General features: G+C 65.7%; 53 protein-coding genes (2 of these 53 only partly in view). 26 read left to right on the forward strand and 27 right to left on the reverse strand.

Translation table 11 applies throughout. The features are described 5' to 3' along the window. The 13 genes from IEV83_RS00695 to IEV83_RS00755 form a co-directional block, all read left to right on the forward strand. Positions 1–230, forward strand: partial view of a formate dehydrogenase subunit alpha gene (locus IEV83_RS00695; protein WP_181758343.1) — the 3' portion only. It extends 2,644 nt beyond the left edge of the window; only the last 230 of its 2,874 coding nucleotides appear in the window; its start codon lies off the left edge, out of view; the stop codon is at positions 228–230. 12 nt (positions 231–242) lie between these two features. Beyond that, positions 243–842 (forward strand): formate dehydrogenase FDH3 subunit beta, encoded by a 600-nt coding sequence (fdh3B, locus tag IEV83_RS00700; RefSeq protein WP_181758344.1) that lies wholly within the window; start codon positions 243–245, stop codon positions 840–842. Positions 843–997: 155 nt separating this feature from the next. Further along, a complete protein-coding gene (locus IEV83_RS00705) occupies positions 998–1,195 on the forward strand; it encodes a hypothetical protein (protein ID WP_181758345.1) in 198 nt (65 codons plus the stop codon). A gap of 127 nt (positions 1,196–1,322) precedes the next feature. Further along, positions 1,323–2,471: a formate dehydrogenase subunit gamma gene (locus IEV83_RS00710; RefSeq protein ID WP_181758556.1), complete on the forward strand. Its 1,149-nt coding sequence runs from the start codon at positions 1,323–1,325 to the stop codon at positions 2,469–2,471. 5 nt (positions 2,472–2,476) lie between these two features. Further along, positions 2,477–3,880, forward strand: coding sequence for a c-type cytochrome (locus IEV83_RS00715; RefSeq protein WP_181758346.1), 1,404 nt, complete (start codon positions 2,477–2,479; stop codon positions 3,878–3,880). Continuing rightward, positions 3,877–4,041: a hypothetical protein gene (locus tag IEV83_RS00720; protein ID WP_181758347.1), complete on the forward strand. Its 165-nt coding sequence runs from the start codon at positions 3,877–3,879 to the stop codon at positions 4,039–4,041. The genes IEV83_RS00715 and IEV83_RS00720 overlap by 4 nt, the downstream gene beginning before the upstream one ends. A 192-nt stretch (positions 4,042–4,233) precedes the next feature. Then, on the forward strand, positions 4,234–4,425 hold the full coding sequence (locus IEV83_RS00725; RefSeq protein ID WP_181758348.1) for a DUF6494 family protein: 192 nt from the start codon (positions 4,234–4,236) through the stop codon (positions 4,423–4,425). Between the two features lie 206 nt (positions 4,426–4,631). Beyond that, on the forward strand, positions 4,632–5,417 hold the full coding sequence (locus IEV83_RS00730) for a biotin/lipoate--protein ligase family protein (protein WP_181758349.1): 786 nt from the start codon (positions 4,632–4,634) through the stop codon (positions 5,415–5,417). A gap of 2 nt (positions 5,418–5,419) precedes the next feature. After that, on the forward strand, positions 5,420–5,905 hold the full coding sequence (locus IEV83_RS00735) for a DUF6505 family protein (protein ID WP_181758350.1): 486 nt from the start codon (positions 5,420–5,422) through the stop codon (positions 5,903–5,905). Further along, positions 5,905–6,921, forward strand: coding sequence for a DUF6352 family protein (locus tag IEV83_RS00740; RefSeq protein WP_181758351.1), 1,017 nt, complete (start codon positions 5,905–5,907; stop codon positions 6,919–6,921). The genes IEV83_RS00735 and IEV83_RS00740 overlap by 1 nt, the downstream gene beginning before the upstream one ends. A gap of 42 nt (positions 6,922–6,963) precedes the next feature. Beyond that, on the forward strand, positions 6,964–7,866 hold the full coding sequence (locus tag IEV83_RS00745; protein ID WP_181758352.1) for a DMT family transporter: 903 nt from the start codon (positions 6,964–6,966) through the stop codon (positions 7,864–7,866). 92 nt (positions 7,867–7,958) lie between these two features. Beyond that, on the forward strand, positions 7,959–9,182 hold the full coding sequence (locus IEV83_RS00750; protein WP_181758353.1) for a multidrug effflux MFS transporter: 1,224 nt from the start codon (positions 7,959–7,961) through the stop codon (positions 9,180–9,182). Positions 9,183–9,237: 55 nt separating this feature from the next. Then, positions 9,238–9,540, forward strand: a complete 303-nt coding sequence (locus tag IEV83_RS00755) for a DUF3144 domain-containing protein (protein ID WP_181758354.1) — start codon at positions 9,238–9,240, stop codon at positions 9,538–9,540. Positions 9,541–9,563: 23 nt separating this feature from the next. Here the strand turns inward: IEV83_RS00755 and IEV83_RS00760 are convergent, their stop codons facing one another. Then, entirely contained in the window at positions 9,564–11,600 is a 2,037-nt protein-coding gene (locus tag IEV83_RS00760) for a 4Fe-4S dicluster domain-containing protein (protein WP_181758355.1), read from the reverse strand. 218 nt (positions 11,601–11,818) lie between these two features. On the opposite strand from IEV83_RS00760, the gene IEV83_RS00765 reads away from it, so the two are divergent. Together IEV83_RS00765 and IEV83_RS00770 are read left to right on the forward strand one after the other, a co-directional pair. Beyond that, entirely contained in the window at positions 11,819–12,385 is a 567-nt protein-coding gene (locus IEV83_RS00765; RefSeq protein ID WP_181758356.1) for a DUF3305 domain-containing protein, read from the forward strand. After that, a complete protein-coding gene (locus tag IEV83_RS00770) occupies positions 12,382–13,023 on the forward strand; it encodes a DUF3306 domain-containing protein (protein WP_181758357.1) in 642 nt (213 codons plus the stop codon). Before IEV83_RS00765 ends, IEV83_RS00770 begins: the two co-directional genes overlap by 4 nt. Before the next feature lie 24 nt (positions 13,024–13,047). On the opposite strand, the gene IEV83_RS00775 is transcribed toward IEV83_RS00770, so the two are convergent. Together IEV83_RS00775 and moaA are read right to left on the reverse strand one after the other, a co-directional pair. Then, complete coding sequence (locus IEV83_RS00775; protein ID WP_181758358.1) at positions 13,048–13,380, reverse strand: hypothetical protein; 333 nt, start codon at positions 13,378–13,380, stop codon at positions 13,048–13,050. 2 nt (positions 13,381–13,382) lie between these two features. Continuing rightward, positions 13,383–14,384, reverse strand: a complete 1,002-nt coding sequence (gene moaA, locus IEV83_RS00780; protein WP_244628014.1) for a GTP 3',8-cyclase MoaA — start codon at positions 14,382–14,384, stop codon at positions 13,383–13,385. 254 nt (positions 14,385–14,638) lie between these two features. Here moaA and IEV83_RS00785 point away from each other — a divergent pair, with 254 nt between their 5' ends. After that, the gene (locus IEV83_RS00785) at positions 14,639–15,010 is read left to right on the forward strand and encodes a gamma-butyrobetaine hydroxylase family protein (RefSeq protein WP_181758359.1); all 372 of its coding nucleotides are present in this window, start codon (positions 14,639–14,641) and stop codon (positions 15,008–15,010) included. Positions 15,011–15,185: 175 nt separating this feature from the next. Beyond that, a complete protein-coding gene (locus IEV83_RS00790; RefSeq protein WP_244628015.1) occupies positions 15,186–15,821 on the forward strand; it encodes a L,D-transpeptidase in 636 nt (211 codons plus the stop codon). A gap of 45 nt (positions 15,822–15,866) precedes the next feature. Here IEV83_RS00790 and IEV83_RS00795 read toward each other — a convergent pair whose 3' ends face one another. The 6 genes from IEV83_RS00795 to IEV83_RS00820 form a co-directional block, all read right to left on the reverse strand. Further along, positions 15,867–16,328 carry a cytochrome c family protein gene (locus IEV83_RS00795; protein WP_181758361.1) on the reverse strand — a complete coding sequence of 154 codons (462 nt, stop codon included), beginning with the start codon at positions 16,326–16,328 and terminating at the stop codon, positions 15,867–15,869. 281 nt (positions 16,329–16,609) lie between these two features. Next, entirely contained in the window at positions 16,610–17,200 is a 591-nt protein-coding gene (locus IEV83_RS00800) for a L,D-transpeptidase (RefSeq protein WP_181758362.1), read from the reverse strand. A gap of 218 nt (positions 17,201–17,418) precedes the next feature. Further along, positions 17,419–19,053, reverse strand: coding sequence for a fumarate hydratase (locus IEV83_RS00805; protein ID WP_181758363.1), 1,635 nt, complete (start codon positions 19,051–19,053; stop codon positions 17,419–17,421). A 124-nt stretch (positions 19,054–19,177) separates the two neighbouring features. Beyond that, positions 19,178–19,741 (reverse strand): YceI family protein, encoded by a 564-nt coding sequence (locus tag IEV83_RS00810; protein WP_181758558.1) that lies wholly within the window; start codon positions 19,739–19,741, stop codon positions 19,178–19,180. Between the two features lie 38 nt (positions 19,742–19,779). Beyond that, a complete protein-coding gene (locus IEV83_RS00815; RefSeq protein ID WP_181758364.1) occupies positions 19,780–20,379 on the reverse strand; it encodes a cytochrome b in 600 nt (199 codons plus the stop codon). A 98-nt stretch (positions 20,380–20,477) separates the two neighbouring features. Beyond that, the gene (locus IEV83_RS00820) at positions 20,478–21,053 is read right to left on the reverse strand and encodes a YceI family protein (protein WP_181758365.1); all 576 of its coding nucleotides are present in this window, start codon (positions 21,051–21,053) and stop codon (positions 20,478–20,480) included. Positions 21,054–21,312: 259 nt separating this feature from the next. On the opposite strand from IEV83_RS00820, the gene IEV83_RS00825 reads away from it, so the two are divergent. After that, positions 21,313–22,005 (forward strand): glutathione S-transferase family protein, encoded by a 693-nt coding sequence (locus tag IEV83_RS00825; RefSeq protein ID WP_181758366.1) that lies wholly within the window; start codon positions 21,313–21,315, stop codon positions 22,003–22,005. Positions 22,006–22,077: 72 nt separating this feature from the next. Here IEV83_RS00825 and IEV83_RS00830 read toward each other — a convergent pair whose 3' ends face one another. After that, positions 22,078–22,776: a glutathione S-transferase C-terminal domain-containing protein gene (locus IEV83_RS00830; protein ID WP_181758367.1), complete on the reverse strand. Its 699-nt coding sequence runs from the start codon at positions 22,774–22,776 to the stop codon at positions 22,078–22,080. 254 nt (positions 22,777–23,030) lie between these two features. On the opposite strand from IEV83_RS00830, the gene IEV83_RS00835 reads away from it, so the two are divergent. The 3 genes from IEV83_RS00835 to pbpC all read left to right on the forward strand — a co-directional run bounded on the left by IEV83_RS00835 (position 23,031) and on the right by pbpC (position 34,348). Beyond that, positions 23,031–26,429 (forward strand): PAS domain S-box protein, encoded by a 3,399-nt coding sequence (locus tag IEV83_RS00835; protein ID WP_181758368.1) that lies wholly within the window; start codon positions 23,031–23,033, stop codon positions 26,427–26,429. Positions 26,430–26,625: 196 nt separating this feature from the next. Continuing rightward, positions 26,626–32,130: an alpha-2-macroglobulin family protein gene (locus tag IEV83_RS00840; RefSeq protein WP_209002925.1), complete on the forward strand. Its 5,505-nt coding sequence runs from the start codon at positions 26,626–26,628 to the stop codon at positions 32,128–32,130. Between the two features lie 25 nt (positions 32,131–32,155). Beyond that, positions 32,156–34,348 (forward strand): penicillin-binding protein 1C, encoded by a 2,193-nt coding sequence (gene pbpC / locus IEV83_RS00845; protein WP_181758370.1) that lies wholly within the window; start codon positions 32,156–32,158, stop codon positions 34,346–34,348. A gap of 12 nt (positions 34,349–34,360) precedes the next feature. Here pbpC and IEV83_RS00850 read toward each other — a convergent pair whose 3' ends face one another. Beyond that, the gene (locus tag IEV83_RS00850) at positions 34,361–35,263 is read right to left on the reverse strand and encodes an alpha/beta fold hydrolase (RefSeq protein WP_181758371.1); all 903 of its coding nucleotides are present in this window, start codon (positions 35,261–35,263) and stop codon (positions 34,361–34,363) included. 220 nt (positions 35,264–35,483) lie between these two features. On the opposite strand from IEV83_RS00850, the gene dapA reads away from it, so the two are divergent. Both dapA and smpB read left to right on the forward strand, forming a co-directional pair. Further along, a complete protein-coding gene (gene dapA, locus IEV83_RS00855; RefSeq protein ID WP_181758372.1) occupies positions 35,484–36,362 on the forward strand; it encodes a 4-hydroxy-tetrahydrodipicolinate synthase in 879 nt (292 codons plus the stop codon). Positions 36,363–36,411: 49 nt separating this feature from the next. Beyond that, entirely contained in the window at positions 36,412–36,891 is a 480-nt protein-coding gene (gene smpB / locus IEV83_RS00860; protein ID WP_181758373.1) for an SsrA-binding protein SmpB, read from the forward strand. Positions 36,892–37,001: 110 nt separating this feature from the next. Here the strand turns inward: smpB and IEV83_RS00865 are convergent, their stop codons facing one another. From IEV83_RS00865 to rpoZ, 11 genes are all read right to left on the reverse strand, one after another. Further along, a complete protein-coding gene (locus IEV83_RS00865) occupies positions 37,002–37,445 on the reverse strand; it encodes an acyl-CoA thioesterase (protein WP_181758374.1) in 444 nt (147 codons plus the stop codon). 37 nt (positions 37,446–37,482) lie between these two features. Further along, positions 37,483–39,732 carry a DNA topoisomerase IV subunit A gene (gene parC / locus IEV83_RS00870; protein WP_181758375.1) on the reverse strand — a complete coding sequence of 750 codons (2,250 nt, stop codon included), beginning with the start codon at positions 39,730–39,732 and terminating at the stop codon, positions 37,483–37,485. 120 nt (positions 39,733–39,852) lie between these two features. Further along, entirely contained in the window at positions 39,853–40,599 is a 747-nt protein-coding gene (gene recO / locus IEV83_RS00875; protein ID WP_181758376.1) for a DNA repair protein RecO, read from the reverse strand. Positions 40,600–40,682: 83 nt separating this feature from the next. Beyond that, a complete protein-coding gene (gene era / locus IEV83_RS00880) occupies positions 40,683–41,633 on the reverse strand; it encodes a GTPase Era (protein WP_280513982.1) in 951 nt (316 codons plus the stop codon). Further along, positions 41,630–42,349 (reverse strand): ribonuclease III, encoded by a 720-nt coding sequence (rnc, locus tag IEV83_RS00885; RefSeq protein ID WP_181758378.1) that lies wholly within the window; start codon positions 42,347–42,349, stop codon positions 41,630–41,632. The genes era and rnc overlap by 4 nt, the downstream gene beginning before the upstream one ends. Positions 42,350–42,382: 33 nt before the next feature. Then, positions 42,383–43,135: a signal peptidase I gene (gene lepB / locus IEV83_RS00890; RefSeq protein ID WP_181758379.1), complete on the reverse strand. Its 753-nt coding sequence runs from the start codon at positions 43,133–43,135 to the stop codon at positions 42,383–42,385. A 239-nt stretch (positions 43,136–43,374) separates the two neighbouring features. After that, positions 43,375–43,812 carry a holo-ACP synthase gene (gene acpS / locus IEV83_RS00895; protein WP_181758380.1) on the reverse strand — a complete coding sequence of 146 codons (438 nt, stop codon included), beginning with the start codon at positions 43,810–43,812 and terminating at the stop codon, positions 43,375–43,377. A gap of 3 nt (positions 43,813–43,815) precedes the next feature. After that, positions 43,816–44,571, reverse strand: a complete 756-nt coding sequence (locus tag IEV83_RS00900) for a pyridoxine 5'-phosphate synthase (protein ID WP_181758381.1) — start codon at positions 44,569–44,571, stop codon at positions 43,816–43,818. A gap of 88 nt (positions 44,572–44,659) precedes the next feature. Further along, positions 44,660–45,259 (reverse strand): DUF2062 domain-containing protein, encoded by a 600-nt coding sequence (locus IEV83_RS00905; RefSeq protein ID WP_181758382.1) that lies wholly within the window; start codon positions 45,257–45,259, stop codon positions 44,660–44,662. A gap of 93 nt (positions 45,260–45,352) precedes the next feature. Continuing rightward, positions 45,353–47,566: a RelA/SpoT family protein gene (locus IEV83_RS00910; protein WP_181758383.1), complete on the reverse strand. Its 2,214-nt coding sequence runs from the start codon at positions 47,564–47,566 to the stop codon at positions 45,353–45,355. Between the two features lie 108 nt (positions 47,567–47,674). Continuing rightward, positions 47,675–48,076, reverse strand: coding sequence for a DNA-directed RNA polymerase subunit omega (gene rpoZ, locus IEV83_RS00915; protein WP_181758384.1), 402 nt, complete (start codon positions 48,074–48,076; stop codon positions 47,675–47,677). 719 nt (positions 48,077–48,795) lie between these two features. Here rpoZ and IEV83_RS00920 point away from each other — a divergent pair. Both IEV83_RS00920 and IEV83_RS00925 read left to right on the forward strand, forming a co-directional pair. Next, positions 48,796–49,383, forward strand: a complete 588-nt coding sequence (locus IEV83_RS00920; RefSeq protein ID WP_181758385.1) for a LabA-like NYN domain-containing protein — start codon at positions 48,796–48,798, stop codon at positions 49,381–49,383. A 13-nt stretch (positions 49,384–49,396) separates the two neighbouring features. Further along, positions 49,397–50,041, forward strand: a complete 645-nt coding sequence (locus IEV83_RS00925) for a uracil-DNA glycosylase (RefSeq protein WP_244628016.1) — start codon at positions 49,397–49,399, stop codon at positions 50,039–50,041. 47 nt (positions 50,042–50,088) lie between these two features. Here the strand turns inward: IEV83_RS00925 and IEV83_RS00930 are convergent, their stop codons facing one another. The 5 genes from IEV83_RS00930 to IEV83_RS00950 all read right to left on the reverse strand — a co-directional run bounded on the left by IEV83_RS00930 (position 50,089) and on the right by IEV83_RS00950 (position 55,374). Continuing rightward, on the reverse strand, positions 50,089–50,835 hold the full coding sequence (locus IEV83_RS00930; RefSeq protein WP_181758387.1) for an arginyltransferase: 747 nt from the start codon (positions 50,833–50,835) through the stop codon (positions 50,089–50,091). A gap of 25 nt (positions 50,836–50,860) precedes the next feature. Beyond that, positions 50,861–52,705, reverse strand: coding sequence for an SLC13 family permease (locus IEV83_RS00935; RefSeq protein ID WP_181758388.1), 1,845 nt, complete (start codon positions 52,703–52,705; stop codon positions 50,861–50,863). A gap of 187 nt (positions 52,706–52,892) precedes the next feature. Further along, positions 52,893–53,396 (reverse strand): RDD family protein, encoded by a 504-nt coding sequence (locus IEV83_RS00940; RefSeq protein ID WP_181758389.1) that lies wholly within the window; start codon positions 53,394–53,396, stop codon positions 52,893–52,895. 58 nt (positions 53,397–53,454) lie between these two features. After that, on the reverse strand, positions 53,455–54,678 hold the full coding sequence (locus IEV83_RS00945; RefSeq protein ID WP_181758390.1) for a threonine ammonia-lyase: 1,224 nt from the start codon (positions 54,676–54,678) through the stop codon (positions 53,455–53,457). Between the two features lie 42 nt (positions 54,679–54,720). Continuing rightward, complete coding sequence (locus tag IEV83_RS00950; protein WP_181758391.1) at positions 54,721–55,374, reverse strand: LysE family translocator; 654 nt, start codon at positions 55,372–55,374, stop codon at positions 54,721–54,723. A 94-nt stretch (positions 55,375–55,468) separates the two neighbouring features. Between IEV83_RS00950 and IEV83_RS00955 the strand changes: the two genes are divergently transcribed. Further along, positions 55,469–56,762: the 5' portion of an aminotransferase-like domain-containing protein gene (locus IEV83_RS00955; RefSeq protein ID WP_181758392.1), read on the forward strand. The gene runs 92 nt beyond the window's last position; 1,294 of the gene's 1,386 nt are visible here — the first part of the coding sequence; the start codon lies at positions 55,469–55,471; the stop codon falls past the right edge of the window.

A 56,762-nucleotide genomic window follows, 5' to 3' on the forward strand; every position in this document is an offset into this window, starting at 1 on the left:
TCAAGGTCATGGCAATGGTGACCGAGCGGGTCGGCGAGGGCGTTGCCTTCATGCCGTTCCACTTCGGCGGTCATTTCCAGGGCGAGGACCGCAGGTCGAAATATCCGAAGGGGGCGGATCCTTATGTGCTGGGCGAGGCGTCGAACACGGCGCAGACCTACGGCTACGATTCCGTCACCCAGATGCAGGAAACCAAGGCCACGCTGTGCCGCATCGAGCGCGCGGCGTAAGGGGAGCAGATCATGGCACGGATGAAATTCCTCTGCGACGCCGAGCGCTGCATCGAGTGCAACGCCTGCGTCACTGCCTGCAAGAACGAGCATGAGGTGCCCTGGGGCATCAACCGGCGCCGGGTGGTCACCATCCAGGACGGCAAGCCGGGTGAGCGCTCCATCTCGGTGGCCTGCATGCATTGCTCGGACGCGCCCTGCATGGCGGTCTGTCCGGTCGATTGCTTCTACCAGACCGATGAAGGGGTGGTGCTGCACTCCAAGGATCTGTGCATCGGCTGCGGTTACTGCTTCTATGCCTGCCCGTTCGGCGCGCCGCAGTATCCGCAGGCGGGCAATTTCGGCTCGCGCGGCAAGATGGACAAATGCACCTTCTGCGCGGGCGGTCCGGAGGCCGACAACTCCTCGGCCGAATACGCCAAATACGGCCGTAACCGTCTGGCTGAGGGCAAACTGCCGCTCTGCGCCGAGATGTGTTCGACCAAGGCGCTTCTGGCCGGCGATGGCGATGTGGTCTCGGCGATCTACCGCGAGCGCATTGTGGCCCGTGGGTTTGGCTCCGGCGCCTGGGGCTGGGGCACCGCCTACGAACAGAAGGCCGGCAACATCTAGGAGCGGGCGATCCCTGAAAAGGCTTGGGGATGCTTGGTCCGGCAGCCGTGAGGCCAGATGCCGGGGCGGTCTGTCGGGCTGCCCCGGCCTGTCCTCGGGCGGGCACCATCACAGGTGCCCACCGGAAAGCGGATTTGGCAAAAGGAGCGATCTGGGTGAGATCGGGTTTGGGACCGTGGCCGGTGCTTGCGCTGGCCGGCGTGCTTCTGGCAGCCGTGCCGGGCTGCCGCGAAGATGAGCAGAACCGTGTTCTCGGATTGGAGAAGGGTGTCTACGCCGGGGCCAGCGATACCGAACTGACCGAGGCGCAGCGCCGGGAGCTGCGCCAGCGCGGCGAGCGCCAGCGGTTCTAGCCATTTGCCCCATTTGCGCCGGACATACCGGCCCCGGATGCAGCGCGGTTTATACGTCAGCCGATGCAAGGCGTGGCCATTCAGTAGGGGCCACGTCGGGCGCGGCGGAGGGTAAGGAATGCTGAGAATGCGGAACGGATGCATCGGAACCAAGGGCGGACGCCTGGCCCGCCACGCTGTCGCGGCGCTGGTTCTGTTGCTGACGGTGGTGGCGGTGACCCTCGGACAGAGCGGCGCGTCACTGGCTCAGCAGGGCACGAAAGAGGTGCCGGCGGCAGCGTCCCCCACCCATGGCATGGTGCCGGGCAATACTCTCGGGACCACGTCGGATTCCGATTTCTGGCGGGCGGTGCGCCAGGGGGCGGATGGCAAGGTGTCGATCCCGGACAAGAAGGCCGCGACGCTGGTGCAGTCCGAGGGTGAGCTGTGGCGGGCGGTGCGCAATGGTCCGCTGGCGCTTTACGCAAGTTGGGCCTTGCTGGCGATGATCGTGATCCTGGCGTTGTTCTTCGCCATTCGCGGCCGTATCCGCATCGAGCATGGCCGCAGCGAGCGGACCATCACCCGCTTCGTCGCCGTCGAGCGCTTCGGCCACTGGCTGCTGGCCACCTCCTTCATCATTCTGGCACTGACCGGGCTCAACGTGATGTACGGGCGCTATGTCCTGCTGCCGATCATCGGCGCGGATGCCTTTGGCGCCGTCACCGCCTTCGGCAAGTACCTGCACAACTATCTGGCCTTTGCCTTCATGGTCGGTCTGGTTCTCATCTTCCTGATGTGGGTGCGCCATAACCTGCCGGACCGGACCGACATCAAATGGATCCTGCAGGCGGGCGGCCTCTTTTCCAAGCACCTGCATCCGCCGGCGAAGAAGTTCAACGCCGGGCAGAAGCTGATCTTCTGGGCGACCGTTCTGGTCGGGCTCTCCATTTCCCTGTCCGGCTGGTCGCTGCTGTTTCCCTACACCACCCATTTCTTCGGCGGCACCTTCGAAGTGATGAACAGCGTGTTCGGCACCAGCCTGCCGACGCCGCTCACCGTGGTGCAGGAGCAGCAGCTTGCCAGCCTCTGGCATTCGATCATGAGCGTTCTGCTGATCTGCGTGATCATCGGCCACATCTACATCGGCTCCGTTGGCATGGAAGGCGCCTTCGACGCCATGGGCTCCGGCGAGGTCGATCTCAACTGGGCCAGGGAACACCATTCGCTTTGGGTGGAAGAGGTGCTGGCGCGTCGGAAGGGCGCCGGCGCGGGCGCGACACAGGCGGCGGAGTAGCGTTTATGTGGCGTGCCGCGCCCTTGGCTGGACGGCTTGCCCGGGCGGCCTTTGCCTCGGCCACCGCCGCGCTCGTCGTGTCGCAGGCGCCGGCCTCGGTGGTGGCGGCGGAGTGGTCCGGCCGGCTTGAGGGCCATGGCGGCCCGGTCAAGTCCATCGTCTTGTCGCATGACGAGACCCGGGCGCTGTCCGCCTCCTTCGATTATTCGGTCATCCTCTGGCAGCGGCAGGATCAGGGCGCGCGCGTGGTCCATCGCCTGATCGGTCATGACGCACCGGTGAATGACGCCCGGTTTCTCCCTGGAGGCCGGGCGGTGTCCGTTGGCGATGATGGCGCCATCCTGCTCTGGGGGCTGGGGAAGGGGCGGGTGCTCGATCGGGTCGACACCGGCGCGGAAAAGCTGATCCAGGTGCGGGCCGTGCCCGATGGCAGCTTCGTCGTCGCCGCCTCATGGGATCATACCGCGCGGGTCTTTGACCTTGCCGGCGACAGGCTGATCGAAAGCGCCCGGCTTGAGGGACATCGCGGCCCGGTCAATGCGGTGGCGATCGCGCCGGACGGGGCAGGGGTCTACACCGCCTCCTATGATGGCGGCATCCGTCTGTTCGACCGGGCCACTGGCGCCTTGCTGCGCGAGGTTCACGGCCACGGCTGGGGCGTCAACGTGCTGGCGCTGACCCGGGACGGTCGAGGTCTGGTGTTCGGCGCGGCGGATGGCTCGCTGGCGGTGCTCGATCCCCGGAGCGGGGAAATCGTCAAGCAGCTCGCCAGCCACGCCCGGCCGGTGCTGGCGCTGGCGTTTTCCGCCGATGGCCGGCGGCTTGCCAGTGGCGGTGGCGACGGGGCGATCCGGGTCTATGCCACCGACGACTGGCATCTGCTTGAGGCTTATGACAACCCGCATGGGCCGGTCTGGGGGGTGGCGTTGAACAGGGATGGCCGCCGGGCCTTGCATGTCGGGCTCGACGATCATGTCGGCGTCTGGCAGGTGAACCCGCGCGTCGCCTTCGATGACAGCGGGCAAAGCGCTCCCCGGCGGTTTCAAGTGGGCGAGGCCGGGGATCCGGGCGCGCGGCAGTTCGCGCGCAAATGCTCCGTCTGCCACACGCTGACGCCTCAGGATGGCAACCGCGCCGGGCCGACCCTACATGGCCTGTTCGGACGCCGGGCGGGAAGCCTGCCCGGTTATCCCTATTCGAAGGCCTTGCGAGAGGCCGGGTTCATCTGGACGGAAGAGACCGTGTCGGATCTCTTTGCCCGCGGACCGGATCTGGTGACGCCAGGGTCGAAGATGCCGCTTCAGCGCCTGACCAACCAGGCGGAGCGCCGGGCGCTGGTGGCCTATCTCAAACGCGCGACGGCGCCGGGCCAGCCACCGGCCGGTCAAGCAGAGGACGAGAGACGATGAAGGCATTCTTGAGCGCAGTGGTGGTGATGGCCGCCATCGGCATCGGCGCCTGGGCGGTGCTGAACAAGGGCTTCGATTACTCCTCCTCGGCGGTCTACACCACCGAGACCCCCGGCGCGGTCCGCCTGTCGCCGGGCGATGGGACGCGGCCGGCGGACTGATCGGACAGGCAAACGAAACACATGAAGAAACCCGGGAAATGTCAAAACAGTCATAAGCTTGCAGCGATTTTGCGATTCACTGCGCGAAGCACGTGAATCGGTTTGTCAGGCAGGCGGTCGCGCCGAGGAAAACGTGCGCCGCACCCTGAACGCAGGTACCCCGCCAGAACGACAGATGAGGAGCCAGACCCCATGACCAATGACACCTTCAACATGTCCATGCGCAAGTTCTTGAAACAGGTTGGCGTGACCTCGCAGCAGGCGCTTGAAGCCCATGTGCGCGATGCCGGACTGACCAGCGGCAGCCTGTCGGCGAAGGTGGTGCTCACCCTCGACGGGCAGGAGTTCGAGCATGTGGTCACCGGCAAGATCGATCTGGATTGATCGGCGTGGATTGAACGAGGTGGACGGGTCGGGCAGGATGACTCGATCGTTTTGAAAATTGTCGCAAATTGCTGACGGGATTCAACAAAACTTGTTCGTTGAATCCCTTTCTGAAGCGCAATTGATTCAAAATCTCAACGTCTGACGCCGCCGGTGACGATGCCGTCGCCGGCATCTCATCAGGTTGGCCAAGGAGGGCCTCGCGCGTGGATCTTGCCGATCCGACATTCCCGCCGCTGTTCACAGGCCATGCGACCGGCGAAGCGGAAGACCCGATGCGGGTCGCGATCCGGGGGGCGGCGGAGGGGCGGTTTTCCGCCGGAGATCTGGTGTGGTCGCGCGCCCGCGAACGGGTTTCGCTGGCCTTGGTGCTGGAGCCGGAGGTTCCCCGTTCCCGGGCGCCCGAGATGCTGTTCCTGGCGATGGTGGCCGCCGGCGATGCGCTTGGTGCGTTGACCCCGCCGGAATTCGCGCTGACCTTCGAGTGGCCGGCGGGAATCCGGGCAAATGGCGCCAGGGTGGGCCGCGCCCGCCTTGCGGTGAGCGATCTGGACGACGAGAGCCATGCGCCGCTCTGGCTGGTGATCGGCCTGGAGCTGACGCTGGCGCCCTTGTCCGGCCCGCAGGAGCCGGGAGAGACGCCGGACCGGACCAGCCTTGTGGACGAGGGCGCGGTGGATATTGACCGCAGCGGCGCGCTGGAAGCCCTGTCGCGGCATCTCCTGAGCTGGATCCATACCTGGGATGTGGACGGTTTCGCGCCGGTTCTGGAGAACTGGCTCTTCCGGGCCGACGGTTATCGCCGCAGCCATGCGGTGGAGACGGCACAGGGCCGCGTTCGCGGCACCTTCCTTGGGCTTGATGAACAGGGCAACATGCTGTTGAAGCAGGAAGAGAGCGAAGGAGGGGGGACGTTGTCCTTGTCTCTGCTTGCGAATTTGTCACCCGAAGAGAACTTGCCACCCGAAGAGACGGAGGCCGCGGCGCGCTGACCATGGCACGACTTCTGAAAGCCATCCGTCTGGATGAGTCCGATACGCAGATTTTCCCCGAGGTTGCCGAGCCGGGCGACTGGGTCATTCCCGGCACCTTCGCCTTTCGCAACTACACGCCGGAAGGGCTGACGGGGCAGGTCCGGCAGGCGTTCGCGTTCGGCTTCCTGTCGTTGGGAACCTTCGGCTGGACCACGCTCGCCACCCCGGCGGACATCTCCGAGGAGGAGCGGGACCGGTTGGTCGGTCTGCTGGCCGATCATTTCGTCGCCGAACACGGCGCGCCCAGCCGCGAGGCGGCCTTGCCGGTTGCCGAGGCGGAGATCGCCGATGCCATGGAGATCGCCGGCGGGCTGGAGCTGAATGATCTTCTGACCATCCTGCGCGAGATTGACGACGATGGCGCGGTGCATGAGCGGTTCGAGGTGGTGACCCCGCCCGAAGACGCGCCCCATGCCCGCATCTGGGATGTGGACGAGACCGAGTGATGCGGGCGTTCTGGAAATCCTCCGGCGCGCATCTGGTTTCCCGCGATGGCAACGGCTGGCTGACGGTGACGCCGGACCTGCTGCGGGCCTATGTCACCCGGCCGGAAATCCACCCGGTGGAGGAGTCCTGCCCGGCCGAACATGCCCTGTTCGAAAAGCTGATGTCCGATCCCTTCGCCGGGGTGAGCGAAGCCGACCTTGCGGCCATCGCCGATCCGGATGCCGCCGACAATTACCGGGTTCTGCTGCGCTTTCGCGATCATCTGGCCGCGCATGGCACCATCGAGGGCGCCTATGCGGCCCTGTTCGGCAAGGGTGCGGCAATCGTCATCCCGCCGATGTTCATCGACCAGATGGTCCATCTGATCTGCCACAACATGCTGCGCTCGGTGACCGATCCCTTGCGGCTGCGCGCAGGCGAACTGTTCTTCCGGGAACAGGCGGTGACCACCGGCGAGGGACAGTTGATGCTGGCCGATGCGGAGATCGTCGAGACCTACGCAAGAACCGGCGGGCTCGGCGGCCTTGGCGCGCTGCTGGCGGAGGCCGGAACGCCGGCCCCCTCCGTGTCGCTTGACGTGATCGGCGAGGAAAACGCCGACATCTACTGGGACAGGTCCGACCGCTACGATACGGCCATCGACTTCCGCTTTACCGAACCGGCGCTCGATGCCTTTGCCCGGGTGCTGGAAAGCTGGGTGCGGCATTTTCACGGCGTCGACGTGCGCATTCAGCCGCAACAGTCGATCCGGGATGCGAAGTGGTCGTGGCATGTGGGACTGGACGCCGAGGCCACCCGTATTCTCAACGGCCTCTATGAGGGGGCGACTATCGGCGAAGCCGATCTGACCCGCATCGTTGCGCTGTTCCGGCTGGATTTCGAGCGGCGCGGCGATGTCATCGACACAATGCGCGGCAAACCCGTCTGGCTGGCGCTGGCCATGGGCGCCGACGACAAGATCCGTATGAAACCGCAAAACCTTTTGACCAACCTCCCGCTGCGGCGGGGCAATTGATCGCAGGTGGAGCCCGGCTCCACGCTATCCGCAAGGCAGAAAATGACCCTTCAAGGCAACGGTCGCGCCGTCGTCATCATGATGCTCGCCATGGCGTGCTTCATTTTCAACGACAGCTTCGTCAAGCTCGTCTCCAGCCATCTGCCGCTTGGTCAGATCATGTTCCTGCGCTCGCTGATCGCCATGGCGCTGTTGCTGGGGATCTGTATCGCCAATGGCTCGATCTATCATTTCGGCCGCCTGCAGCATCCGCTCGTGGTGCTGCGTGTGGTCACCGAGGCGCTGGCCACCGTGTTCTACCTGACCGCGCTGTTCCATCTGCCGATCGCCAATGTCACCTCCATTCTTCAGGCGTTGCCGCTGATGATCACCGCCGGCGCGGCAATCTTCCTTGGCGCGCCGGTCGGCTGGCGCCGCTGGAGTGCGATTGGCGTCGGCTTCTTCGGCGTTCTGGTGATTGTCCGGCCCGGTCTCGCCGGTTTCGATGCCTGGTCGCTGATGGCGCTGGTCGGGGTCGTCTGCATGGCGGTGCGCGATCTTGGCACCTCGCTGTTGCCCAAGACCATCCCCACCCTCGGGGTGACCTTCGCCGCGCTGGCCGGGGTGGCGGTGACCGGATTGGCCATGGCGGTGGGCGAAACCTGGGTGATGCCCAGCGTTCTGGATATCGTCTTTCTGACCGCCGCCGCCAGTTTCATTCTGGTGGGGTACATCACCTTGATCCATGCCATGCGCACCGGTGACATCGCCGTCGTGGCGCCGTTCCGCTACTCGATCATCCTCTGGGCAATCCTGATCGGCTATCTGGTCTGGGGCGACATTCCCGACCTTTACACCCTTGTCGGCGTCGCAATTCTGGTGGCGACCGGCATCTACACCTTGATGCGTGAGCGCAAGCTGATGAAGGAGGCCGGGCCGGCGGCTTCCAGCCCGCCGCTGCCGTGATTTTCGCTCCGGCGCGCCTTGGCGCCGGCGCTCATCGGGCCGACGCGCGCAAAGAGCTTGCCTTGTCCGGCGAACCGTTTCAGGTAACGGGTATGACAAATAGCATTTCAACCACCTTCGAGGGGCGTCGGCCGACCCTGGCGATCCTCGTTGCCGTGTCCGCCGTCAATCCGCTGGCGCTCAATATCTCCCTGCCGTCCTTGCCGCTTCTCGTCGATATTTTCGGCACGACAGCCGGCATGGTCCAGATGTCGCTGTCGCTCTATCTGGCGGCGGTAGCGGTCGCCCAGATCGGCATCGGCCCGCTGTCGGACCGCTATGGGCGCCGTCCGGTCCTGCTTTGGGGGCTGGCGATCTTCGTCGTCGGGTCGGTAATTTGCGCGGTGGCGCCCTCCATCGAGGTCTTGCTGACGGGGCGGATGCTGCAGGCAACCGGTGGGTGCGCCGGGATCGTGCTCGGCCGCGCCATTGTCCGCGACCTTTATGACCGCAGCCAGGCGGCCAGCATGATCGGCTATGTGACCATGGGTCTGGCGGTTGCACCCATGATCGGGCCGGCCATCGGCGGCGTGGTCGACCAGAGTTTCGGCTGGCGCAGCAGCTCCTACCTGATGGTGGTGCTGGGCCTGCTGGTGCTCGTCGCAGCCTGGTTCGACCTGCATGAAACCAATCACAACCGGGTCTCGGGCGGCGGCGTTGCCGGCCTCGTGCGCAGCTATGGGGCGCTGTCGCGATCCGGGTTGTTCTGGGCCTATGCGCTGACCTCCGCCTTCACCTCCGCCGTGTTCTTCGGCTTTCTCGGTGGCGCGCCCTTCGTGGCTGCGGACCTGCTCGGCATGTCGCCGGCGGTCTACGGTCTCTATTTCATTCTGGTGGCCGGTGGCTATGTTTTCGGAAACTGGATTTCCGGTCGCTATTCCGGGTCCATCGGCATGGTGCGGATGATCGGCGCCGGCAATGTGGTTCTGGTGCTGGCGGTGTCAATCATCGCGTTCTTGTTCGCTCTGGGGCTGGTCCACCCTTTGTCGCTGTTCGGGCCGATGTTCGTGGTGGGGGTTGGCAATGGAATGTGCCTGCCCAATGCCATCGCCGGCGCGGTGAGTGTGCGTCCGGATCTCGCCGGTGCGGCGTCGGGGCTGACGGGCAGTTTGCAAATTGGCGCCGGCGCCATCGCTTCGGCATTGGCCGGCTGGTTCCTGTCGGGCATCTTGTGGCCGGGTACGATCTGGCCGCTGGTGCTGGTCATGGCGACCGCCTGCGTCCTGTCCGTGATCGCCAGCATCGCCTCACGGCTTCTGGAGGCCGAGCAATACTGAGCAAGGGCGATCTGGCACAAGGAACCTTTCGGCAAGAAAAAGCAGGGGGAAGCAGATGACCAACAGGCGCGAACGACGCGCGGCGCGGGCGGAAGGGACGCTCGACACCGCAAGCTTTCTGCAGACGGCGGCACGGTTCATCGACCTTGCCAATCGGGAAAACCGCAAGATCCAGGCGACCGATCTGCATCTGGCCTTCCTCTGGGCGGCGGCACGCTACAACGCCCATGTGGCCAAGGCGGTGCTGGAGGTGGACGAGCACGAGGCCTTCGTCACCGATATGGTCGAACGCTATACGGAAATGCTGCGCCAGAACCTTGCCGACCCGGAACTGGACCCGCCCGCCGGCAATGGTTGAGCGCGGTCCTGTATCTTCGCCCGTCAGTCGTCCTTGAGGAAATCGTCGGCAGAGAGCTCTTCCCGGGCGGCGAGGTAATCGTCGGTGGTGACCGGGCGCGGCCGGGCGCCGGCGCGCAGCGGTGTATCCGGCATGGTCCATTGGGCGCTGATCCGGCAATCGTCGCACATGTCGATGAGCGCGATCTGATCCGGGCGCTGGAACATCCAGTGCTTGCCGGACAGTTTCTCCCGGATCCGGGCAATCGAGGATTTGGTGCCGAACGGCTTGCCGCAGGAGGCACAGAGCGCCGGCTCCTCCTCATGCAGCACCACCGGCCGCATGGCACTTGACGCGCTGTTGTAGCGCGGCTCCAGCGTGATCACGTGTTCCGGACAGGTGGCGGCGCACAGGCCGCATTGCACGCAGGCCGCCTCCGTCAGGCTGACCTGTGGCTTTTCCGGATTGTCGGCCAGCGCGTTTGCCGGACAGGAGGAGACACAGGCAAGACAGAGCGTGCAGCCCTCGGCATCGATTTGGATTCGGCCATAGGGCGCGCTGTCCGGCAGGGCGATGATCTCCGCCGGGGCGGGCGCTTGGTCGAACAGCCGGGCAATGACGCTGCGGGCGACGTCGCGCTTGCCACCGACCGGGGCGAACAGGCTGCCGGGAAGCGCCGGCGCCGGGCCGGGGAGGCTGAGATGGGCCGGCAGCGCGTCCGGGTCTGTTTCAAGCGCGATGTCAAAAAGATGATCCGCCGGATAGCCCATGCCGGAAAGAAGGGCGGTGGCAAGGTCGATCTCGGCGCGCAAGGGATCAAGTTCCCCGGAGAGCTTTGGCGAAGCTAGGACCACCAGCCGCCGGGCGCCGGCCAGCACCGCCGCTAGCAAGGCGTCGTGACCGAAGCCGCTGACCGCATGAACCCCGAGCGGCAGGACATTGCCGGGAAGGCCGGCGCCCTGGCGGCTGAGCGCGGAAATCAGGTCGAGTCCATGGGGCTGGTCATGCAAAAGCAGCACCGGATCCTGTCCGCCGGCATCGCGATAGGTCAGGAGCAGGGTCTGGATGCGGCCGATCAGGTCGGACCGCTTAGGGTACTGGTAGGCGATGGCGCCGGTGGGGCAGTGGGCGGCGCAGGAGCCGCAGCCGCCGCAGATGCCCGGATCGATGGTGATGGTGTTGCCGGCACTCTCGATTGCCCCGGCCGGGCAGGCGTCGAGACATTTGTGGCAGCCGGTCTTGCCGCTGCGGCCATGGGCGCAGATCTCCGGCGTGTAGCCGACATAGCGGGGCTTTTCGAAGCTGCCGACCATATCGGAAATGTCGAACATCGCCCGAGCGACCGCCGCCGGGTCCTTCGGGTCGGCCCGCAGATAGCCGTCACGCTTGTCCGGCGCCGTCACCAGCGGGGTGTCGCCGGAGAGGTCAAGGATCAGCGCGCAGGTCGAGCGGGCGCCATCGCGGGCCAAGTCGAACTCCGGCGCCTGCCGCGAGGAGGGCAGCATCTGCGCATAGTCGTCGACGGTCACCGAAAACCCACCGAGCGAACCGGTCACCGTGCGGATCCGCCCCCGATGGATCGGCACGTCGAGCACAGGCGGCAACAGAAGATCGTCCGCGTCGGTGAGAAGCAGCGAGACCGCCAGCCGGCCTTCCAGGGCGCGGGCGGTGTCCAGCGCCTGCTGGCCGGCGCCATAGACGAGGCAGACCCCATCCGAGTCCACCGAATGCAGTGGTGCCGGTTCGCTGGCAAGCTGCGCCTCGGCCAGAAGCGCGGCGATCTTCGGATGCGGGTCGGTGCCGCTGTCGCACCAGCCGGCGCGCTCGCGAATGTTGACGAAGCCGACGTCGTCCTGCCTGCCGGCGTCCTCGGCGATTTCGGAAAAGAGCGGCGCTTCCTGGGTGCAGGCGACCAGCAGCGGCGTGTCGCCGCCAAGCGCGGTCTCGAAGGCGGCAAGCTGGCTGCGGCACAGGTGGCTGTGGATCGGCGTGTCGTCGTCGATTCCGGCGATGCGTTTTGCATCAAGGCGCATCGTCCGCTGGCAGTTGCACAGAAGGATCCGAGGCCGGGGCGTGGTCATGCGCGAGGTCTCCGTCGGCGACGCCATGGCCCGGCTGCTGAGACGGGCGCTGCGCCGCGAAAAGCTGATTTGCCAGAACAATAGCGCAGAACCGCCCCTCTGTCCGGCGAACTGCGCACGCCATTGTCAAATGCTCTTGAGCGCCCCACAATCAGAAGAACCACGGGCCGCACCAGCTTGCGCCCGTAGGGCCATGCCACAATATCTGGAGCCGGATCGTGCAACGGGAAGTGTCGCTCTCATTCGGGATCGTGCTGGAGCGTAAGCCCGCCACCTCGCGCTGGACGGACTGGGTCTGGTCCGTCCCGGAGGTGATCGTCGAGGCGCCGGAAACGGACGGCTGGCGCGAGATCGAGGCACGCGGCGAGATGCGCCGCTACCTGTCCGCGCCCCATCGCCTGACCCTGCATCACAAGATGGTCGAGGCCTATGACAGCAATATCGAGACGGGCGAGCCCTGTCTCTGGGTGCTGCTGAACGAGGTGGACGGGCCGGAGGATCCCGGCTGGCGGGTGGCGGCCATCACCGCCGATCCGCATCAGGCCATCGGCTTCCTCGACAGCGGCGAGGGGCTGGTGGAGCGGGTGCCGATGCCGCGGGCGGTGATCGCCTGGATGGCTGAGTATCTGAAGTCCCTGCCGGAGGCGCCAGCGTTTCGCAAACGGCAGCGCGACCGGATGCCGGACGAGGTGGAGGTGTTCGGCAAGACGCCAATCTTCGAGGCGCCGGCCGGTAAGGTTCCGGCGAGGGGCGGGGCTGGGAAAGAAGGGGAGGAGCCGACATGAGCGGCGAGGACACCTCCGGCTTCCTGAACCGCTGGTCCCGGCGCAAGCAGGCGGCGCGGGCGGAGGACACCGAACGGCCGGAAGAAGCGCCTGCGCTGGAACCGGATGATGCCGGCGAGACTGTGCCGGCTGACGCGGAAGCGGCGCGGCTTGAAGCGGAAAACCGCGCGGCGGCGGAGGCTGTCGACCTGGACACGCTGACCTTTGACTCTGACTATTCGGTCTTCCTCAAGAAGGGGGTGCCGGCCTCCCTGAAAAACGCAGCACTGCGCCGGCTGTGGCGGTCCAATCCGGTGCTTGCCTGCGTCGACGGGCTGAACGACTACGACGAGAACTTTCGCGATGTGAAGTCTTTGGGCGAGGGCCTGAAGACCGCCTGGGAGGTGGGCAAGGGTTATCGGCGCAAGGCCGAGGAGCTGGACGCTGCCCGCAAGGCCGCAAGCGATGCCAGCGATGGCGCCTCTCATCCGGCGGAGGCGGACGCCGCGCCGGAGGGGGAACCGGAAGAGAAACTGGCCCAGTTCGCCACACAAGATGTGGTGGAGCCGGAAGTGTCCGCCACCGAACCGGAGGCGCCCTCCGCCCAGCCGGCCGAACGCCCGGCGAAGCGGCCGCGCCGGCGCATGACCTTCACCTGAGCAAGTCTTTGGATGACGGCATGGCTACTGCGGCGGGAACTGCGTCTGGCAGTAGCTGATCGCTCGGGCGCGGAAGGTTTCGTGTTGCCCGTCGCTGACGAGGCCGTCGCGGCGCATCTGCTCCACCGCGCCGAGGCGTTCGGCGAGGCAGGCGGCCAGTTCCGGGGAGGCTGACGGGGCCGTATTCGCCGCGCCGGGGGCCTTGGCGAAGGGCGTCAGCGGCATGCCGGAAAAACCGCTCTTTCCCACCCAGACAATGGCGGCGCCAGCGGCAAGGGCGACCGCGAGCGCGGCAACCCGCGCGCCCGTGCTATCGAGCCGGGAACGGCGCGTGACACGCCCCGTGCCGCCGGGCATTGTCAGCCCCCGGTCATGCTCATGTGGCGGGAAACGGCGGGCTGGCGGGTCTTGCGGTCGATGACGAAATCATGCCCCTTGGGCTTGCGGCCGATGGCCTCGTCGATCGCCTGGGCCAGCAAATCGTCGCTCTCCGATGCCCGCAAGGCGGCGCGCAGGTCGGCGCTGTCATCCTGGCCGAGGCACATGTAGAGCATGCCGGTGCAGGTCACCCGCACCCGGTTGCAGCTTTCGCAGAAATTGTGGGTCATCGGCGTGATGAAGCCGAGGCGACCGCCGGTCTCGCGGATCGACACATAGCGGGCCGGGCCGCCGGTCTTGTAGGGGATGTCCTCAAGCGTCAGCGTTTCGGCAAGATGCGCCCGCACCTGCGACAAGGGCAGATACTGATCGGTGCGGTCCTCGTTGATCTCGCCCAGCGGCATGGTTTCGATCAGCGTCAGATCGTAGCCATGCTCATGACACCAGGTCAGCATGGGCATGATCTCATGCTCGTTGACGCCCTTCAGCGCAACCATGTTGATCTTGATCTTCAGGCCCGCATCGGTGGCCGCCTGAATGCCGTCCATCACCTTGCCAAGATCGCCCCAGCGGGTGATGGCATGGAACTTCTGCTTGTCCAGCGTGTCGAGCGAGACGTTGATGCGGCGCAGGCCGCAGTCGTAAAGCTCGGGCGCGAAGCGGGCGAGCTGCGAGCCGTTGGTGGTCAGCGTCAGTTCTTCCAGCCGGCCACTGTCCAGATGCCGCGACAGCGAGCGGATCAGCCCCATGATGTTCTTGCGCACCAGCGGCTCGCCGCCGGTCAACCGTAGCTTGCGCACGCCCTTGTCGATGAAGGCGGTGCACAGCCGGTCCAGCTCTTCAAGCGTGAGAACATCGCGCTTGGGCAGGAACGTCATGTCCTCGGCCATGCAATAGACACAGCGGAAATCGCACCTGTCCGTCACCGAGACACGCAAATAGCTGACGGTACGGCCGAAAGGGTCGATCATCGGCTGGGACATTCTGTTTCCTCGTCTCGCCCGGCATGGCTGCGCACGCCAGCGTGTGTTCTCATTAATAGGCAAGTTAGCGTAATCCGCATGCGCGTCAATCGCCGCGCTCATGCGAACGGGCAAGGCGCGGCGACCGGTCGCCGGTGAAATCGCGACAAAGGCCTTGCCCGCACTCTGGCGATGCCTATCGTGCGAGCACATCACGATTTTCCGGACGGAGCCTGCCACTGGGCACGGCCGTCCTCATCTGAAGGAATTTTGCCATGCCCGAGAGCAAGCCCTGGCCGACCGAGCTGCGCCTCAGCAAGGACCGCCGGACATTGACGGTGGTCTTCGACAATGGCGAGAGCCACGCCTATGCGGCGGAGTATCTGCGGGTTTGTTCGCCCTCCGCCGAGGTGCAGGGGCATTCCGCCGCTCAGCGCAAGACCGTGCCGGGCAAGCGCAATGTGACGATCATCCAGATCGAACCGGTCGGCAACTACGCGGTACGGCTGCATTTCGATGACCTGCACAATACCGGCATCTTCTCCTGGGACTACTTCCAGAAGCTGGCCCATGAGCGCGAAAGCCTGTGGGGCGGCTATCTCGCCGAGCTGGAAGAAAAGGGAATGAGCCGCGATCCTTCGGGCTGACCGCAAGCGCCTGCCGCAGGCCATGCGACGGATGCCGGGATTTTGGCTGTGACCGATGCGGGAATCACGGGCATAGTATCTTCATAGGTCCGAAAGGGAATCGACGGAGATCATCGCCGTGCATCTTGGAACCAGTCGCCCCGCCACGAAGACACGAGAGTTGAGCCGCCGGTCCTTGTTGCTTGGACTTCCGCTTCTGCTTGCGGCATGTCAGGGCGCGTCAAGCCGGGTGCGGGTTGCGGGGCTTGGCTCCTACGCCAGCGCGACGCCCAATTACGCTTCCGCCTACGCGCCGGTGCGCGATGGCGGCTTCAACCTGCCGGCCATTCCCTATCAGGAGTTCGATCCGCAGTACCTGCGCCAGACCGTGCGCTACTACACGGCGGAGGAGCCGGGCACGATCATCGTCGATCCGAGATCGAAGTTTCTCTATCTGGTTCAGCCGGGCGGACAGGCGATCCGCTATGGCATCGGCGTTGGCCGTGCGGGCTTTGCCTGGTCGGGCGATGCGACCATCCGCTTCAAGCGCGAATGGCCCAAGTGGTTCCCGCCCGATGAGATGATCGCCCGCGATCCGAAGCTGGAGAAATACCGCAATGGCCAGGACGGCGGCCCGCGCAACCCCATCGGCGCGCGCGGCCTTTACCTCTGGCAAGGCAATGTCGATACGCTCTACCGCATTCACGGCACCAATCAGCCGCGTAGCATCGGCACCAATGCCTCCAGCGGCTGCATCCGCATGTGGCAGCAGGACATCATCGACCTCTACGACCGGGTCAACGTCGGCGCGAAGGTGGTGGTGTTGAGCTGATCCGGCCCTTGCGGCGCAGAAGGCCGGCGGCCGGGGACTGTTCGGTCACTTGATTTCCCGCGCCAGCTGTTCCGCATAGGCGACGATTGCAGCGATATCGTCATGAACGAGAATGACTTCGGTGATGGTGGCCGGGTGGTCCGGTGCGCGGGCGGCATCGCCGACAAAGCGCACATGCGCGGGATGAGGGCGGCGCACGTGAAAGGTCTGGAACCGGTCCTGCCAGTCGTCCAACGCCTTGATCAGGATCATGAAGGACGGGGTCGAGGCAATGCCGCCCATCCGGTTGTCCGGGCTGATCACATGGCAGCGGGCGCAGTGTTGCCGTGACAGTTCCTTGCCGCGCTGCGCAAGCGCGCTTTCTTCGGCGGTTGCCGTGGGGCCGGTCAGGGCGAGGGTGGCGAGAAGGGCAAGGCCACTGGCAAGACGGCCCGAACCGCTCGCAAGCGCGCGGCGCCGGAAGGTGAGGTAGAGCTGCGAGGTTCGTGGTCGTTTGCCCTGTCGCATCGTTGGTCTTCCCGTCCTTCGTTCAGGGACGTCACCTGACCAAGGGTACGCTCGTGCGAAAGGCGAGAAAAGGGCAAGGCTCCCTCTCTGCGTCGCCCCGGCCCCCGCGCCGAGATCGGAGAGCCCGAAGAGGTACGTTTTGTTGGGGCTGGAGCCGGAAGGCCCGCGGCTCGCAGGTCCCGGCTCGCGCTGAAGGGCTTGATCCTCACGAAAAAGGCCGGGCTTGCACCCGGCCTTTCGTGCATTGGGCTTCTCAGGAAAGCCTAGTTTTTTCAGGCTGCTTAGCGGCGAACCACAACCTTCGCGCCAACGTTGACGTTGTCGTAGAGGTGAACGACGTCGTCATTGGCCATGCGGATGCAGCCGGAAGAGACGGCGGTGCCGATGGTCCAGGGCTCGTTCGAGCCGTGAATGCGATAGAGCGTGGAGCCGATGTACATGGCGCGGGCGCCGAGCGGGTTGTTCGGCCCGCCTTTCATGTGTGCCGGCAGCTTCTGTCCCTTGGCGCGGGCGCGGGCACGCATCTGCGGCGGCGGCGTCCAGCCCGGCCATTCGGCCTTGCGGCTGACGCGGTGCGTGCCGGACCACTGGAAGCCTTCTCGGCCGACGCCGATGCCGTACTTCATCGCCTTGCCGCCAGGCAGGACGTGATAGAGCCGGCGCTCGCCGGTGTCGACGATGATGGTGCCGGGCGCGTAAGGCCCCTTGTAGCTCACCCGCTTGCGCGGAATGGGCGATTTGCCGCTTGTAATGCCGTAGGCGTTGTACTCGACCCACTGGCGCGTGGCGGGGTCGAAGACCCGTGCCGACAAGGCGGGCGTTGCCACGAGTGCGGCGGTTATGGCGATGGCTGTGAAACGGAAGATACGCATTTTTATCCCCATCCGGTCGATTTGACACTGCCCCCAGCGGCAGGGAAATTGTGGGTTTATATGGTCCGTATTTTCCCTTGCGATCCTGTTAATGGCGCCCGGGAAAGACCATGCGCAACCCTAGTGTACCCCCGCCCGTGGGCAGTGACGGGAATCACATCCGCGTGAGGTCTTGTCAGAGGGCGGGGTGAGGCGGCGCTGAACGCCGCCTCCAGAGATCAACCGAGGTTCAATTCCTTAAAGAAGTCATTGCCCTTGTCGTCAATGACGATGAAGGCCGGGAAGTCCTCGACCTCGATGCGCCAGATGGCTTCCATGCCGAGTTCCTCGAACTCGACCACTTCGACCTTCTTGATGCAGTCCTGGGCAAGGCGCGCGGCGGGCCCGCCGATCGAGCCGAGGTAGAAGCCGCCATGGGCCTGACAGGCGCGCCGCACCTGGGCCGAACGGTTGCCCTTGGCCAGCATCACCATGGAGCCGCCCGCCGCCTGGAACTGGTCGACGAAGGCATCCATGCGCCCGGCCGTGGTCGGGCCGAAGGAACCGGAGGCATAGCCTTCCGGTGTCTTTGCCGGGCCGGCGTAATAGATCGGATGGTTCTTGAAATAGTCGGGCAGCGGCTCGCCGGCCTCAAGCATGGCCCGGAGCTTGGCATGGGCAAGGTCGCGGGCGACGATCACCGGACCGGTGAGCGACAGCCGGGTCTTGATCGGATGCTTCGACAGCTCCGCGAGGATTTCCGGCATCGGCCGGGTCAGATCGATGCGCACCACATGGTCGGACAGGGCCTCTTCGCCAACTTCCGGCATGTACTTGTGCGGCTCGCGCTCCAGCTCCTCCAGGAAGACGCCCTCGCGGGTGATCTTGCCGACGGCCTGACGGTCGGCGGAACAGGAGACGCCGATGCCGATCGGCAGGGATGCGCCGTGGCGCGGCAGGCGGATCACCCGCACGTCATGGCAGAAATACTTGCCGCCGAACTGGGCGCCGACGCCGGTCGCCTGGGTCAGCTTGTGGATCTGCTCTTCCATCTCCGTGTCGCGGAAGGCATTGCCAAGCTCGGAGCCTTCGGTCGGCAAGCCGTCGAGGTAGCGGGCGGAGGCGAGCTTCACCGTCTTCAGGTTGGTCTCCGCGCTGGTGCCGCCGATGACGATGGCCAGGTGATAGGGCGGGCAGGCGGCAGTGCCGAGGGTGAGGATCTTTTCCTTCAGGAATTCCACCAGCCGCTCCGGCGTCAGCAGCGCCGGGGTGCCCTGGAACAGGAAGGTCTTGTTGGCCGATCCGCCGCCCTTGGCCATGAACAGGAACTTGTACTCGTCCTCGCCCTCCGCATAGAGGTCGACCTGGGCCGGCATGTTGTTGGAGGTGTTCTTCTCCTCGAACATGGACAGCGGGGCGAGCTGTGAGTAGCGCAGGTTCTTCTTGAAGTAGGCGTCGCGCGCGCCTTCGCCGAGCTTGGCCTCGTCGCTGCCGTCGGTCCAGATCCGGCGGCCCTTCTTGCCCATGATGATGGCGGTGCCGGTGTCCTGGCACATGGGCAGGACACCATGGGCGGCGATATTGGCGTTCTTCAGAAGGTCGAAGGCGACGAACTTGTCGTTCTCCGTCGCCTCCGGATCCTCAAGGATCTTGGCGAGCTGGGCCAGATGCCCGGGACGCAGGAAATGGTTGATGTCGGCGAAGGCTTCCTCGGCCAGGAGCCGCAGCGCCTCCGGCTCGACCATCAGCACCTCTTCACCGTTGAAGGTGGCGGTGGAGACGTGGTCGGAGGTCAGCTTGCGATAGGGGGTGGTGTCCTTGGCAAGCGGGAACAGCGGCGAGTGCCGGTAGTCGGGGGTCTGTGGCTCGGACATCGGATGACCTTGGCTTTTCGAAAAAGGAGGAATGGGGTCGCCGCCTTGTACGCCATCCAGCCACCGCCCGCCAAGAGAGCGGTGGGAGATTTTGCCGGCACAAGGCTGCCCGCTCGCGTGCCGCTCAGCGGGTCGCGGTGATGTCGAGCCGGACGGTGACCGCGTCGGCCACGGTCGCGGCCGGAATATCGGCGCCGATCCCGAACAGCATCCGCATCAACGAGACCTCGGCTGTCGCATGCGCCGTATCGCCGTCGATGGTCAGCGTGAACGGCAGGGTCAGCGGTTGTTCCCGGTCCTTGATCGTCAACCGGCCTTCGGCGGCGTAGCTGTCGCCGCCGGTCGCGGTGATGCTGTCGGATACGAACACCGCCTTGGGAAAGGCCGCCACATTGAACCAGGCTTCGCTCGGCAGGGTCTGATCGATCTGCATCTGTCCTGTGGTGGCCGAACCTGTCTCGATCTCCGCCCGAATGCTGGCATTGGCAAGATCGGCCGGATCGAGCCGGATCTGCGCCGACCAGGTGGCGAAGGTGCCCTTCACCGGGCTTTCGCCCTGCTGGGCGGTAAAGCTCAGCGAACTGGCGCCAGGCTCGACGGTCCAGTCGGAGGCGGCGGCGGGAAGCGCGGCGAGGACGAGGGCCGTGCCGGCGAAAAGAAGGCGTGTCAGGGCCGAAGGGGCGCGCATGGGGAACTCCGGAACAAGATTGAGGAAGAGGGGGGCGATCACTCTGCCGTCTCGGCGTCTTGCCGGGCCGGCCGGGTCGAGAGCATCCGGGTCAGCACGGTATCGCGGTCGTAGAAGTGATGTTTGAGCGCGGCGGCGACATGCACCGCCAGCAGCAGAAGAAGGAACAGGCCGAGCGCCTCATGCACCTGTTTCAAGGTGGCTTCCGCCTGCGCCAGGGTGCCGAGCTCCGCGGGAACCGGCAGATGCGGCACCGGCAGGGTGTTGAACAGGACGGTGGGGATGCCCCAGGGCGAACTGGAGACCATCAGCCAGCCAGACAGCGGCAGGGCGAGCAGCACCGCATAGAGGCCGGCATGGCCAAGAGCGGCGGCAAGACGCAGCAGCAAGGGCGTTCCCTCCGGCAGCTTCGGCGCCGGATTGACCGCCTTCCACACAAGGCGGAGACCCGCGAGCGCGAGCACGACGAAACCGAAGGACTTGTGCCATTGGTAGAGCGCGAAGGTCTGCGGGTCCGTCGGCTCCAGCCCGGACATGTACTTGCCGAGGATGAACAGGCCGGCGACAAGAACGGCCATGGTCCAGTGAAACGCGATGGCAACGGTTCCGTAGCCGGTCTGTGTGTTGCGCAGCTGCATCGAGCTCTCCTTTGCCCGGATCGGACCGGAGCGCGGCGACGACGGGAAAATCCCCGATCCGTTTGCCGCGCCCGCTCCGCCGAGACCTGTTCTCGTGCTTACTTCGCCTGCAAGGCTTCAGCGCTGAACGAAATCGTGATCTCGTCGCCGACATAGGGCAGGAACATGGTCATGTCATAGTCCGAGCGCTTGATCACCGCTTTCGCGTCGAGCCCCACCGCCGGCACCTTGGCCATCGGATGCTCGCCAACCGTGTTGACCGTAACATCGAAGGTCACCGGCTTGGTGATACCCTTGATGGTCAGATCGCCGCTGACTTCCAGCGTGTTGTCGCCGGTCTTGCGCACCTCGGTGGAGGAGAAGCTGGCCTGCGGATGGGTTTCGATGCCGAAGAAATCGGCGCTCTTCAGGTGGTTGTCGCGCTCTTCCCAGAAAGTGTCCAGGGTGGCCACATCGACTTTCATGGCAATCTTGGAGTTTTCCGGCGCGTCGAGATCGATGACCAGATCGCCGGTCCAGTCGCCGAAGCGGCCATCGGTGGTCGAGTAGCCGAGGTGATTGTAGGAAAAGCTCAGGTTGGCATGGGACTTGTCAAAGTCATAGGCGACCGGTTCTGCAAGAACAGGGGCGGCAGACAAAACGGAGGCAAGGGCCGCGGCGGCGGTGCGGATCATGGGGTATCTCCTCAGGTGAAACGTGCGGTGAACTGAAAACGCCGGTGCGGCGCTCGCCCGTCACACATCGCCCCGCGAGGGCGCCGCTTCAACTGCGTGGCCTTGAATTCACTGTTCGCGGTGGGTGAACAGTGCCGCGAGCGCTGCACGTCATTCGTGCTCTTGCGCGTACGCTTACGCTGAGGCAGGCTGCAATCCCAGCCACACAAGGGCGGCCTGCGGCGACACGCTGCGGCGATACACAAGCGGGGAGTTCAGAATGATCGACCTGTACACCTGGTCCACGCCGAACGGGCGCAAGGTGTCCATCATGCTGGAGGAATGCGGGCTGGACTACACGGTCTACCCGGTGGACATCCGCAACCGCGAGCAGCACCGCCCCGCCTTTGTGCAGATCTCGCCCAACAGCAAGATCCCGGCGATTATCGATCGCGAAGCGGGTGTCAGCCTGATGGAGTCCGGCGCGATCCTGCTCTACCTGGCGGAGAAGACCGGCAAGCTCTTGCCGCCATCCGGACCGGCGCGGCTGCGGGTGATCGAGTGGCTGATGTGGCAGATGGGCGGGCTCGGCCCGATGCTGGGGCAGGCCCATCACTTCCTGCATTTCAATCCGGGCAGGGCGGCCTACGCGGAAGAGCGCTACCACGGCGAGGCCGCGCGGCTCTACCGCGTGCTCGACGGTCAGTTGCGCGACCACGAATTCGTGGCCGGTGAGTACTCAATCGCCGATGTGTCGATCTGGCCGTGGATCAGCCGGTTCGAATGGCAGCGGATCGATCTTGCCGATTTTCCCAATGTGCGGCGCTGGTACGAGACGCTGGCCGCCCGTCCGGCCGTGCAGAAGGGCTACGATGTGCCGGAAAAAACCAATCCGGTGCCGATGCCCGGTGATCGGCCTGGCCTGTCCCTGGTGGCCGAGCCGGAGAGTGGCCCGGAGATCGGGGCGGAATAGGCCGCCCGAGACACGTCGTGGAACATGTCGTCGTGCGGCCTTGCCTGGCGGTTTCTTCCCGAGCGTCCTGGATTATCCGGGCTGGGCCATGCCGCGCACGGATGCCGGACGGGCCAGGCAGGCATTCAGCCAGCGGTTGACATTCGGCAGCGCATCGAGACCGGTGATCTCGCCGGCCCCATAGGACTCGCGCAAGGTCTGCACCCAGGGGAAGATCGCGATATCGGCGATGGTGTAGTCCTCGCCCATGATATGCGCCCGACCCTCAAGCCGGCGTTCGAGCACGCCGAGCAGGCGCTTGGTCTCGCCGAGATAGCGGTCGCGGGGATAGGGATCGGAGACCTTGTCGGCCGCGTATTTGTGAAAATGCCCGAGCTGGCCGAACATCGGGCCGAGCCCGCCCATCTGCCACATCAGCCATTGCAGGCATTCGTAGCGGGCATTGGCCGTCTCCGGCAGCAGCTTGCCGGTCTTCTCCGCCAGGTAGATGAGGATCGCCCCGCTTTCGAACAGGGTCAGCGGCGTGCCTTCGGGGCCGTTCGGGTCGAGGATCGCCGGGATCTTGTTGTTCGGGTTGAGCGAAAGGAACTCGGCCGTGAACTGGTCGTTGGTCTCGAACGACACCTTGTGTGCCTCATAGGCAAGACCGAGCTCTTCGAGCGCCACCGACACCTTCCGGCCGTTCGGGGTGCCAAGCGTGTAGAGCTGGATCCGATCCGGATGGCGGGCGGGCCAGCGTTGGGTGATCGGGAACTGGGCAAGAGCGGACATGGGGGCCTCGGTTGGGCTGATCGTTCACATGGGGGACTGGCGAGCCGTCCGGCCGGCAGGCTCCATGCGACAAGAGGAGGAAGGGCGCAGAGCCGACGACGTTCGACCCTTGCGTGTCAGGACGACGAAACTGCGATAAGCTGGGGGTGCACCCATGCCGCGTCAGTTTCATTGTTGGGTTTGCAACCTAGTCGCTGCCGATCCGTTTTCAAGAGGGTTTCATGCAAGGTCGCGTTTCCCGAATGCTGCGGTCGTTGCTTGTACCGATCCTTGCGCTCCTTGCCCTGGATGCCCTCATCCTGTTCGTCGCGGCCCGGCACGTCGGGGACGATCGGACAACGGAAGCGCTGCAGGTCCTTGCCGGTCAGCTGTCGTTGGTTGCGGAAAGTGGCACCTATCATCAGGTGCGCGCCACCGGACCCGATGCTGCCCCGGATCGCCCCGAGTTCCTGTTCGTGACGGCTGGGGGCGCGCGCGATGGAATGCACGCAGGCTTGCCGGTCGGGGATGCGCTGCGGGAGATCGGGGATGCGCTGCGGGAGATCATTGACGCGGGTGCGCGCGATTTCCGGGCCGCTGTGGAGCTGAACGGCGAGACGGTGCTGTTCGCGGCGGTGCCGTTTGAAGCCGGTGCCACTTGCAGGAGCTGTCACGATCGCGCCGAGGCGGTGGGCGGCACACAGGCCGTTCCCGTTCTGCCGGCTGAGGGCCTTGCCGGTCTGATTGCGGCCCGGGCTCCGCTGTCGGGGTCATTGGGCAAACCGGAGTTCGTCCTGGAGATCGGCGGCGTTCTGGTTGCGGTGATCCTTCTGTCCGCATTGTTTCTTCTGTTCTGGGTCCATTATCAGCGCCAGCACGCCGCGCGACTGTCCCAGTCTCAGGCCGAACAGGAGGTGCACCGGCTTCAGAAAATGGCCGAGATGCATGACCGCGATGTTCGATTGCGCGCCATCGTCGACAACATGGGCGAGGCGCTTGTGACCATTTCCGAGATGGGCGTGGTGGAGAGCGTCAATCCGGCGGCCCGCGGCATGTTTGGCTATAGCGTGGAGGAAATTGTCGGCGAGCCCTTCGCGCGGCTGGTCCCTCGCGTGGGAGGACGGGCCGGAGCGGCCGAGGTGCCCCGATTACACGAATTTGCCACCCGAAAGGAGCAGGCTCCGACCGAGGTGCGCGGGGTGCGCAAGAACGGCGAGCGGTTCCCGATGGAACTGATGCTCTCGGAGGCAGGCACGGGAGACCGCTCCCGCTTTGTCGCCATCGTTCGCGATCTGTCCGCCAGCAAACTTGCAGAAACGAAGGTTCGCGAGGCGCAGACACGCCTGCGCGAGGCCATTGAGTTCCTGCCGGACGCCTTCGTTGTCTATGATGCAGAAGATCGGCTGCTGCTGTGCAATCAGCGGTTCAGGGACGTCTATGCCCGCAGCGCCCATGCGATCCGGCCGGGTGTCCGGTTCGAGGATATCGTACGGGTTGGCGTGGAAGCGGGGCAATATGCCGACGCCGATCTCGATTCCAACCCTGAAAAGTGGATTGCCGAACAGGTGCGCCTCCATCGGGAGCCGCCGGCGGAGCCGATCGAACAGCGGCTGGGCGACGGACGCTGGTTGCGGGTGTATGAACGCCAGACCCCGGACGGGCAGACGGTGGGCCTGCGCATTGACATCACCGAGCTGAAACGGCGGGAAGAGGCGCTCAAGCTGAGCGAAAGCCGGCTTGGCGCCGTGGTCACGGCGGCGCTCGACGCGATCATCGTGATTGACGAGTTCGGCCGGATCCGGGAGTTCAACCCGGCGGCGGAGCGGGTCTTCGGATATGCGAAAGACGAAGTCATGGGGCTTCGTGTCCGGGAGCTTTTGGTGCCGGAACGGTTTCGCTCCGCATTCGATACCAAGATGCGGATCTTGCAAGAGGCGGAACCGACGACGCTCATCGGCGACCGGGTCGAGGTCATCGCACTGCGCAAGGACGGATCGGAATTCCTGATGGAGGTGGCGTTCAACCACGTCACCGGCGCCAGCGGGCGGGTGATCATCGGCTTCATGCGCGATATCACCGAGGAGAGGGCCAAGACCCTGGCGCTCGACGAGGCACGGCAGCGCGCCGAGGCGGCCAGTCAGGCGAAGGCCAACTTCCTGACCATGATGAGCCATGAAATCAGGACGCCGCTCAATGCGGTGCTTGGGCTGCTCGACCTCCTGTTGCACACACGATTGAGCGGCGAGCAGAAGAAATACATCGAGACGGCACGGGGGTCGGCGCTGGCGCTGCTACAGATCCTCAATGACATTCTCGATTTCTCCCGCCTGGAGGCCCGGCGTCTGGAGTTCGTCGACGCGCCCTTCGATCCCCGTGCCCTGATTGGCGATGTTTGCGATCTGTTTTCCGCTCGGGTGGGGGAAAAGGGCCTGACCCTGGAGACCGAGGTCGATGTGAAGGTGCCAACCGTTCTTGTGGGAGACGCGGGGCGCATTCGCCAGGTGCTGATCAATCTGGTTGCCAATGCGGTTCGGCACACCGCCCGGGGCGGGGTCCGGATCGAGCTGACGCTTGCCCCGGTCCCGGCGATGGCCACGGAAGCAGAGCATGTGGCCCTGCGGTTCTCCGTTGCCGACACAGGGGCAGGGATCGCTGAACAAAACCGGAAAAACGTCTTCGCGCGCTTCACCACCTCGCCGGCGCAAGGGGAGGTGCGCAGCGAGGGGGTTGGTCTGGGCCTCGCCATCAGCCGAGAACTGGTCGAGGGGATGGGCGGGAGCATCGACTTTGCCTCGCGCAGCGGGGAGGGCACGCGGTTCTGGTTCGACCTGGGGCTTGCCCGTGGGACGGCCGATGCCTTGCCCCGGAGCGAACAGGGGGCGGATGCGGAAGAGCCTTGCGAACTGGAGGGGGCGAGGATCCTGCTCGCGGAGGACAATGCCACCAACCGGATGATGACGGGTGCCTTCCTGACGCGCTGGGGCTGCCGGTTCGAGACCGCCACGAATGGGGCCGAGGTGCTGGAGATGCTGGCCCAGGCCCCCTTTGATGCGGTGTTGATGGACGTTTCCATGCCGGTGGTGGACGGGATCGAGGCCACGAGGCGCCTGCGGGCCAGTGGCGCTGCCTTTGCCGATATACCGGTGGTGGCCTTGACCGCCCATGCCCTGGTGGAGGAACGCGACCGGGCAATGGCAGCCGGCATGAATGCCTTTGTGACCAAACCGGTCGATTCGGCCGTTCTCCGGCGCGCGCTGGGCGCTGTGCTGCGGGAGCAGGCCGCCGACCGGGCGCCGGATGCTTCACCGCCCGGGGCTTCGCCGCCCATGTTGATCGACCCGGACCGGTTCGGTGAGCTGATCGCCGATCTGCCGGAAGAGGTGCGCGATGCGGTGGTTCATCGCTGTGTGCTCGATCTCGACGCGGAGGCGGATGCGCTGGACGCGGGGCAACAGGATATCGACCGCATTCGCGCCTCAAGCCATGTCCTGGTCTCGCTGGCCGCGACCTTTGGCGCGCTGTCGCTGGCGGAAATGGCTGAAGACGTGGAGCGGCTGGCGGTCAGCGGCAGCGACGCGGCGCGCGCCCGGGCGCCGGAACTGGCAATCCGCGCCCGGGCCGTTGCCCGGGACCTGGAGCGGCGGCGGCGGGAACGGCTCATGGTCAACGCCTGAGGCTGGAAAGCGCGTTCCGGTCTTGGACTTGTCACGATTGCATGCTCCCCTTTGACGAACGCAGGGCGTGTCGGACGGGGTTGGAAACAGGGGGCAAGGCCTTTGCCCTCTTTTCTCCCGGCTCGGGGCAGGATATCGATTGACGGTTGCGCGGAAAGCCGAACGCGCCGGAAAACGGGAACGGGAGATGAGAGCCATGGGCGCACACAATCTGACGAAGGCGCATGCGCCGAAGGGGATTGGCCGGATCTCCCGGGTGCTGTTCGGTGCCGGGCTCCTGTCGCTCGCCGTGCTTCAGGGCGCTGGGCAGGCGGAGGAACGGCGTATCGTCACCATCGACAATGCGGATTACTTCGGCTCGGACCTGCGCACGCTGAAGGACGCCGATCTCGATGCCTGCAAGGCGGCCTGCGTTGCCGAGAAGAGCTGTCAGGCGCTGACCTACAACACCTCCGCCGGCTGGTGCTTCCTCAAGTCCAGCGTGGGCGAGTTGCACGCCTTCAAGGGCGCGATTGCCGGACGTATCGTCATGGTCAAGGCGATGGACGAGGCGACGGTGGATGCCCGCCGGGCCGATCTGTCCTTCCTGCCGGGCAACCTGATGGACGAAGCCGGCCGCTATGCGCGCCAGCTTCCGCGCGCCTTCGCTCCGGCCTCCGATGGCTCTGCGGCCTTTGGCCTTCTGGCGCAGGGGCAGTCGGAGGCAGCGGAGCGGGCCTTTGGCCGGTCGCTGGCGCTGGAGCCGACAAACTACGGCCTGTGGGCCGGCATGACCCGGTCACTGTTGCAACAAAAGCCGGATGACTGGCGGCGGCGCAACAAGGTGAAGCAGGATGGCGGCGCGGCGGCGGTCAACGCCTACCTTGCGGCGGCCACCGACATGGACCGGGTCGAGGCCTATGAGCTTCTCGCCTCGGCGCTGGAACGGCGCCAGCTCTACAAGCCGGCGATCAAGGCTCTGCGCGCCGCGCGCGCTCTCGATGACCGTCCGGACCTGCGCTCCCGGTATGAGCAGCTTGTGGCGGAACATGGTTTCCGCATCCTCGATCATCAGGTCGATTCCGATGCGGTGAGCCCGCGCGTTTGCGTGGTCTTTTCCGAGGAACTGCCGCGCACGCGCGACATGGGACCGTTCGTCAAGGCGACCGGGGAGGGGCCGTTCTCCGTTGAAAGCGATGGTGCCCAGGTCTGCGTTGATGGGGTGCGCCACGGTCAGCGCTACGGCATTCTCGTGCGCCAGGGGCTGCCCTCCGCCAGCGGCGAGGTTCTGGAAAAATCCGCCGACCTCTCCGTCTACGTGCGCGACCGCAGCCCAGCGGTGCGGTTTCTCGGCCGGGCCTACGTGCTGCCGGCGGGCGATGGGGCGACCATCCCGCTCGTGTCGGTCAACACCGGCGAGGTGGAAACGGAAATCTACCGGATCGGCGAGCGCGGCCTTGCCTCGGCGCTGCGCGACCGGCGCGTGCTGTCCCAGCTCGACAGCTACAAGGCCGATCAGATCCGCGACGAATACGGCGAGAAGGTCTGGGCCGGCACCGTGGAGACGGCGCAGCGGCTCAATCAGGACGTGATGACGGCGGTCCCGCTGGAGGAGATCGGCCTCGATATGAAGCCGGGCATCTACGCCATGGTGGCGCGGGCCGCCACCGACCGGGACAACCGCTGGGGTCCCTGGGCGACCCAATGGTTCATCGTCTCCGATCTTGGCCTCAGCGCCTATTCCGGCGGCGACGGCACCATGGTGTCGGTGCGCGCCCTGTCGAGTGCGCAGGCTGTTTCCGGCGCCACAGTGCGCCTTGTCGCCGTCAACAACGATGTGCTGGGCGAGGCGACCAGTGACGGCGAGGGCATTGCCCGTTTCGCGGCAGGCCTCTCGCGCGGCAAGGGCGGACGCGCGCCGGCGCTTGTCGCGGTGGAAACCAAGGCGGGGGATTATGCGTTCCTCGATCTCACCAAACCGGCCTTTGACTTGAGCGATCGCGGCGTGGAGGGGCGGGCCTCGCCCGGTCCGGTCGATGTCTTCGCCTGGACGGATCGCGGCGTCTATCGCCCCGGCGAAAGCGTGCATGTGGGCGCGATGGCCCGGGATCCGGGCGCGCGGGCGCGGGCCGATCTGCCGCTGACGCTGGTTTTTGCCCGGCCCGATGGCGTCGAGCACAGCCGCACCGTTGCCAAGGATGCGGGCGCGGGCGGCCGCGCCTATTCGCTGGCCTTGCCGGCCAGCGCGCAGCAGGGCACCTGGACCTTGCGGGTCTATGCCGACCCGAAGGCGCCGGCCCTTTCGGAAACCTCCTTTCTGGTGGAGGACTTCCAGCCGGAGCGGGTGGACTTCACGCTGGAAGCGGATGCCAAGGCGATTGACCCGCTCGATCCGCCGGAAGTCTCCTTCACCGCTAAGTTCCTTTATGGCACGCCGGCCTCCGGTCAGCGGATCGAAGGGGAGGTGATCGTCTCGCCGACGCGGGAAAATATGGCCTGGCCGGGCTATGTCTTCGGCCTGGCGAGCGAGCAGATCTTCCCCAACCGGGCGATCCTTTCCGACGCCGGCGTGACCGATGAGGCGGGCCGGGGCAGCTTCGTTCCGCCGCTGCCGGATCTGGAGCGGACCACGGCCGGATACACCGCCCGCATCGTCACCCGCCTTGTCGAGGCTGGCGGGCGCTACGTGGAACGCGGGCTGGAACTGCCGCTGCTGTCCGATGGTGCGCGGATTGGCGTCAAGCCGGCCTTCGACGGCGGCGTCGAGGAAGGCGGTCCGGCGGAGTTCGACGTCGTCGCCATCGACCGCGCGGGCGCGCGGGTGGCCATGAGCGAGGTCACCTGGACGCTGGCCAAGCTGGACACGCGCTATCAGTGGTACCGGTCGGACGGGCGCTGGTCCTACGAGCCGGTGACCACCTCGCGCCGGGTTGCCAGCGGCACGCTGGACATTGGCGCCGATGGGCCGCAGCGGTTGTCGCTGCCGGTGGACTGGGGGCGCTACCGTCTTGAGGTGGTGCGCGATGGCACTGAGCCGGCGGCAACCAGCACCGAGTTCAATGCCGGCTGGTATGTGTCCTCCGCCTCGTCGGAAACCCCGGATGTGCTGGACGTCGGTCTCGACAAGCCGGCCTATCGGGTGGGAGAGACAGCGCGCCTGCGGATGAAGCCGCGCTTCGATGGCGTCGCCCTTGTCCATGTGGTCAACGAGAAGCTGATTGAAACGCGGGCGCTGCCGGTCAAGGCCGGTGAGGCGGATGTGGAGCTGACGGTGACCGATGACTGGGGCGTTGGCGCCTATGTCACCGCGACCCTGTTGCGGCCGATGGATATCGAAGCCAAGCGGATGCCGGCCCGTGCCCTCGGGTTGCAGTGGCTGAAGGTGGATCCCGGCGCGCGGGTGCACACCGTCTCGCTGGAGACGCCGGAGCAGATCCTGCCGCGCACCACACTTGACGTCGATGTCCGGATCGCCGGGCAAGGGGCGGGCGAGACCGCCTATCTGACCCTTGCCGCCGTCGATGTCGGCATTCTCAACCTGACCCGCTTCGAAACGCCGGACCCGGATGGCTGGTATTTCGGCCAGCGGCGTCTGGCGACGGAAATTCGCGACTACTACGGCCAGTTGATCGACCGCACCGCCGGCGAACTCGGCCGGGTGCGCTCCGGCGGCGATGGCATGGGGATGGCCCTTGCCGCGCCGCCACCGCAGGAAGCGCCGGTCGCGCTGTTCTCCGGCGTGGTTGAAACCGATGCCGAGGGGCGGGCGACCGTTTCCTTCGACGTGCCGGACTTCAACGGCACGCTGCGGCTGATGGCGGTGGCCTGGAGCGCCAGCGGCGTTGGCCACAGCGAACGGGATGTCACCGTGCGCGATCCGGTGGTGATGACCGCGACCCTGCCGCGCTTCCTCGCGCCCGGGGATACCTCGCGCCTTCTCGTCGAGATCGACAATGTGGATGGCGGCGCGGGCGACTACCGCGTCACGATCGATGTGGACGGGCCGGTGTCGGTGGACCTGCCGGACAGCGGTCGCGGTCTGACGCTGGCCAAGGGCGAACGGCAATCGCTGCGCCTGCCGCTGCGCGCCGGGGAGACCCCGGGCGATGCTTCGCTCCACCTGACGATCAGCGGACCGGGCGGCGAAACGGCCGAAAAGCGCCTGGCGCTCGGCGTGCGGGACAACACGCCGCTGGTGACCCGCCGCTCCTTCGTCACGCTGGCCCCTGGCGGGGCGCTGACGCTCGATGGCGGCAGCCTCTCCGGGCTGAAGCCGGAAACCGCATCGCTGACGCTGGCGGCCGGTGGGGCTGCGCGGATCGACATCCCCGGCCTTCTCGCCGCGCTCGATCGCTACCCCTACGGCTGCACCGAGCAGACCACCAGCCGGGCCTTGCCGCTGCTTTATCTCAACGAGATGGCCAGCGCCGCCGGGTTGGAGAGTGACGACGAGATCGCCGCCCGTGTCGACAAGGCGATTGCCGCCGTGCTGGCCAATCAGAGCTCCAACGGCGCCTTCGGCTTGTGGTCGAGCTACGGGTCGCAGGATCCGTGGCTGGACGCCTATGTGACCGACTTCCTGATCCGTGCCGGCGAGACGGGACACACCGTCCCGGCGCAGGCGCTGAGCAGTGCGCTCGACAATCTGGAAAACCGGGTGGCCTATGCCTCCGACTTCCGCGATGGCGGCGAGGGTATTGCCTATGCGCTCAACGTGCTGGCCCGGGCTGGTCGCGCCTCGGTCGGGGACCTGCGCTACTACGCCGATGTGAAGCTGAACGACTTCGGTTCGGCGCTGGCGCGGGCCCAGTTGGGCGGCGCGCTGGCCGCCTATGGCGAGAAGCAGCGCGCGCGGCAGGCCTTCCAGTCGGCGCTGGCCGCGATCCCCGCTGGCGACGGCACTGCCTATCGTCAGGACTATGGCACCGCCCTGCGCGATGCCGCCGGTGTCCTGACCTACGTAACCAAGGCCGGGCTCGATGGTGTCGATGCCGCCGGGCTGACCCGTCAGGTCGCGGACCGGCAGGACCGCACCAGCGCCCTGTCGACCCAGGACATGGCCTGGTTGCTCTTGGCCGGACATGAATTGCAGGCCGATGCGGAAGCCGACCGTTTCGCCATCAACGGTGATGCGCTCTCCGGGCGGCTCGTCCGCAAGGTGAGCGGTAATGCCTTGATGCGCGAGAACCTGCGGGTGGAAAATCGCGGCGGCAGTGGCAGCGACGTGGTGGTCACGGTGAGCGGCCAGCCGGTGGTGCCGGAGCCTGCCGGCGGACGCGGCTACACGATCACCCGGCAGTTGTTCGATCTCGACGGCAAGCCGCTCGAAGGCGGCGTGGTGGCGCAGAACACCCGCGTTGCCGTGGTGCTGACGGTGACCGCCGACCGCCCGGGCAAGGGCCGGATGCTGGTGGTCGACCGGCTTCCCGCCGGCCTGACCATCGACAACCCGCGTCTGGTCCGCTCCGGCGATATCGGGGCGCTCGACTGGCTGTCGACCATCGATTCCGCCGATCATGTGGAGTTCCGCGACGATCGCTTTGTGGTCGCCCTCGACCAGAGCGGTCAGAACACGGACAGCTACACCTTCGCCTATCTGGCGCGGGCTTCGATCCCCGGTGAGTTTGCTCATCCGCCGGCAACGGTGGAGGACATGTACCGCCCGGATCTGGCGGCAACCACCGCGACCGGGCGGTTTGAGGTGCTTGGGCCGCAGCGCTGACAAGGGTGAGCCGACGGAGAGCAGGATGACCCGCAGTGGTGCGTCTGGGGGCGCGACGGGGGGAACGGGTGGCGATCTGCCGGCCCGCTCCCCGAACGGCCCCGTGCGCCGGCGGCGGGGCTTGCGTCTTGCCACCCTTGCCCTGGGCGGCGGGCTGCTGGCCGTCTGTGTTGCAGCGGGCGCGCTCCTCTATGCGGTGCATGTGGCCGAAGTGCCGGACAGCGTGCGCCCGGTTGCCGTGTCGCGCTCGGTGCTCGACCGGGAGGGCGTTCTTCTACGCGCCTTCCAGACCCCGGATGATCGCTGGCGCCTGCCGCTCGATCCGGATGAGGTCGATCCGCTGTTCCTGCGCATGCTTCTCGCCTATGAGGACCGGCGCTTTGAGGAACATGCCGGTGTCGATCCGCGCGCGCTCATTCGCGCGGCCGGGCAGGCGCTCTGGCATGGGCGGATCGTCTCTGGCGCATCGACCTTGACCATGCAGACCGCGCGGCTGCTGGCGGAAACGCCGACCCGTTCGCTCCTCGCCAAATGGCGGCAGGTGGCGACGGCGCTGGCGCTGGAACGGCAGTTCAGCAAGCGCGAGATCCTGACCCTCTATCTGCTGCGTGCGCCCTATGGCGGCAACATTGAGGGGCTGCGCGCCGCCAGCCTTACCTGGTTCGGCAAGGAGCCGAAGCGGCTGACGCCGGCGGAAAGCGCGCTTTTGGTGGCGCTGCCGCAGGCGCCGGAGGCGCGCCGGCCCGACCGGCACCCGAAGGCCGCGCGGCTCGCCCGGGACCGGGTGCTGGAGGCGATGGTGTCCGCCGGGGTGCTGGCACCCGACGAAGCCGCTGCCGCCCGGCGCGATCCGGTGCCAGGCCAGCGCCGTGCCGTGCCGATGCTGGCCGCCCACTCGGCACGCGAGGCGTTGACGGCCGCCCCCGGTGCCGAAACGCTGCGCCTGACCATCGACAGCCGGATACAGGCCCGTCTGGAGGCGCTGGCCGAAGAGCGCGCGCGCCGTCTGGGTGGCAAGGTATCGCTTGCTATTCTCGTCGCCGATCATGGCAGCGGCGAGGTGCTGACGCGGGTCGGCTCACCGGGGCTGTTGTCCGAGGCGCGGCTCGGTCATGTGGACATGACCCAGGCGCTGCGCTCGCCCGGCTCGACCCTGAAGCCACTGATCTACGGTCTTGCCTTCGAGGAGGGGATCGCCCACCCGGGCAGTCTGATCGAGGACCGCCCGACCTTGCTTGCCGGCTACAGCCCGACCAATTTCGACCGGGCGTTTCAGGGCACCGTCCGGGTGCGCGAGGCGCTCCAGGCTTCGCTCAACGTGCCGGCGGTCAAGCTGCTCGATGCCGTCGGCGTCTCCCGTTTTGTCCAGCGTCTCGCCGCCTCCGGTGCTCATCCGCAATACTCGACGCGGGAGGCGCCGGGGCTGGCCGTCGCGCTCGGCGGCTTCGGCATGACACTGGAGGATCTCGTTGCGCTCTATGCCGGCTTTGCCCGGGGCGGCAAGGCGGTTGTCCTGCGCGAACGCAGCGATCCGCCGCCGGCGATGGGCGAGGCGAGGGCCGCCGGGGCCGGGCGTATTCTCGCCCCGGCCGCTGCCTGGTATGTGGGCGATATCCTGTCGGAGGTGCCGCCGCCGGATGCCGCGCGCGGCGAAGGTGTCGCCTACAAGACCGGCACCTCCTACGGCTATCGGGATGCCTGGGCCGTGGGCTATGATGGCCGGCATGTGATCGGGGTCTGGGTCGGTCGCGCCGATGGTACGCCGGTACCCGGCATCACCGGGTTCCGCACGGCCGCGCCGGTGCTGTTCGAGGCGTTCCAGCGGGTTGCGCCGGCGCGCACGCGCCTGCCAGCCCCGCCGCCGGGCGTTCAGGCGGAAACCTCGGAGAACGCGCCGGGCGCCCTGCGCTATGCCCGCACCTCGGACCGCCGGGCGCTGCTTTCGGAGGAAAATGGCCCGGACATTTTCTACCCACCAGATGGCGCGGTGGTCGATCTGGGGCTTTCGGAGCCCGGCATGGCGGGGGGCGAGGCGGTGCTGGTGGTCAAGGCGCGGCGCGGGCGCGGGCCGTTCACCTGGATGGCCAATGGGGTTCCGGTCGCGCGCGGCCCCTTCGCCACCTCGCTGACCTTCCGGCCCGATGGCCCCGGCGCCTCGACCATTACCGTGATCGATGCCGATGGTCATGCCGATCAGGTGGTGGTCGATATCCGTTGATGTTTCTTGTGTCTAGGTGCAGCGGTCGGCGAAATCGGCAATCCGGGCAAGGGTCTGCGCATCCCACAGCAGCGGTGCATGACCTTCATCGGGTATCGTCATGGCTTCCGCATTCGGATGCCGGCGCAGCATCTCGGCAAGGGTCGCCTTGGTGAGAATATCCGAATGGGCGCCGCGCAGGATCAACAGGGGCACATCGCCCAGTTGATCGTAGATCGGCCAGAGGTCGATGGGCGGGGCGTCCGGCTGAACCGCTTCCACGAGATTGTGGCGGAGTGCCGGATCGTAGTCGAGGGTGAGACCGTTCGGCGTCTCACGGTAGAACTGATGGGCCAGCCGTCGCCAGCCCGCCGCATCGAGCGCGGGAAACTGCGGCTTGAGACTGCGCTCCAGACTGTCCGCCGCCGCTTGCCAGTCCTCGGCCCGCATGTCGGTGCCGATGGAAACCGCAATGCGCGCAAGCCCGTCCTGATCGAGTTCCGGTCCCACGTCGTTGAGGACGATCCCGGCCACCCGTCCGGGGTGGCGGCAGGCCAGCAGCATGGCGTGAATGCCACCGCGCGAGGTGCCGATGGCGATGAAACGGCCGGGGGCGAGCGCGGCAAGACCGGCGTCGATGTCCTCCGCCTCGCGCTCCACCGAATAGTTGCGCCAGTCGCTGTCCCGGTCCGACGCGCCCCGGCCGCGGTAGTCCATCGCCAGGACGCGGTGGCCCCGCGCGCAAAGATCCGCCGCGAGCGCTTCGAAGTCGCGCGCATTGCGCGACAGGCCCGACAGGCAGAGCACGGGCAGGCGGGGATTGTCGGACTGGGCGGGGGGCCAGGTCAGGGCGCTCAGGGTCAGGCCGTCCGCTGCCCGCCATCGGCGGCAGGGCGTTTCCTTCGCCTCCGGCCGAGGCGCGTCAACTGGTAGCATTGGGCGTTTCCTCACAACATTTTTGCGTCATATTAGCGCTCCTGTTCGAGGGAATGAAGCTTCGGTGGTGCGCTAGACGCGAATATTGCGCTGTGGTTGCCGGGGCGAGGAAAATCCGCCGGGGCGGCCAGTCAGTGTCGGTTGCTTCGCCCGCCTGTCACGATTATGGTGCGCCACCCACGAAGGGTTTGTTTGCACTGCACACTCCATGAGGACCAACATGTTCAAGGGATCCATCCCCGCGCTTGTCACACCGTTTCGCAATGGTGCGGTTGATGAGAAAGCGTTCCAGGAGTTTGTGGACTGGCAAATAAAAGAGGGCAGCCACGGGCTGGTTCCCGTGGGCACCACCGGTGAGAGCCCGACCCTGTCCCATGACGAGCACAAGCGCGTCATCGGCCTGTGCATCGAGGCCGCCGACGGCCGCGTTCCGGTGATGGCCGGCGCGGGCTCCAACAACACCGCCGAGGCGATCGATTTCGCAACCCATGCGGAAAAGGCCGGTGCGGATGCGCTGCTGGTCGTCACGCCCTATTACAACAAGCCGAACCAGGCCGGCCTTTTGGCGCATTTCCGCGCCATTGACGCCGCCGTCGGATTGCCGATCTATATCTACAACATCCCCGGCCGGTCGGTGATCGACATGCAGCCGGAGACGATGGCCGAGCTGTTCCGCACCTGCCGCAACATCAAGGGCGTCAAGGATGCCACCGCCAACATGTCGCGGGCCAGCCGCCAGCGCGAGCTGTGCGGTCCGGAGTTCGTTCAGTTGTCTGGCGAGGACATCACGGCGCTTGGCTTCAACGCCCATGGCGGACACGGATGCATCTCGGTGACGGCGAATGTGGCGCCGCGCCTGTGCTCCGATTTCCAGAAGGCGATGCTCGCCGGCGATTTCGCCACCGCGCTGACCTTGCAGGACCGGCTGGCGCCGCTGCACAACGCGCTGTTCATCGAGCCCAACCCGACCGGCGCGAAATACGCGCTGTCGCTGCTGGGCAAGCTGGAAAACGAGCTGCGCCTGCCGCTCGTTCCGGTATCCGACACAACGAAGGCCGCGATCCGCGATGCGATGACGCACGCCGGCCTGTTGAACTAGAAGGACGCGGCGGGGATGGCTTTCCGGCTGTCCCCGCGCACACGAGACCATGGCAAAGAAGAGCGCCGCCGACAGCAACCGCAAGGTGATCGCCGACAACCGCAAGGCCCGGTACAACTACGAGATCGAGGACACCTTCGAGGCGGGCATCGAGCTCAAGGGGACCGAGGTTAAGGCGCTGCGTCTGGGCAAGTCGAATATCGCCGAATCCTACGCCAGCAACGAGGGCGGGGAATTTTGGCTGATCAACTCCTACATTCCGGAGTATCTTCAGGCCAACCGCTTCAATCACGAGCCGCGCCGCAAGCGCAAGCTCTTGCTGCACAAGCGCGAAATGGCCAAGCTTGCCTCCGCCGTCCAGAAGGACGGCAAGACCATCGTGCCGTTGAAGCTCTACTTCAACAAGCGCGGGCGGGCGAAGCTGGAACTGGCTCTGGCGCGCGGCAAGAAGCTGCATGACAAGCGTGAGACCGAACGCCGGCGCGATTGGGCGCGCGAGAAGTCCCGGCTGTTGAAAAACGCTGGATAACCTGTGGGAAAGTCCGGGATAACCCTGTGCTGTGTCGAGAGGCACCCCCGGCCGAGGTCCACACATCGCCCCCAGTAGCGCACCCGCAGCCCACTGATTTCACATGGCTTTCAGGAGTGTTCCTGAATTGTTTCCAGCAGCGCGCGCCGGTCACCAATGATCGGCGTGGGTTGGCGCGACTGTTTGTCCACCTGCACGTGGACAAACGTGCCTTGCGCGCTCGCGGTCTCGACCTCGCCGCGAAACAGGGCGATCCGATAGCTGACCGAGGATCGGCCCAGCCGGGTGACCTTGAGGCCCGCATGCACCAAATCCGGAAAGACCAGTTCGGAGAAGTAGCTGCAGCGGGTGTCGACCACCAGGAACACCTGCCGAGAGGTGGCCGGGTCGAGCACGCCGTTTTCGATCAGCCAGCCATTCACCGCCGTATCGAAATAGCTGAGATATTCCACGTTGTTGACGTGGCCGTAGGTGTCCACATCCATCCAGCGGGTGGGGATGGTGCGAAACACCTGAAAGGCGTCGCGGTGCAGAGGGGCGGCTTTTTCGCTCATGTCGGCAATGCCTTGAAGGGACAAGGGAGGCCGGCCCCTAAAGGGTGCGCCGGCCGAACTTGTTGGTGCGGGGGAAGCCGTTGGGCGGAAGACGGCCCGCCTGGGCCCGGTCGCCGCGCCAGTCGGTCAACTCGTCCAGCTTGCGGGTGAAGCTGCGGCCGGAGCTGTCGATCCAGGTCAGGCCCTCTTCGGCGGCAAACACGGTGATGTCGGAGACGCCGCCATCCCGGTAGCGCTGCAGCCGAACCCCGCGCCCGCGCGTCATCTCGCTGATCTGCGCCAGCGGGAACACCAGGAGCTTGCGATTGCGGCCGATGATGGCGACATGGTCGCCCTCGGCGGCGACGCACAAGGCGGCCTCATGCGGCGCCGAGACATTCAGCACCTGCTTGCCCTTGCGGGTGTTGGCGACAACGTCCTCTTCCTTGACGACAAACCCGCGCGCCTCGGTGGAGCTGACCAGAAGCCGGCGGTCGGGCTTGTGCACGAACACCTCGACCACGTCGCTGCCTTCCTCCATGTCGACCATCAGCCGGATCGGCTCGCCATGGCCGCGCCCGCCGGGCAGCTTGTCCGCGCCGAGGGTGAAGAACTTGCCGCTGGTGCTGAACACCAGAAGCTTGTCGGTGGTCTCCGCGTGAAGATGCAGCTTCAGCCCGTCGCCCTGCTTGAAGGAGAGGGTGGTGAGGTCGCTCTGGTGGCCCTTCAGTGCGCGGATCCAGCCCTTTTCGGACACGACGACGGTGATCGGCTCCTTCTCGATCATCGCCTGATGGATGTCGGACAAATCGCGGTCGACCGCATCGGCGAAATCGGTGCGGCGCTTGCCGAGCTCGCTGTCGGCGGGATAGGCCTTCGCCAGATCGGCGATCTGCTTGCCGATCCGGGTCCATTGCCGGGCCTCCGAGCCGAGCAGGGAGAGCAGGCCCTCCCGCTCCTTGGTGAGCTTGTCGTGTTCCTTGCGGATTTCCAGCTCTTCCAGCTTGCGCAAGGAGCGCAGGCGCATGTTGAGGATCGCGTCCGCCTGCACCTCGGAGAGATCGAAGGCGGCCATCAGCGAGGTCTTGGCATTGTCCTCCTCGCGGATGATGCGGATCACCTCATCGAGATTGAGATAGGCGATGAGGTAACCGCCGAGCACTTCAAGCCGGTGCTCGATCTGCGCCAGCCGGTGGCTGGAGCGGCGAACCAGCACTTCCTTGCGATGATCGAGCCATTCCCGCAGCACCTGCTTCACGCCCATCACCTTGGGCACCACGCCGCCCGACAGGACGTTCATGTTGAGCGAGAAGCGGTTTTCCAGATCGGTCAGCTTGAACAGTGATTCCATCAGCAAGGTGGCGTCGACATTCTTGCTGCGGGGCACCAGAACAATGCGCACATCCTCGGCGGATTCATCGCGAATATCGTCGAGCAGCGGCAGCTTGCGCGCCTGCAACAGCTCGGCGATCTTCTCGATCAGCCGGGATTTCTGCACCTGATAGGGAATTTCCGTGACCACCACCTGCCAGGTGCCGCGCCCCAGATCCTCGGTGTCCCAGCGGGCGCGAACGCGGAAACTGCCGCGCCCGGTCTCGTAGGCTTCGAGCAAGGCGGCGTCGTTGCGCACCAGAAGGCCGCCGGTCGGGAAATCCGGGCCGAGGATGAACTGCAACAGGTCGCGGGTGTCCGCGTCCGGGTTCTTGATCAGGTGCTGCGCGGCGGCGCAGATCTCGCCGATGTTATGCGGCGGGATCGAGGTCGCCATGCCCACGGCAATGCCGGCCGCGCCATTGGCCAGAAGGTTGGGGAACTCGCCCGGCAGCACCACCGGTTCCTTGTCGAGCCCATCGTAGGTTTCGCGGAAGTCGACCGCGTCCTCGTCGAGACCGTCAAGGGTGCGCGCGGCGATATCGGTCAGCCGCGCCTCGGTGTAACGCATGGCGGCGGCGCTATCGCCGTCGATGTTGCCGAAGTTGCCCTGGCCATCGACCATTGGATAGCGCACGGCGAAATCCTGGGCGAGACGCACGAGGGCATCGTAGATCGCCTGGTCGCCATGGGGATGGTATTTACCCATCACGTCACCGACGACGCGGGCGCATTTCTTGAAGCCGGCGCCCGGGTCGAGCTTCAACAGGCGCATGGCGTAAAGCAGGCGGCGATGCACCGGCTTCAGGCCGTCGCGCACGTCCGGAAGCGCCCGGTGCATGATGGTCGAGAGCGCGTAGGCGAGGTATCGTTCCTCAAGCGCTTCGCGCAGGTTGATCGGCTCCACGCCGCCAGCCGGAATCAGATCTTTTCCCATGCCCCTTGGCTACAGTCATTCGCCGAATCGCGCAATGAAATGCGGCGGAAAATCCCGGAAATGCGCGCTTTTGCGGGTGTCTGAAGCGGGGGAGCTCGCGTCAGGGACGATTGGGCGAAACTATGACGCGGCAAGCGCGCGCTTCACCGCATCGACAAAGCCTTCCCGCGCCGGCGAGGCGTCAAGCGAGCGCGGCTCGTAGACGTAGCGATGCAGGAAGTAGCCGGTGAGGGAAAAGGCGTCGACGATATCCGCGCGGTCCGCTCGGCGCAGCTCCGTGTGGTGGTCGCGGCCACGCAGGAAAGCGGGCAGGGCGAGCAGGCGGTCGGCATAGGGCTGCCCGGCCTCGCGGCAGACGGCACGGCCGGATTTCGGCGAGACGTAGATCAGCTCGGCGGTGGTCCCGGTCGCGGCGCATTCGCCCAGATCGAGCCCGAAACCCAGATCGGCCAGAAGCTGCAGTTCGAAATGCACCATCAGCGGCCCGGCAAGCTGCGGGGCGTTGAGATGCTCCAGCAGGGTCTCCAGCCCGTCGAACAGTTGTGGATGCGGGTCGCGCTCGGGCAGAAGGTGCAGCAGTGCGGCAAGGGTCTGGATGCCGTAGACCCCGGTGGGCGAGGTCATCAGGCTGGCGGCGCGCATCACTTGCGGCTCGACGGTGAAGGTGCCGAGCTGATCGTCGATCCTGGCCCGCCAGACCAGCCCCACCTCGTTGCCCGGCTGCAGCGCCGCCTGCATCTTGCGGCTGCGCCCGCCGCGCACGACGCCGAGGTGACGGCCGCGATCGCGGGTCATCACCTCCAGGATAACGCTGGTCTCGCCCAGCTTGCGCGTGGCGAGGATGATGCCTTCACCGGTCCACTGCATGTCGTCCTGCTGTCGCCGCGCGTCTGACCGTCAGTGCCATCACGGGAGCCGGAATAGGGGGACCCGCGTTCCGCCGCGCCGTGTCAGCGGGGGAATTCGAGACCCATTTCCCGGTAGCGCTCCGGATCGTCGGCCCAGTTTTCCCGCACCTTCACGAACAGGAACAGATGCACTTTCTGCTCCAGCGCCTCGGCGATCTCAAGCCGGGCCGCCTGGGAAATCGCCTTGATCGTCTTGCCGCCCTGGCCGAGGACGATCATCTTCTGGCTGTCGCGCTCCACATAGATCGTCTGCTCGATGCGCACCGACCCGTCCTTGCGCTCCTGCCAGCTTTCCGTCTCCACGGTGGAGATATAGGGCAGCTCCTCATGCAGGCGCAGGAACAGCTTTTCCCGGGTGATCTCGGCGGCAAGCATCCGCATCGGCAGATCGGACGCCTGGTCCTCCGGATAAAGCCATGGGCTCTCGGGCACCGCCGCGCCCAGGTGCTCCATCACCTTGTCGAGGCCATGGCCCTTGGCCGCAGACACCATGAAGGTCTCGTCAAAGGCGACCTTCTCATTGGCGGCCTGGGCCAGCTCCAGCAGCTTTTCGCGTGGGGTGATGTCGATCTTGTTGAGGATCAGGATCTTCGGCAGCTTGACGTCGGCCAGCCGGTCGAGAATGGCTTCCACCTGCTCGTCGATCCCCTTCTTGGCATCGATCAGCAGGGCCACCACATCGGCCTCGCGCGCACCGCCCCAGGCGGTGTCGACCATCGCCCGGTCAAGGCGGCGGCGCGGACGGAAGATGCCCGGCGTGTCGATGAAGATGACCTGGGAATTGCCGCGCATGGCAATGCCGCGCACCAGCGTGCGGGTGGTCTGCACCTTGTGGGTGACGATGGAGACCTTGAGCCCGACCAGTGCGTTGAGCAGGGTGGACTTGCCGGCATTGGGGGCGCCGATCAGCGCGACAAAGCCGGCGCGGGTGGCGGCGCTGTCACCAGCGGGGGAACCCTGTGCCGGTGCGCCGGTCTCGGGAGTATCGGTCACGTCTCTTTCGTCTCCGTCCATAGCCCTTCGCGCGTCAGCGCGGCTTCGGCAGCTTTCTGTTCGGCGATCCGTTTCGAGCCGCCCCGGCCAAAGGCCGGATCGTACCCGTCAATATCGACCCGCACGACGAAAATCGGCGCGTGGTCGGGACCGCTGCGTTCTGTTTCACGATAAAGCGGCGCCGGCTTTCCAAGCCCTTGCGCCCATTCCTGGAGCATGGTCTTGGCGTCGCGCAACGGTCCCTTGTAGTTGGTCATGCGCGGACGCCAGTGCCGCTCGATCAGATCTTGCGCCGCTTTCAGGCCGCCGTCCAGATAAACGGCGGCAATCACCGCTTCGCAGACATCGGCAAGGATGGCGGTTTTCTTGCGCCCGCCCGCCTGGGCCTCGCTGCCACCGAAGACGATGGCATCGCCGAGTTTCAGCTCGCGGGCAACGTCGGCGCAGGTCTCGCGGCGCACGAGCTGGTTGAGCCGGCGCGCCAACTCTCCTTCCTCCGCCTGGGGGAAGGCGTGGTGCAGCATGGTGGCAACCGCCAGCCCCAGCACCCGGTCGCCGAGAAACTCAAGCCGTTGATAGCTGGTGTCCGACGCGCCGCCGCGCGCGGTCGCGCTGCCATGGGTGAGGGCGCGCGTCAGCAAGTCGCCCTGTTTGAAGCGATGGCCAATGCGCTGTTCGAGCGCCCGTTCGGCCGCTCGTTTCTGTTCGCCCGTCATGTCCCGCCGTCCAGTCCGTTGTGCAAGGGATGCTCAAAGCATCCGGAAGATCCGGCTGCCGCGCACCGTCCACGGCCATTTCCAGAACATCCAGGCCGAGGCCTGCTCGTCCACGGAGAAGAACAGCATCTCCGCCCGGCCCACGAAATTCTCGAACGGCACGTAGCCGACCGCCGAGAGTACGCGGCTGTCGGTGGAATTGTCGCGGTTGTCGCCCATCATGAAGTAGTGGCCCGGCGGCACCTTGTAGACCCGGGTGTTGTCCCAGGTCCCGCGCGGCGTCAGGTCCAGCGTGTCGTAGCTGACGCCATTGGGCAGGGTCTCGCGATAGCGCGGCACGCGGCGCACGCTGCCGAACGGATCGGTGGAGATGAAATCGTCGATCCGCTCGCGCGGCACCGCGGTGCCGTTGATGTGCAACACGCCCTCGATCATCTGGATTTCATCGCCCGGCAGGCCGATCACCCGCTTGATGTAATCGGTCGAGTTGTCGCGCGGCAGCTTAAACACCGCGATGTCGCCCCGCTTCGGCTCGGAGGCCCAGATGCGACCCTCAATCGGCAGAAGACCGTAGGGCACCGAATACCGGGAGTAGCCGTAGCTGTATTTGGAGACGAACAGATAGTCGCCGATCAGCAGCGTGTCCATCATCGACCCAGAGGGGATGTTGAACGGCTGGAACAGCAGCGTCCGCACGATCAGGGCAAGGATCAGGGCCTGTGCAAGCACCTTGGCGGTATCGTAGAGGCCACCGTCTTTGCTCTTTTTTTCCTCAGACACGCTCATCTCTCTCTTCAGGAGCCTTTGCCGGTCAGGGGCGATGCGTCGAACCGCGCCGGGATCATCTTATGGCATCGCTTGCCGTTAGCTGGTCTTGCGTCTTGGGTGCGAGACCGGGCCACGGCGCGATTGGAAAAAGCTGAGGTTCGCCCATGGGGAACCATGTTCGAACAACCAGCCGCCAAAGGCTTGTACCGGCTCGCATGTCTGGGCGCAACGCAAAGACGCCGCTTCTGCAGCCCTTCTCAATCCGTGGAGGTGAAGGGGCGGGGCAATTCCGGCCAGTCGGCGGGCCAGGCGCTGATGACTACGAAGGCTTGCGCCAGCGGCGGGTCGTCGGTGATGGTCAGGTCGATCCGGGCGCGAAAGCCAGCGGGCAGCAGGCTGTCGAGCCGGGCGGCGGCGGAGCCGGTCAGGTGCAGGGTCGGCTGGCCGGAAGGAAGGTTGATGACCCCCATCTCCCGCCAGTTGATGCCCATGCGGATGCCGGTGCCCAGTGCCTTTGAGCAGGCCTCCTTGGCCGCGAACCGCTTGGCATAGGAGGCCGCGCGCAGCCGCTTGCGGTCGGATCGGGCGCGCTCCTCCTCGGTGAAGACGCGCTGGACGAACCGCTCGCCGAAGCGGTCGAGGGTCTTCTCGATCCGCCTGATGTCGATCAGGTCCGTTCCAATTCCGACGATCATCTGTCAGCGCGCTCCCTTGCGGCTATCATCCATGCGCCGGCGCATTTCGGCAATGGCCGCTTCAAGGCCGGTGAAGATTGCTTCGCCGATCAGGAAATGGCCGATGTTCAGCTCGGCGAACTCGGGGATCGCGGCAATCGGGCCGACGGTGTCGAAGGTCAGGCCGTGACCGGCATGCACCTCAAGGCCGATGGCGGCGCCATGACGGGCGGCCGCGCGAATGCGCTCCAGCTCGCGTGCCGCGCCCTCCGTGTCGCCCTCCAGGGAGAGGTCGCAGTAGCGGCCGGTGTGCAGCTCCACCACCTGCGCGCCAAGCGCGGTGGCGGCGTCGAGCTGGGCGGGGTCGGCCTCGACGAAGAGCGAGACGCGGATGTCCGCTTCCACCAGCCTGGTGACGATCGGCATAAGATGCGTGTGGCCGCCGATGGCATCCAGCCCGCCTTCGGTCGTGCGCTCCTCGCGCTTTTCCGGAACGAGGCAGGCGGCATGCGGCCTTGTGCGCAGGGCGATCTCCAGCATCTCGTCGGTCGCCGCCATCTCGAAGTTGAGCGGCAGGGCGACCTCCGCCCGCAGGCGCTCGATATCTGCATCGAGAATATGCCGCCGATCTTCCCGCAGATGGGCGGTGATCCCGTCGGCCCCGGCAGCCGCCGCCAGCTTTGCCGCACGCACCGGATCGGGCGCGGCTCCGCCACGCGCGTTGCGAACGGTGGCGACGTGATCGATGTTCACGCCGAGACGCAGGCGTTGGGTCGTCATGCGGGGAGCTCCTGTCAAGGCAGTTGGCTGGCGATCGCGACTGGGGGCGTGTCCGGCAGGCCGGGCCGCGACCGGGTGGAACGAAGGGTCAGGCCGCCGACGAATCCACGCCGCCATGCCCGTTGTCCGGGGATGCGCCACGCCGGGCAGAGAGCCGCTGGCGCCTTGCACGCTGATACGCCCGGACGCTGTAGTAGACCAGAAAATAGAATATCGCCGCAACCGCCAGCCCGAGCGGCACGGCGCCGACCAGCATCGGCTTGAGGAGCGGCAGCAGCGTGTCGAGAGAGGATTGCAAGAGGCCACCGCCCATATGCTCACCCATGTGGCCGCCGGCGACCGTGCGCGCTTCCCCGTAGAGCAGCAGCGAGCCGACCTTGTAGGTGGAGGCCCAGATGAAGGGGAAGGTCAGCGGATTGCCGATGGAGGTGCCGAGCGCGGCGGCGAGCATGTTGCCGCCAATCAGAAAGGCTATGGCAAAGCTGAGAAGGAAATGCAGGCCGACGAACGGGGTGATGGAGGCAAAGGCCCCGGCGGCGAAACCAAGCGCAATCGCATTCGGGCTGGCCGTCAGTCGCAGCACCCGTTTGGAGAAATAGCGGGCCGAACGGGCCCAGCTGTGGCGCGGCCAGACCGCGACCCGCAGGCGTTCCAGGTGGTTAGGCTTGTCACGGCGTTTGAACAGCATTTCTTATCGTTTCATGGCGGCATGTGGCGAAACGCGCGCTGCTGCCCCTGGAGGTTCACGTCGGAAGGCTGTGGCCGATACTCCTTTGTGACCCTAGCCGATTTCACGCTGCACATTGGACACGTTGGTTTTTGCTCTTAGCTGGTTGATGATTCGTGTCAGGTGCTTCAAATCCCATACCTCGAGATCGATGATCATTTCGTGAAAATCGGCGGCCCGGTGCACCATCTTCAGATTGTCGATGTTGCCGTCCAGGTCGGCGATCGTCGCGGCAATGGCCGCCAGGGATCCCGGTTCGTTCAGCGCAGAAACGGCAATGCGCGCGGGGAAGCGGTCATGCTGGTCGCCTGACATGTCCCAGCGCACATCGAGCCAGCGCTCGGGCTCCTCCTCGAACGCCTGCAATGCGGGCGACTGTATGGGATAGATGGTGACCCCGACGCCCGGAGTCAAAATGCCGACGATCCGGTCCCCGGGCACTGCACCGCCTTCGGGCGCGAAGGAGATGGGAAGGTTCCCGGTCAGGCCGGTGATCGGCAGGGAATGCGCGCTGCCGGTCCCGCTCTCCGCATCGGGGATGCGGAACTTCATGCCGCTGCCCGGCTCCAGGTCGAACCAGCCATCTTCCGCTTCCGTCGGCGCGGTCCCGAGCCGGTCGTCGCGGAAATCCGGATAGACCGCGTGGATCACGTCATGGGCGCGGATGTCGCCGCGCCCCACCGCCGCCAGCAGATCGGCGAGATTGGAATGGCCGAGCTGAACGAGTACCCCGGCCAGCCGGTCGTCGGTCAGGGTGTGGCCTGCGCGCAGGAACGCCCGCTCAAGGATATGCCGGCCGAGAGAGCCATATTGCTGGCGGGCTGATTCCCGCGTCGCCCGGCGAATGGCCGCCCGCGCCTTGCCGGTGACGGCCAGGGATTCCCACGCCGGGGGCGGGGTCTGCGCCTGGCTGCGGACGATGTCGACCTCGTCGCCGTTCCGAAGCTCCGTCACCAGCGGCATGATCTGGCCATTGATCTTGGCGCCAACACAGGTGTTGCCGATATCCGTGTGCACCGCATAGGCGAAATCGATCGGCGTCGCCCCGCGCGGCAGGGCGATCAACCGCCCCTTGGGGGTGAAGCAGAACACCTGGTCGTGGAACAGCTCCAGCTTGGTGTTCTCCAGGAACTCTTCCGGCGTGTCTCCTTGCGCCAACAGCTCAATGGTCCGGCGCAACCATTCATAGGCGCGGCTTTCATCGTTCAGCTTGGCGATGTTGCGCCCACCCAGCTCGCCGTCCTTGTACAGCGCATGGGCGGCGATGCCGTATTCGGCGACCCGCTCCATGGCGCTGGTGCGAATCTGCAGCTCCACCCGCTGCCGGCTGGGGCCGACCACGGTGGTGTGGATCGAGCGGTAATCGTTCTGCTTCGGGGTCGACAGATAGTCCTTGAAGCGCCCGGGAACGGTCGGCCAGGTGGTGTGCACCACTCCGAGCACCCGGTAGCAGGCCTCCACCGTGCCGACGATGACGCGGAAGCCGTAGATATCCGACAATTGCTCGAAGGCGATCGACTTCGACTGCATCTTGCGGAAGATCGAGTAGGGGCGCTTTTCGCGGCCGCGCACGACGGCGGAAATGCCGCGCTCCTCCAGCCGTTCCGTCAGGTCCGCTTCAATGTCGGTGATCAGGCTTTCGTTGCGCTGCTCCAGCGCCGCCAGCCGCTCGGTGATGGTCTCATAGGCGTCCGGATTGAGGGTTCTGAAGGCGATGTCCTCCAGCTCCTCGCGCATGTCATGCATCCCCATGCGACCGGCGAGCGGCGCATAGATCTCCATGGTTTCCTCGGCAATGCGCCCGCGCTTGTGCTCCGGCATGTGGTGCAGCGTGCGCATGTTGTGCAGTCGATCGGCCAGCTTGACCAAGAGCACCCGCACGTCGTCGGCGATTGCCAGGAGCAGCTTGCGGAAATTCTCGGCCTGTTTCGCGCGTTTCGACACCAGGTCAAGGCGTTTGATCTTGGTCAGGCCATCGACCAGCTTGCCGATCTCCGGCCCGAACAGCCGGTCGATCTCGTCGCGGGTCGCGCTGGTGTCCTCGATGGTGTCATGCAGCAGGGCGACGGCGATGGTGGCGTCGTCCAGGCGCAGATTGGTGAGAATCGCAGCAACTTCAAGCGGGTGGGAGAAGAACGGATCGCCGGAAGCGCGCGTCTGGCTGCCGTGCTTCTGCATGGCATAGACATAGGCCTTGTTCAGCAAGGCCTCATCGGCATTCGGATTGAAACGCTGGACCCGTTCGACAAGTTCATATTGCCGCATCATTGCGGAGACGCCTCACAACGCCAGACCGTCCGGCGGGACCGGACGGCACTGAAATAAAGATGCGGATCCGCCGTGAATCGGCCGTCTGGCCGGCGTTGCCGCCTGGCGTCAGATATCGTCCTTGCGCTCCGGCGGGACAAGTCCCTCAAGCCCGCGCAACAGATCTTCTTCTGACATCCGGTCGAATTCAACAGCACTGTCGTCAACGGTGTTGACTTCGGTGCCGCCTTGCGCACCGGCATTGGGCACCAGCGGCACGGCCTCGGTCTCCGGCTCGTCCACCTCGACGTATTTTTGCAGCGAATGGATCAGATCTTCCTTGAGATCCTCCGGGCTGACGGTTTCCTCGGCGACCTCGCGCAGCGCAACGACAGGGTTCTTGTCGTTGTCGCGATCCACGGTCAAAGGCGACCCGCTGGAAATCATCCGCGCCCGATGGCTCGCCAGCAGAACCAGCTCGAAGCGATTCTCGACTTTGTCGATGCAATCTTCGACGGTCACGCGCGCCATGCATTTTCTCCGTTGCAGAATGGGAAGCAAGGCGCGACACATAGAGGGTTGGCGGCCGGAACGCAAGCCATAGGGTGCAGAACCACAAATGAGGTCGAAATGGTTTGAGGCGGATTGCTTCTGATCAAGGAGCGGAAGCGCAGGAAATGTGGTTCATTTTCAAGACTTTCGCGACGCATGAGCAGGAGCAATCCGGTCAAATCCTTCAGGACATGGAAATGGCTTCGCCCTGCATCGTCAGCGCGTTTGACCGGGCAACAAGCCCGCTCTACACGCCCTTCCTCGCGAGGCTTTGCCATTTCCCATGCCATGTCAGCCTCATTTGTGGGTCTGGACCCTAGCACAAGAATTGCGGGTCGGCCGAGGGTTAAGTATTTTTGGTCTGCGTTGTGTATTGTCATGAAACGGGCGGAAAACCTACCGGAAGGTCTGTTGCCGTTGCCGGTCGAAATGGTGTAGGTGAATTTCATAAACAGGCATGCCGAAAAGGCTGTTTGACAAAAAGGACAGTCCCCGGGCAGGGGCGGTTCCATGGTCACGGGAAAACCGGGCAGTGATCCGGGCAGTCAAGTCGATCCGTATACGGTGAACGCGAACGCATTTCTTTGTCCTCTCGTGAAGGCGAATTCACGCGCAAGGATCGCTCTCGCATTTTATAATGGCAAAATATCCGTAGGGCCGGCGACTTTCTGCATTAATAAAGAAAGGCATTGAACGTGATGTTCGACCCCAGAGAAAAGGTGGCCTTGTTTATCGATGGTGCGAATTTGTACTCCACCGCGAAGACAATCGGCTTCGATATCGATTACAAGCGGCTTCTTCAGGAATTCCAGTCGAAGGGGTATCTTCTGCGGGCGTACTATTATACGGCATTGATTGAAGATCAGGAATATTCCTCAATTCGCCCGTTGATCGATTGGCTCGATTACAACGGTTACAAGGTCGTGACCAAGCCGGTGAAGGAATTCGTCGATTCCAGTGGTCGGCGCAAGGTCAAGGGCAACATGGATATCGAGTTGGCCGTCGATGCCATGGAACTGGTCGATCAGGTCGATCATATCGTTCTGTTCTCCGGCGATGGCGACTTCCGGTCCCTCGTGGAGGCGCTGCAGCGCAAGGGGCGCAAGGTCAGCGTCGTCTCCACCCTGCAGACCCAGCCGCCGATGATCGCCGACGATTTGCGCCGGCAGGCCGATCACTTCATCGATCTGGCCACGCTGGCGAAAAAGGTCGGGCGGGACCCCGCCGAACGCCCCGCTCGTGTCGTCGAGCGCGCGCCGCGTGACGATGAGGATGAGGACTACTGATCTGTCGGACGCAATGACGCATCCTCTCGATCCGGATCGCGACTGTCCGCTCTGCCCGCGGCTGGTCGCGTTCCGCGCGTTGCACCGCGAGCGCTCGCCGGACTGGCACAACAGTCCGGTGCCAACCTGGACCGGGGCTGAGCCTCGGTTGCTGGTGGTCGGGCTGGCCCCGGGCCTGCGCGGTGCCAACCGCACAGGGCGGCCCTTTACAGGCGATTATGCGGGCGATCTGCTCTACGAGACGATGATCGACTTCGGCTTCGCGCAGGGAACTTATGACGCGCGGCCCGATGACGGTCTGGAGCTTGTTGGCGCGGCGATCACCAATGCGGTGCGCTGTGTGCCGCCGGAAAACAAGCCGGTCGGAGCCGAGATTCGCGCCTGCCTGCCGTTCCTGACGGCCACACTGACCCGCACGGAAAGTCTTGTCGCGGTGCTGGCGCTGGGGCGGATTGCCCATGATGCGGTGATGTCCGCCTATGGCGTGCGCAAGGTGAGTTTTCCCTTCGCCCATGCGGCCCGGCATGAGATTCCCGGCCGCCCGGTGCTGTTCGACAGCTACCATTGCTCCCGCTACAACACCAACACGGGCCGGTTGACCCGTGAGATGTTCCGCGATGTCTTCACGCTGATCCGTGCGGAGATCGATGCCGCCTGACCAGGGCGCGTCCTGGGGGAAAATGTCTGGGGCGGGCGGTGTTCGCCTCAGTTCGCGGGATGCCAGCCATCCGGCCCCAGATGTTCCTGCGGCTGGAAGCGTGCCTTGTAATCCATTTTTGGCGAGCCGTTGACCCAATAGCCCAGATAGACATAGGGCAGGGCCAACGCGCGTGCGCGCTCGATATGATCGAGGATGAGATGGGTGCCGAGGCTGCGGCTGGGGGCATTCGGCTCGAAATACGAATAGACCATCGACAAGCCGTCGCTGAGCAGGTCCGTGAGGGCAACGCCGAGCAGCGGCCCTTCGCCGCTTCCGGTGAGGAAGGTGTCCGGTCCGCGCCTGCGATATTCGATCAGCATGGTCTCCACATGGGTGTCCTCGATCATCATCGCGTAGTCGAGAACGGTCATGTCCGACATGCCGCCTTCGGCGTGGCGGGCGTCGAGATAGCGGCGGAACAGATCGTACTGCTGGGCGCTCGGCGCAGGCGTGGAGGCGGTGCCGATCAGGTCCGCATTCCGCCGCCATTGCCGCCGGAAGGAGCGGGTCCAGTGGAAGTCGTCGACCCGGACCCGGACGGAGACGCAGGCCTTGCAGGCCTCGCAGGCCGGGCGGTAGGCGATGTTCTGGCTGCGCCGAAACCCGCCTTGCGTGAGAACGTCGTTGAGGGCCTGGGCCCGGCTGCCGACCAGATGGGTGAACACCTTGCGCTCCTGCTGGCCTTCCAGATACGGGCAGGGGGAGGGGGCTGTCAGGTAGAACTGCGGTGTGTCGGTCGGGTGCCGTGTCACGGCGGTGATCTCCGGTCAGGATATGTCACAGCATATCGAAACCATAATACACCGGCGCCAGGAAAGTGAACGTCAGCCAGATCAAAATCGCAAGAGGGGTTCCGGCGATCAGGAAGTCGGAGAAGCGGTAGTGGCCGGGACCCATGACGATCAGGTTGGTCTGATAGCCGATCGGCGTGGCGAAGGAGCAGTTTGCGGCGAAGATCACGCAGGTGACGAAGGCCTCCACCGGCAAGCCGGTCTGTATGGCCATGTTGATGGCAATCGGCGTCAGCAGCACGGCGGTCGCGTTGTTCGACAAAAGATTGGTCATCACCATGACGAGGAAGAACAGCGCCGACAGGATCATCATTGGCGGCTGCGCTTCCAGCGCACCGACCAGCAAATCGGCGATGGCGGTGGCGCCGCCGGTCGCCTCCAGTGCCGTTGCCGAGGCGATCGAGGCGCCGATCAGCATGAAGATGCGGCTGTCGACCGCGCGCAGCGCCTGGCGCACGTTAAGGCAGCCGGCGGCGATCATGGCGAAGGTGGCTGTCAGCGCGGCGGAGACGATCGGCACCAGTCCCGAGGCGATCACCGCCACCAGCAGCGCAAAGATCGCCAGCGCACGTGGCGCCAGCCGGCGCGGCGGCACTTCCGCCGTCGACCAGTCCAGCAGCAGAACGTCGTGATAGCGGCGCAGCTTTTCGATTTCGCTGGCGCCGCCGGCGATCAGCAGCACGTCGCCCGGTTCCAGCCGGATCTCGGTCATCGCCATGCGCGGCATCCGCGAGCGCCGCTGCACGCCCATGATCACGCAGCCTGTCGCCGAGTGAAAGCCGCTCTGGGCGATGGTGCGCCCGCTGAGCCGCGAGGCGGGGGCAACCATGGCCTCGGTCAGGGTCAGGGAGCGCTGCGAAGGTGCCGGTTCCGTATCGTCCGTCTCGTTGCCCTCCGTGCCCATCAGCGGGTTGCGACGGGCCAGCGCGGATGTCAGGGCGGAGCGGGTGGCGGCGACGATCACCGTGTCGCCGACCGACAGGGTGACGTTTTCAAACGGTGGCAGGATCGGTCGCTCGCCGCGCTGGACGAGACGCACGGTCATGTCCTTCAGCGGCGGGAACAACCCGGCGACCGCCTCCACCCCTTCGAGCGGATGGCCGGCGGTGATGGCGATCTGGGCGATGAACTGCTTGCCGGAGGAGGATTGCAATTCGTCAGCCATGGTTCGGCGCGCGCGCAGTAACAGCGGCATGACGAAGATGACATAAAGCGCGCCCACGGCGGCAAGGATGGCGCCAAACCCGGTAAAGCTGAAGAAGCCGAGGCGGACATCGCTGGTGCGCGCCGCGACATCGGCGACCAGCAGGTTCGTGGAGGAACCGATCAGCGTGGTCATGCCGCCGAGAATGGCGATAAAGGACAGCGGCATCAGGAAGCGGGACGCCGATTTGCCCTGCGCGGCGGCGACCGCGGACAGGATCGGCAGGAACATCACCACCACCGGCGTGTTGTTGAGGAAGCCGCTGGTCACCGCGACGGTGGTGAGGATGGCGCCGGCGGCGAAATACGGATGGCGCCGGGTCGCCTTGACCATCATCTTCGCCGGCTTGTCGAGCGCGTCGGTCTGGAACAGCGCTTGGCCGACGATCAGCAGGCAGATGACGGTGATCAGGGCCGGGTTGGCGAAGCCAGCAAGCAGGTCCGCCGGCCCGAGGGTTGGCGCGGTCTGCGTATCGCTGACAAGCGGTGCCAGCGAAAAGATCGCCAGGAGCGCGACGACCGAGCCAAGCGCGATGAACTCAAGCGCGAACCGGTCGATGGCATAGAGCACGATGGTGACAACGATCACCAGCAACGTGAGGAGCATCGGCAGGTCGGCTGGCGTCATGCGGTCGGCCCACATCCTTTTGCTGGCTGGCCGACGTGGCGGCGCGGCGCGAAATCGATCTCCCCTTTTCTAGAGCAGTTTGCCGAAAAGTGGAAACCGGTTTTCCACGCGAAACCGCATGAAAGCAAACGGATAGACGAAAGTCATAAGGCCCGCATGGGCTGTGCGGGATTGGCCTATCGTAACGTCAGCGCCCGCCGGAATCGCGGTCGGTGACCGCGCTGTTGATCACCACCGTTCCCAGAATGAGGTCATGCAGGAGCTGCTTGCGCGGGGTGAAGAGGCACACCGCCAGCACCAAGGGGGTCAGCAGCGTGACCGAGAACCAGTAGAGCAGCGTATGCATGGCGCCGATCAGCGCATCGGGGCGCCCGCCGTTCCACATGCGCAGCTCCAGTCCGGCCGAACGCATGCCGATGGTGGCCGAGCGCGGCCCGCCGAGGGTGATGGCGGCATAGACCAGCGCCACCGCCTGCCACAGGATCGGATAGATGAACCAGCCGAGGCCGAAGGTGAACAGGCCGAGCAGCAAGACCAGAAAGCCGGCGCCGAGGCAGAGCACACCAACCACCACCACATCGAGCAGGAAAGCAAGGGCGCGCCGGGTGCGCACATCCTGATAATAGGCCGCCGACCCGAGGGGGTCGCCGCCGGATGCGGCGGGACTGGTGGCTGAGGGATCGGACTGCATGGGCGGTTGGGCTCCGGTAATGTGTCTCATCCCCTAGATAAGGAACGGGAGCTTCGATTCAAAGGCGGGATTCGCCAAGATCGAGCGGTTTGACCTTGTGGCCGTGCTCTTCCAGTGCGGCGATGATCCGGTCCGCGTGAGCCCGGTCATGGGTCTCCATGGTGACGTCAAGGGTCGTGCCCTTTGCCGGAACGTTCAGGAACAGCCGGTGGTGCGATACTTCCAGGATGTTGCCGCCAAGCGTGCCGACCAGACTGGCGATTTCTCCGAGGACGCCGGGGCGGTCCTGGGTGGCGATGCGGATCGACAGCATCCGCCCCTCGCGCGCCAGCGCTCGCACCATGATCGAGGAAAGAAGGCGCGGGTCGATGTTGCCGCCGCACATGACCAGACCGACCCGGCGGCCGGCAAAGCGCTCAGGCGTGGTCAGGACGGCGGCGAGCCCCGCCGCGCCCGCGCCTTCCGCCATGGTCTTCTGCCGGGTGAGATAGGCATTGACCGCCTGTTCAATGGCGTCCTCGTTGACCAGCAGGATGTCATCCACCGTGTCGCGGGCGATCTTCTGGGTCAGAACGCCGACATTCTTCACCGCGATGCCCTCGGCCAGCGTCGCGCCGCCGCAGGTCGCCTGCTCACCGCGCAGGGTCGCCAGCATCGAGGGGTAAAGCTCAGGTTCCACGCCGACGATCTCGATGCCCGGCTTCAGCGCCTTGGCCGCGGTCGCCATGCCGGCGATGAGCCCGCCGCCGCCGATCGGCACGACAAGACAGTCAAGGTCCGGCTGCGCCTCCAGCATCTCCAGCGCGATGGTGCCCTGTCCGCAGATGATCGCCGGATCGTCGTAAGGATGGACCCAGACGAGCCCGTGTTCCTCCGCCCGGCGCTCCGCTTCGGCTTGCGCATCGGCGAGCATTTCGCCGGCCAGCACCACCTGCGCGCCGTAGCTGCGGGTGGCGGCGACCTTCACGAAGGGCGTCGGTTCGGGCATGACGATGGTGGCCGGAATGCCGAGGCGCCGCGCGTGATAGGCGACCGCCTGGGCATGGTTGCCGGCGGACATGGCGATCACGCCGCGCGCCCGTTCGTCCTCGCTCAAGGTGAGCAGCTTGACGAGGGCGCCGCGCTCCTTGAAGGCGTTGGTAACCTGAAGGTTCTCGTATTTGACGCGGATGTCGGCGCCGGTGAGCTGCGACAGCTTGGGCGCGGGCAGGCAGGGCGTTTGCATCACCGCGCCGGCGATTGACCGGGCCGCGTCCTGGATGGATTGAAGCGTTACCTGCATGTGCGCCACCGGGCCTGTGTCATGGGATCCCAGTTTGTGCCCCTATCCGGGGATCATTTGCAAGCTCGTGATGGTCGAGCCGACCATCAGCGCGGCCAGCGCGATGTTGAGCCCGCGCAGGATGCGCCCGTCGCCCGTGCTCGCCCGCATCAGGCTGCCACCACACAGCCAGAGGCTGTTGAGGACGCTACCCAGCAGAAGGCTGGTGATCGACACCACCATCGCATCGGAGAGAAACCGATCGGCAGAGACGAACTGAGAGAGCGCGGCCACCTGCATGGCATAGGCCTTGGGGTTGAGCGGGTGCACCCAGAAGCCGCGCCAGAACCCTGGTGCCGCACCTGCCTGCGTTGTCTTCGGCCTGGCCCGGACAATGAGCCAGGCGAGATACAAAATGTACCCGATGCAAAGCCAGCGCAGGATCTGGAACACCGCCGGAGCGCTTTGCAGCAGAGCGAACAGCCCAAGGGCATTCAGCCAGAAGATCATCTGGAAGCCACTCATGGTGCCCAGCATGAAGGGCAGGACGGGACGCACGCCAAAGGCAAGGCCGCTGGCCACCAGTGCCATGTTGGCCGGGCCGGGCGAGCCGATCATTGCGGCCATGAAGGTGGCAAGCAGAGCGAATTGCGTCAGCGGCATCAGCATCTGCGATGCGGTTGCGAGGTGTGAGGGCTGGGCGATCTCGGAAAGCATGGCGATCCTTGCGTGGCCGGTAGGGCGTTGCGTTTCTGGCAAGGCATCGAAAGTCGATTGATATGTACCAAGTTACAATATTATTATTGTACTCATGACAATATTCCGAAACTTCGACGCCCAGGATGGGCCACTGACCGCACGGCGGATCGAGACCTTCCTGCGTGGCCAGATCGAGGCGGGCGTCCTGTCCTCCGGGGCGAAACTGCCGCCGATCCGCGAAACCGCCTGGCAGATCGGCTGCGCGCCGGGAACCGTGGCGCGGGCCTATCGTGCGCTGGTGGTGGCGGGGCTCGCCCATGGCGAGGTTGGCCGCGGCACCTTCATCGGCAGCGGCGGCCAAGCGGATCCGTTTCCCATGCGCGCGCCGCCGCCCGAGGCGGTGGCGGATTTCAGCGTCAACAGCTTCCAGATGGAGGATGCAAGCGGTTTGCTCGCCGAGGCCCTGCACCGGAGCGCCGCGCGCGTCGCCTCCGGTGCGCTGTCGCTCACCTATCAGGGGCTGGAGGGCGGCCGGGAGAACCGGGAAGCGGTGGTGCCGCTGATCTCGCGTTGGCGGTCCGGCGTGACGGCGGAGGATATCGTCGTTGCGAGTGGCGCTCAGTCCTTGCTGTCGGCGGCGTTCCTCGCTCTGCGGGATCCTGGGGCCGGTGTCGCCTGCGATGCCTTGACCTATCCCGGGGTGATCGCGGCGGCGGTGGCCACCGGCACGAAGCTCCACCCGGTGCGGATGGATGCGCAAGGCATGTGCCCGGAGGCGCTTGATGCCCTGTGCCGGAAGGTGCCGGTGTCGCAGGTGTTCCTGATGCCGGCGGTGCAGAACCCGACCGGCGGAGCCATGCCCGACGCCCGCCGGTCGGCACTGGCGGAAAGTGCGGCCCGGCATCGGCTGACCGTGCTGGAGGATCAGGTCTACGGCTTTCTGGAGGAGCCCGGGCGGACAGGGTTTTCCGACCTGATTCCGGAGCGGACACTGCTGATGTTCAGCCTGTCGAAATGCGTCGCGCCAGCCCTTCGGGTCGGCTACGCGGCTGGCCCTGCGGCCATGATCCGCCGGCTTGCCAGCGCGCAGAATGCCCTGCAGATGATGGTGTCGCCGGTGCTGACCGACGCGGCGAACTGGATCCTTGGCCTGCCGGCCTTCGAAGAGAGACTGGCGCGGCTGCGCGAAGGAAGCGCCCGCCGTGCAGACTATGTGGCCGAACGGTTGCCCGGTCTGGTGCCCGACCGGCTTTCGCGCGGGGTCGCCTGGTTGTCCTTGCCGGAGGGCTGGACCGAGGATGGCTTTTGCGCCGAGGCGGAGGCGCTCGGCGTGCGGGTCAGTCCGGGGCGGCTGTTTGCGGCGGACGCCCGCACCGCGCCGGGCGCGGTGCGTTTGTGCCTTGCCT

Origin of the sequence: Stappia taiwanensis (assembly GCF_014635285.1) — a bacterium.
Lineage (GTDB): Bacteria > Pseudomonadota > Alphaproteobacteria > Rhizobiales > Stappiaceae > Stappia > Stappia taiwanensis.

Bases quoted from the DNA above. Each gene is read 5' to 3' on its own strand.
- IEV83_RS00810 (WP_181758558.1), bottom strand. From the start codon at position 19,741: ATGCGCGCCCCTTCGGCCCTGACACGCCTTCTTTTCGCCGGCACGGCC.
- IEV83_RS00750 (WP_181758353.1), top strand. From the start codon at position 7,959: ATGACAAATAGCATTTCAACCACCTTCGAGGGGCGTCGGCCGACCCTG.
- IEV83_RS00920 (WP_181758385.1), top strand. From the start codon at position 48,796: ATGTTCGACCCCAGAGAAAAGGTGGCCTTGTTTATCGATGGTGCGAAT.
- IEV83_RS00715 (WP_181758346.1), top strand. From the start codon at position 2,477: ATGTGGCGTGCCGCGCCCTTGGCTGGACGGCTTGCCCGGGCGGCCTTT.
- IEV83_RS00720 (WP_181758347.1), top strand. From the start codon at position 3,877: ATGAAGGCATTCTTGAGCGCAGTGGTGGTGATGGCCGCCATCGGCATC.
- lepB (WP_181758379.1), bottom strand. From the start codon at position 43,135: ATGAGCGTGTCTGAGGAAAAAAAGAGCAAAGACGGTGGCCTCTACGAT.
- IEV83_RS00805 (WP_181758363.1), bottom strand. From the start codon at position 19,053: ATGTCCGAGCCACAGACCCCCGACTACCGGCACTCGCCGCTGTTCCCG.
- IEV83_RS00910 (WP_181758383.1), bottom strand. From the start codon at position 47,566: ATGATGCGGCAATATGAACTTGTCGAACGGGTCCAGCGTTTCAATCCG.
- IEV83_RS00840 (WP_209002925.1), top strand. From the start codon at position 26,626: ATGGGCGCACACAATCTGACGAAGGCGCATGCGCCGAAGGGGATTGGC.
- IEV83_RS00865 (WP_181758374.1), bottom strand. From the start codon at position 37,445: ATGAGCGAAAAAGCCGCCCCTCTGCACCGCGACGCCTTTCAGGTGTTT.
- IEV83_RS00850 (WP_181758371.1), bottom strand. From the start codon at position 35,263: ATGCTACCAGTTGACGCGCCTCGGCCGGAGGCGAAGGAAACGCCCTGC.
- IEV83_RS00760 (WP_181758355.1), bottom strand. From the start codon at position 11,600: ATGACCACGCCCCGGCCTCGGATCCTTCTGTGCAACTGCCAGCGGACG.
- IEV83_RS00830 (WP_181758367.1), bottom strand. From the start codon at position 22,776: ATGTCCGCTCTTGCCCAGTTCCCGATCACCCAACGCTGGCCCGCCCGC.
- IEV83_RS00755 (WP_181758354.1), top strand. From the start codon at position 9,238: ATGACCAACAGGCGCGAACGACGCGCGGCGCGGGCGGAAGGGACGCTC.
- IEV83_RS00745 (WP_181758352.1), top strand. From the start codon at position 6,964: ATGACCCTTCAAGGCAACGGTCGCGCCGTCGTCATCATGATGCTCGCC.
- IEV83_RS00735 (WP_181758350.1), top strand. From the start codon at position 5,420: ATGGCACGACTTCTGAAAGCCATCCGTCTGGATGAGTCCGATACGCAG.
- IEV83_RS00725 (WP_181758348.1), top strand. From the start codon at position 4,234: ATGACCAATGACACCTTCAACATGTCCATGCGCAAGTTCTTGAAACAG.
- fdh3B (WP_181758344.1), top strand. From the start codon at position 243: ATGGCACGGATGAAATTCCTCTGCGACGCCGAGCGCTGCATCGAGTGC.
- IEV83_RS00905 (WP_181758382.1), bottom strand. From the start codon at position 45,259: ATGCTGTTCAAACGCCGTGACAAGCCTAACCACCTGGAACGCCTGCGG.
- IEV83_RS00900 (WP_181758381.1), bottom strand. From the start codon at position 44,571: ATGACGACCCAACGCCTGCGTCTCGGCGTGAACATCGATCACGTCGCC.
- IEV83_RS00770 (WP_181758357.1), top strand. From the start codon at position 12,382: ATGAGCGGCGAGGACACCTCCGGCTTCCTGAACCGCTGGTCCCGGCGC.
- IEV83_RS00815 (WP_181758364.1), bottom strand. From the start codon at position 20,379: ATGCAGCTGCGCAACACACAGACCGGCTACGGAACCGTTGCCATCGCG.
- IEV83_RS00740 (WP_181758351.1), top strand. From the start codon at position 5,905: ATGCGGGCGTTCTGGAAATCCTCCGGCGCGCATCTGGTTTCCCGCGAT.
- rnc (WP_181758378.1), bottom strand. From the start codon at position 42,349: ATGACGGGCGAACAGAAACGAGCGGCCGAACGGGCGCTCGAACAGCGC.
- IEV83_RS00945 (WP_181758390.1), bottom strand. From the start codon at position 54,678: ATGCAGGTAACGCTTCAATCCATCCAGGACGCGGCCCGGTCAATCGCC.
- IEV83_RS00785 (WP_181758359.1), top strand. From the start codon at position 14,639: ATGCCCGAGAGCAAGCCCTGGCCGACCGAGCTGCGCCTCAGCAAGGAC.
- IEV83_RS00950 (WP_181758391.1), bottom strand. From the start codon at position 55,374: ATGCTTTCCGAGATCGCCCAGCCCTCACACCTCGCAACCGCATCGCAG.
- IEV83_RS00820 (WP_181758365.1), bottom strand. From the start codon at position 21,053: ATGATCCGCACCGCCGCCGCGGCCCTTGCCTCCGTTTTGTCTGCCGCC.
- IEV83_RS00925 (WP_244628016.1), top strand. From the start codon at position 49,397: ATGACGCATCCTCTCGATCCGGATCGCGACTGTCCGCTCTGCCCGCGG.
- IEV83_RS00775 (WP_181758358.1), bottom strand. From the start codon at position 13,380: ATGCCCGGCGGCACGGGGCGTGTCACGCGCCGTTCCCGGCTCGATAGC.
- parC (WP_181758375.1), bottom strand. From the start codon at position 39,732: ATGGGAAAAGATCTGATTCCGGCTGGCGGCGTGGAGCCGATCAACCTG.
- IEV83_RS00800 (WP_181758362.1), bottom strand. From the start codon at position 17,200: ATGCGTATCTTCCGTTTCACAGCCATCGCCATAACCGCCGCACTCGTG.
- IEV83_RS00940 (WP_181758389.1), bottom strand. From the start codon at position 53,396: ATGCAGTCCGATCCCTCAGCCACCAGTCCCGCCGCATCCGGCGGCGAC.
- dapA (WP_181758372.1), top strand. From the start codon at position 35,484: ATGTTCAAGGGATCCATCCCCGCGCTTGTCACACCGTTTCGCAATGGT.
- recO (WP_181758376.1), bottom strand. From the start codon at position 40,599: ATGCAGTGGACCGGTGAAGGCATCATCCTCGCCACGCGCAAGCTGGGC.
- acpS (WP_181758380.1), bottom strand. From the start codon at position 43,812: ATGATCGTCGGAATTGGAACGGACCTGATCGACATCAGGCGGATCGAG.
- smpB (WP_181758373.1), top strand. From the start codon at position 36,412: ATGGCAAAGAAGAGCGCCGCCGACAGCAACCGCAAGGTGATCGCCGAC.
- rpoZ (WP_181758384.1), bottom strand. From the start codon at position 48,076: ATGGCGCGCGTGACCGTCGAAGATTGCATCGACAAAGTCGAGAATCGC.
- IEV83_RS00935 (WP_181758388.1), bottom strand. From the start codon at position 52,705: ATGACGCCAGCCGACCTGCCGATGCTCCTCACGTTGCTGGTGATCGTT.
- IEV83_RS00825 (WP_181758366.1), top strand. From the start codon at position 21,313: ATGATCGACCTGTACACCTGGTCCACGCCGAACGGGCGCAAGGTGTCC.
- pbpC (WP_181758370.1), top strand. From the start codon at position 32,156: ATGACCCGCAGTGGTGCGTCTGGGGGCGCGACGGGGGGAACGGGTGGC.
- IEV83_RS00795 (WP_181758361.1), bottom strand. From the start codon at position 16,328: ATGCGACAGGGCAAACGACCACGAACCTCGCAGCTCTACCTCACCTTC.
- IEV83_RS00710 (WP_181758556.1), top strand. From the start codon at position 1,323: ATGCGGAACGGATGCATCGGAACCAAGGGCGGACGCCTGGCCCGCCAC.
- moaA (WP_244628014.1), bottom strand. From the start codon at position 14,384: ATGTCCCAGCCGATGATCGACCCTTTCGGCCGTACCGTCAGCTATTTG.